Source organism: Pseudomonas sp. CFII64 (assembly GCF_000416235.1).
Classification (GTDB): domain Bacteria; phylum Pseudomonadota; class Gammaproteobacteria; order Pseudomonadales; family Pseudomonadaceae; genus Aquipseudomonas.
In genome coordinates, this window is sequence record NZ_ATLO01000028.1 from 171,124 (window position 1) to 228,794 (window position 57,671).

Genomic DNA, 57,671 nt, shown 5'->3' on the forward strand with positions numbered 1-57,671 from the left:
TCCAGAACAGGCTCAGTGCCTCGAAGAAATATCGATCCGGGTCGTCGTTGGCAAAGCTCATTTGTGCCACAGCAGCCGGAACGTCGAGCGCCAGGTTTTCGATAAAACTCGCCGCCGCCACGAAACTGTCCAGCAGCGGCGCAGCGCCAAGCTCGCCTTTGACCTTGTAATCAAAGCCCGGCCCGGCAACAGCGGCTCCGGAAAGCGACTGCAGAACCCGGCCTCCAGCCTCATAGCTTTCCAGCCAGATCAAGGGCTTACGGCAGAAAGCTTGAAACAGGGTGCGTTTGATAACCCATTCGGCCCAGACCGGCAATTTAGCCCCGGCACGTTTGAGCTGCTGATCTTCCGATGGATCGAAGCCCAGCACCACCCAAGCGTCCAGTTCGGCGATATACCCGTGCAGGTGAAAACCGAAACCGTTGATCTCAACCGTCTGGCGCATGGGCTCGATGCCTTTGATCGGCCATGCCTTGGCGCGAATCCACAGGTCTTCAATGGTGTCGCACAATTCTTCATCGCGCTTGGCCGAAAGCTCGGTGACGGTGACACGTTTCTGCACATCCGGATGGTCGCGTTCCAGCTCCTTGAGTTGCAACGCCTGGCGATACAGCGGCGCCATGACTTCGCGAAACCGCTCGTTGCTGGCGTACAGGTCGCGATAACACAGGTTGAGTTGCTGACGTTGCGCGTCATTGATGCGCAAATCGAAAGGGTTGCTGTCAGCGCCCTCTTCCAGGCCGACGCTCGACTGGCTACCGAGATTCTCGAACGCTGCCAGCTGTTCGAAACCCGGCAGGCTGCGCACCAGGGGCAAGATCCGCGAATGGAAGGTTCGCACCAGTTCGCGCGCCTGCTTCTGACTCAGGTCATGGCCCCAGAAGCCGAAAATCTCGATCAGTTTGTTGACGAAGTCCTTGCGCGACTCGCGGGTGAAGGTCACTACGGTCATCGAGTCCAGCTCGAACCCCAGGTAATGACTGAGGACCAGCACCCGCAGTACCAACGAAGTGGATTTACCCGCGCCTGCGCCGGCAATCACGTAGGTTGAGGGCGTGTCGCTGAAGATCATCTTCCACTGCGCCGCACTGGGCTGCGCATGCGGCGGCAGCTTGAGGGCGACATCGGTCTTGATCGTTTTCTTCAATTCAGCGCTCAGCGGCAGGCGCCAATCGTCGAACAGATGATCGTCCACTTTCGGCCCGCGATGTTCGCTGGGGCGCGTGTCGCGGATCACCAGCACCTGCCGACCTTGCTCAATGCCGTCGAGATGCCCTTCGGCGTAACCCTCGTCAACGCCTTGCAAATGGCCATTCAGATAGCCGTCTGCATGGCCCTGGGACCAGGAAGGGCTGTGTTGCGAGCCCAGTCGTGTCAGGGATTTGCCCAGCAGCCGGGCCATCAGGCGTTTGAAGAAAGGCAGATGATCCGCTGGCGTCAGTTCCAGCTCGGCATGGGGATGAAGATCGGTGTCCGGCACGCAGGCTCCAGCAGTAAACAGATGAGCGAAGGCGCCATGGTCGCGCTATTCGTGCTTGAGCTCCAGTGAAAAGCTTGGCGATCAAGCCATTAGCCGATCAATTGCAGGTGAATTGGAGAATTGGAACCGCTCGATACATCAATTAATCAGATAGTAACTAGCCAAAATAGTCGCTTTTTACCGATGTGTATTTGATAGATCATTGCTCCATCAACCACGAATCATCGTTCAGCAGCCCGGACGTTCGCACATTGCCCGGCACTGCTCAGGAGGCCACACCATGCTGCAATTACGACCTTTCAACACTTTGGGCGGCGCCAACCACGGCTGGCTGGACGCACACCACCACTTCTCGTTCGCTGACTACTACGACCCGAAACGCATGAACTGGGGTCAGCTGCGGGTCTGGAACGACGATGTGATCGAAGCCGGCACCGGTTTCCCGAAACACTCGCACCGCGACATGGAAATCATCACCTACGTTCGTGAAGGCGCGATTACCCATGAAGACAATCTGGGTAACAAGGGCCGTACCGAAGCAGGCGACGTACAGGTAATGAGTGCTGGCACCGGGATTGCCCACAGCGAGTACAACATGGAATCCACCGCGACCCGGATCTTCCAGATATGGATCATGCCCAACGAAACCGGTGCGGCACCTTCATGGGGCGCCAAACCCTTTCCAAAAGGTGAGCGGGAAGGCTTTGTGACCCTGGCCAGCGGCAAGAATGGCGATGACGTCAGCCTGCGCATCCGCGCCGATGCACGTCTGGTAGCGGCCAACCTGAAAGCCGGTGAAACCGCGGAATACCGTCTGGACGCAGGTCGTCGTGCGTATCTGGTCCCGGCGACCGGCAGCATCGAGGTCAACGGCCTGCACGCTGTGGCCCGCGACGGCATCGCCGTTGAAGATGAGCAAGTACTGCGCGTCACTGCCATCGAAGACAGTGAAATCGTGCTGGTAGACGTCGCGTAACAAGCTACTTCATGCAGATACACAAAAGCCCCGGCTCGCAAGAGTCGGGGCTTTTTTGCTTAGCAGAGAAGAGGATCAGTCAGGCGCGATCGCCGCATCCACCAGAACCTGCGCTTCAGCGACCAGTCGCTTGAGGTGATCTTCGCCCACGAAACTTTCGGCGTAGATCTTGTAGATGTCCTCGGTACCGGATGGGCGCGCCGCGAACCAGCCATTCTCGGTCATGACCTTGAGGCCGCCGATAGCCTGATTGTTCCCCGGCGCATGACTGAGCACGTTGAGGATCGGTTCGCCGGCCAATTCGGTGGACTTCACCTGATCGGGCGACAGCTTGCCGAGTAACGCTTTCTGTTCAGGATTGGCCTTGGCTTCAACGCGCGTCGAAAACGGTTCGCCCAATTCCTCGGTCAACGCCTGATAGATCTCACTCGGATCACGGCCTTTTCGCGCCGTGATCTCAGCCGCCAGCAAGGCCGGAATCAGCCCATCCTTGTCGGTGGTCCAGACCGTGCCATCCCTGCGCAGGAACGACGCGCCAGCACTTTCTTCGCCACCAAAACCCAGGGAACCGTCGAACAGCCCTTCGGCGAAGAACTTGAAGCCCACTGGCACTTCATACAAACGACGCCCCAGACGGGCGGCAACCCGATCAATCATGCCGCTGCTGACCACGGTCTTGCCTACGGCCGCATCGGCACGCCAGTCCGGACGGTTCTGGAACAGATAATCGATGGACACTGCCAGGTAATTGTTCGGCGCGAGCAGGCCACCGCTTGGCGTGACGATGCCGTGGCGGTCATGGTCCGGGTCGCAGGCAAAGGCGACCTGATATTTGTCCTTGAGACCGATCAGGCCCTGCATGGCGAAATTGGACGACGGGTCCATGCGGATCTGGCCGTCCCAGTCGACGCTCATGAAGCGGAACGTTGGATCGACGAACTTGTTCACCACATCCAGATTCAGGCCGTAGTGCTCGCCGATCGCCGACCAGTAGCGCACCCCTGCTCCGCCCAGCGGATCGACGCCCAGGCGCAGATTGGCGTTGCGGATGGCATCCATGTCGATGACGTTTTTCAGGTCCGCGACGTAAGTGTTGAGGTAGTCATGGCGATGGGTCGTGTCAGCGCGCAACGCTCGGTCGTGACTCATGCGCGTCACGCCCAGAATCTTCTCGGCCAGCAGTTCGTTGGCCTTGGCCTCAATCCACTTGGTGATGTGGCTGTCAGCCGGGCCGCCATTGGGCGGGTTGTATTTGAAGCCGCCGCTTTCCGGCGGGTTGTGCGAAGGCGTGATGACAATGCCATCGGCCAGGCCCGACGTGCGGCCCCGGTTGTAGCAGATGATCGCGTGGGAAATCGCTGGGGTCGGTGTGTATTCGTCGCCTTCGGAAATCATCACGTGCACGCCATTGGCGGCCAGGACTTCCAGGGCGGTGGCACTGGCGGGCGTCGACAAGGCGTGGGTGTCGGCGCCGAGAAACAGCGGGCCGTCGATGCCGTTCAGCTGACGGTACAGGCAGATGGCCTGGCTGATGGCCAGAACGTGCCATTCGTTGAAACTCAAATCAAAAGAACTGCCACGGTGCCCGGAGGTGCCGAACGCGACCCGTTGGGTCGCGACAGAAGCGTCCGGCTGGCCAGTGTAATAGGCGGTTACCAATCGGGGAACATCGACCAGCAATTCGGCGGGTGCCAGCTTGCCGGCGAAAGGACTCAGACTCATACAACCTCCATGGAGACAGGAAATGGAAATAACGCAGGCAGCTGTAGGGCTTGAATAAAAAATAGCAGCGGCGCGGCAGTTTACTGGCAGTTTGACCACTGCGCTCGGCTATCGATCCCTAAACCCTTGAGCATCAAAGCTGCCACCATTTTGGAAGCAACTGTTGCACCTTGCGCTCGGCGAAACGGTCATCGATCAGCATCACGACGCCACGGTCGTCCTGGCTGCGGATCACCCGGCCTGCGGCCTGCACGACTTTTTGCAGCCCTGGATAAAGGTAGGTGTAATCGTAGCCTGCGCCAAACAGCGCAGCCATGCGCTGTTTAAGTTGTTCATTGACCGGGTTCAGCTGAGCCAGGCCCAACGTCGCAATGAACGCACCGATCAGCCGCGCGCCGGGCAAATCGATCCCCTCACCGAATGCGCCGCCCAGTACCGCAAAGCCAATGCCCTGGCTTTCAAGGGTAAAGCGCGCAAGAAAGCCGTGGCGGTCAGCTTCGCTCATGCCGCGCGCCTGCTGCCAGATCGGCACCTGTGGATGGCAGGCCTGCATCAACTGTGCGACTTGTTGCAGATAATCGAAGCTGCTGAAGAAGGCCAGATAATTGCCCGGGCGCGATGCAAACTGCTCGGCCATCAACTCGACGATGGGCGCCAGGGAAGCCTGGCGATGAGTAAAACGGGTGGATATCTGGCTGACGATCCGCACGTCCAGTTGCTGGCGATTAAAGGGCGATTCGACATCGATCCATGCCGTATCGACAGGCAAACCGAGCAAGTCGGCGTAGTAGTGCCGAGGGCTGAGGGTGGCGGAAAACAGCACGCTGCTGCGCGCGGCGGTCAACCTCGGACGAATGAAATTGGCTGGCACCACGTTGCGCAGGCAGAGCCGGGACAAGCTGCTGCGCTTGCCCCTTGGTTCGCGCTTGCTGATGTCGAAGACGAAATGCTCGTCGAACAGTTCAGCGATGCGAACAAAGGCAATCGCTTCGAAATAAAAGTTTTGCAGCGGGCCATCGATGGCGTCGGGATGCTCATTGAAGTAATCGCCCATGGCCGTTACGCACAGGTTGAGACTTTGCAGCAGCTTGCCCGGTGTACCGGGATAGGCTTGATACGCCGCGATTTGCTCCTTGTGCAGCGCATTCCAGTCGCGATTCAGCCGTTGCAGTGATTTTTTCAAAGGCGCGGGGGCAACGTCGCGGATGGCGTTCATGCTCTGCTGGTCAAGGCTGGCGCTGTACATCTGCCGGGCGCGCTCGACCATGTTGTGCGCCTCATCAACCAGCACCGCGACGCGCCATTGATTGAACTGCGCCAGACCAAACAGCAAGGCGCTCAGGTCGAAATAGTAGTTGTAGTCGGCGATCACCACGTCCGACCAGCGCGCCATTTCCTGACTGAGGTAGTACGGACAGACTTGATGCTCCAGCGCCACCTGGCGCAAACCGGCCTGATCCAGCCACGGCGCGGTCAACGCGGCACTGCGCGCGGCCGGGAGTCGATCATAAAAACCCCGGGCCAGCGGGCATGAGTCGCCATTGCAGGCTTTGTCCGGATGCTCACAGGCCTTGTCACGAGCCACCAGTTCCAGCACGCGCAATTCAAGCTCCGGGGCGCTGTGCCGGATCACTCCCAGTGCGTCCAGGGCCAGCTTGCGCCCCGGTGTTTTGGCGGTCAGGAAGAATAACTTGTCGAGTTGCTGGCTCGGCGCGGCCTTGAGCATGGGGAACAAGGTGCCGATGGTTTTGCCGATGCCGGTGGGTGCCTGGGCCATCAGGCAGCGACCGGTGCTGACCGCTTTGTAGACGGATTCGGCCAGATGCCGCTGGCCAATACGAAAGCCTGCGTGGGGGAATTGCAAGCCCCGCAGCACGTCATTGCGCTGGTGACTGTGAGCCAATTCCTGGCGCGCCCACTGCAGGAATATCCCGCAATGCTTGTCGAAAAATGCCCGCAGTTCATCAGCAGTGTGCCGTTCACGAATCAGTGTCTCCTCTTCGCTGATGATGTTGAAATACACCAGCGCCAGATTCACTTCACTCAGCTGCAATTGCTGGCACAACAACCAACCGTAAATTTTTGCCTGGGCCCAATGCAGCTGCCGATGGTTGTCGGGAATGGCGGCAAAATCGCCACGGTAAGTCTTCACCTCTTCAAGCTGATTGCGCTGCGGATCATAACCGTCCGCCCTGCCCCGGACTTTCAACTGTTGGTACTCACCCGATAGCGGTACTTCAGACTGGTAATCCGGCCCGCGCCGCGCCGCAACGGTACGATGCCCGGCAATACCTTGTTGAGCCGTCGGCGCCGGAGTGAAACGCAGGTCGAGGTCGCCGGCCTTCGCCGTAAACTCGCACAGCGCGCGGACCGCCACGACATAGACCGAGGTCGACGCGCCATCGGGCACGAGCGCATCGCTGAGAGGGGTTGAATCAGGAACTGAAGTCACTGCCGGGACGAACCATCGATTGCCAATACTGGATGGGTGTACAGATATCAGTCTGTCGCCAGTCTGGCAAATCTAAATGGATCGACGGCCCGAATGTCCCGGGCCTCAAGCGCAACGGGCTTCGGACAAAGCGCGACGCAATGTCGCGAGTGTAGTCTCGATGGGCAAATGTTCGCCGATGGCATAACTGATGCGCAGGTTTTGGCGATGCAAACCCTGCAGGCTGAACAGTTCGCCGGGAGCGATGACAATGCGTTCCTGCAACAACTGATCGAATACCTGGCGCATGTCAACGCAATAGGCGCTTTGGGCCCAGATAACCGCTCCGCCCTGGGGCGTTTCATAGTGCAGCAAGCGTCCAAGGTGTTGATCGATCAGCGATGTCATTGCCAGCATCCGTTGTTCCAGAACCCGGCGTAGCTCGCCCAGATGCTGATCCAGTCGCCCGCTACTGTAGAGCCGCGCAATCGCCTTCTGCCGCAGTGGTGGCAGGTTGAACGCCTGCAGCAGGAAATATTGCTGCCATTGTGGATGGAAAGACCTGCTCAGCAGGTAGCCATAGGGTGCCTCCGCGCCCAGTATTTTCTCGAACGACCCGATGATCAGCAGGCGTTCAGGATCGATCAAGTCCCGCAACCTGCAAAGGGGCGCCTCGAAGCTGAGTTCGCCATGACTGTCATTCTCCAGAACCCAGACTCGGTAACGGTTCAACAGATCGGCGACCGCCTGACGATTATGAGCAGGCAGACCACTGCCTCTTACCGCGTTGAGGAACGAGGGCAGCAAGGCGAGTCCCACACCCTCATTTAGCAAGATCTGATCCAGTGCGGGGATATTGATACAACCGGCCTGATCCACGGGCAACTCGATAACCCGGATGTTGAATGACTGCAAGAGCCGCAAAAGCGTCCAGGTGCAGGGTGATTCAACCAGCACCGTACTGCCGCGAAGCGCCAGGGTTTCAAGGACGACTTTCATCATGGCCAACAGATCAGGCCCGACAAAGGCATCTTCTGGCAGCCAGCTGCGCTGCGTCGATACCGTGTAGTGGGCTGCCAACGCAGATCGAAGCTCTACGTCACCAAAGGGCTGGAAGTTCGGATCCAGTGGCCCGGGATACTGACGGACCAGCTCACGCTCAATGAGCAAAAGCGGGCTCTCCAACGACTCCGCCTGGGTGGGCTGATCGTTGCCCAGCACCAGCATGCCGGGTCGGCGAGCGCTGTTATACAAGGCTTCCAGCAGGCCTTTCGATTCTTCCGAGCTGTCTGGCGTGCAGTCGCTGCGTCCATTGGGCTGGGCGAAGTAGCCCGACTTGGGCACAGAGCAGACCCGCCCTTCCTTTTCCAGCAATGAATAGGCGTTCTGCACCGTCGAAATCGAAACCTTCAAACGCACCGCCAGTTGCCGCAGCGATGGCAGCCGGGTAGGAGGCCCGCCCGGCGCATCATTGATCAGTCCCACCAGGTAGCGGTACACCGTGTGATAGGCGAAATCAGGTTTATTTTTCATGAGCGACACCCGCCCATGCGCAAAACGCTGGGGCCAAAATTTCTCGTTGACTGATGATGTGCATGACATGGCGGACCAGGCCGCTGCCGATCCAGATGATGGATCAGCGGCCGGATATCATTTCCGTAACCGCTTCGCCAGTGACTGAGTCGACCGTCGAGATCTTTCGTTTATCAGGATCGGCGGCGCGCACCCGGGCAATGATCGAATGTTGCTGGCTGAAATCAACCCGCTGTTTCAGATAGAGATTCTGCAGGCCTTTGATACTCAAACCGCTGATATCGATCAACCACTGAATGACTTGCTCGGGGGCGCTAACGCCTGCCAGAGCCTTATGCAGGTCCGGCAGTGCGACCAACATCCCCGGATGACAGCGGCGAAGGAAGATCTCCAGGTCTCGCCCTTCATCGACGAAGGGTGAAAAGAGCAGACACACCAGTTGCGCTTCATTCAGGCCGAACCCCTCCAGAGCAAAGGCTGCAGCCAATTCCCGACGGGCCTGCAATCGCGCCTCGCCGACATATGCGCCCAACGCCTGATCGATCAAGCGCTGAGGCATTTGTTTCCTGCGCATCATTGTTTTGGCCAGTTCAAGGTATTCGGCAATGCCATCGGCATAGGCGCGGCCTTGCACGTATTGGGCTTTCAGGCCGCGCATATGTGCCATCAGCAACGGATTGGCGCAGTCTGACTCACTGAAGCTGAACGCCAGATCATCGAAACGAAAGCCAAGAAATTCGGTGAGCAAATTCCAGTGCTCTTCCACGTTGCTGTGCATCAGATCAGAAATGGTGATGTAGGACGGGACCACGGATTTATTTGGAAAGCCCAGCGGACGAACAACGCGTCCAGCCGTTTCGCTGCCATCGCCGTACAATTCCTGATAGTACGCCTGACCAATACTGTCGATGGTGCGCAATACCCCGTTGAAATTCTGATTGCCCCAATCACTGAAACGCTGTGCGTTGCGTGGCACCAGACGCATGATCCAGGCGATATATTGCTTTTGTTCCTTGCGTGAGTCGCCGCTGACCAGGGCATCCACACCAGTGCCCCAAGCGGCGGCACGCCCGAAAAACTCCGCGATCCCCAAATAGCAGCTGTTGCAGAAGGTGGTTCGTCCATCCCCTGCCGACAGGTGTCCACTGAGCAGCATGTCAGACCGATTTTGCTCGCGCCCCGCCTGGGAAAATGGCAGATCAGGCTCGAAGACCTGCACGTACTGGTTATCCACCACCAACAATTCGACTCGGGGGTCGTCGTGGAGGAACAGTCCCGAATAGGTGCGCTGAATGTTGCCCATGACCGCAGGCGTCATGCCCGCATGACGCATGGTGGCAATGCGCAGATTGAATGTCGCGGGTGATCTGCCAGCAATGCTCAGCTGCGCGGCGCGCAGGAACGCGACTGTATAGGCACTGTCCTTGCCACCGCTGAATGCCACCATGACCTTGAAGCTGGCAATCCGCTCGATGCCACCTGCGGCCACGATCAAACGCTGAATCAATAACTGCAAGGCGGTCCGCTCGGCGCGTGTGAAGTGACCCAGCAAGCGTTGCAGCACTTGCTGATACACATAACTCATCGCTTGCTCGTGTATAGAGCTCATCGTGTTTCACCTGCCTGCATATGAGCGTGCGAGGATGTGCAGATTGTATTTACATCGTGCAGCCATCTGGATGAATAATCGACCATGACTCATTCCCTGAGTAATAATTACCCAACTATTATCAAGATTAATCCAGCAATTACAAGGTACAGATAAGTCATGGAATGCGGCGCACCGAAGTGGCTTTAAACATAAACAACTAAACACGCCGGTTTAATTTTGTTGTTTAAGTGGATGGCGTTTCCGAGTGCATTTTTACCGGCCAGGCCCGCAGCACATGGCCCTGCTCGGCCTGCTGGGAGATTTTCGGCGCGAGCGCAAGAAAGGACTGTATTTCACAGCACGCAGTACGGACGCGCTGTTGGTTATAAATCCCTGAGAGCGGGGTGATAATAAACCTGCTCAGGCGATACTTCCGAGAAATATCAAGCTACGTTTATTCATATTTTTGTAAAACTGTATCGTTTCAACTTCAAACCTGTTAAATGCCGAGGATTGAACTTTGCGAGCGTTCACACTTATCGTTTGAGGCTATAATGCGCCGCAGGTTTATATCCGCAATGCTGAGCAGTCGAATGCCGATCAGCTAACGAAGTTTGAAACTGAAAAGTGGGAAGTTACGTCGACGCCTGGCTGGAGGCGTCGAGGAGACGGAAGTGCTATTGCAGCACTTCTCAGGAGGCGATCAGACAGGCTCCACTTCAAGGACTGCTCGCCCGCCAATCGGGCAGCCATCCATATAGCGGTGAGCCTGGACCACTTCGCTGAACGGGAATACTCGCATTTTCAGCGGCACCAGCACCCGATCTGCGGTCAACTGATTGATGTCGCGCAGCGCACGCTGCAGCGCAGCTTCATCCTGAGAGATGCCCAATTCCGGCTTGCCGGTAAAGTTGCCCAGGCAATGCACAAAGAACTGAATGTTCTTCTGGAAAGCGGCACATGCCGGGAACGGAGTCTGATTGCCACCTTGCAGACCATAAAGTATCAGGCTGCCGCGTGGCGCCAGGACGTCGCCCATGATTGACATCTGCGGACCGCCGAGACCGTCGAACACGGCATCGACACCACGGTTTTCAGTGTATTTATTGATCGCCATGAGCAAGTCCTGCTCTTCGGTGACCACGACTTTATCGGCTCCCAGCGACAACAGGTAATCCCGTGCATCGTCAGTCTTGGTGGCAGCGATGACTCGCACACCCAATGCTTTGCCCAACTGGACAAACGCCGGGCCGGCGCAGTGACTGGCATCAGTCACCAACGCGGTCTGCCCGGGTTTGATACGCGCCAGGTCCATATAGGCAAAATAGGCAACCAGCAGCGGCGTGTAATGCACGCTCGCTTCCAGTGGCGTCAACACGTCGGGGTAACGTGTCAACGCAGACTGTGGCAGCACCACAACTTCGCCGTATACCGGATGCTGATTCGGATCTGCCGACGGGAAGCTGGCAACCTTGTCGCCCACAGCAAAATCATCGACGCCTTCACCCAATGCGGTGACAACGCCAGCCATTTCATGGCCCATGCCCGCAGGGAGTCGCGCCTGGGAAGACGCCAGGTTTTGCCGCCAGAGGACGTCATACCAGCTGATGCCTATCGCCTGGACACGTACTTGTACCTCACCGGGTCCAGGCAACGCGGCAGGATGCTCTTCAATCTTGAGCACCTCTGCTGGGCCAAACTGATGAAAACGAATCGTGCGGGACATTTCGAACCTCGCCTAATGAACCTTGATGCCATGAACTCTATCCGGACGCTGCCGGGAACACTATCAGTGGCTATTAATAGTCGACATGTCTGTCATCGATTGTCATCACATTCCGTAGGCTTATCGCCTTGTGACAAATCACAGACTGCCTCTGTGGTCATGGGCGGCCATTGTTCGCATGTCGCACGTACATTGCAACCCATGGAATGTTTCATCTTCCGCCCTTCGGACAGGCAGACGCAAAATTGCGCTGCGCTGCTGGGTATTGGGCCACCGGGCATGGCCGCACGTTCAATGAATTTGCAGGCTTTTTCGCGCGTACGATTGCAGGTATCTGATCTCGCGATGAATTTATGCATGCGCAAACTGCGTATTTGCTCGTACTATTCACGCCAGCGTTGAACACACCGGCTTTCTGCTGGCTGCCCGCTGCTTCGACAAATGCCCCGAGATCACCTGCCATGAATCGCAACGACCTGCGTCGCGTCGACCTCAATTTGCTGATTGTTTTCGAAACCCTGATGCATGAACGCAGCGTGACACGCGCCGCAGAGAAGCTGTTCCTGGGGCAACCGGCAATCAGTGCCGCCCTGTCGCGGCTGCGCGGGCTGTTTGATGATCCGCTGTTCGTGCGCACGGGTCGCAGCATGGAGCCAACCGCCCGGGCGACGGAAATCTTCGGCCTGCTCTCACCTGCCCTGGATTCGATTTCCACCGCTGTCAGCCGTGCTTCCGAGTTCGACCCGGCAACCAGCACCGCCGTTTTTCGCATCGGGCTTTCCGATGATGCGGAATTCGCCCTGCTGCCCGCGCTGCTCAAGCGGCTGCGCTCCGAAGCGCCCGGCATCGTGCTGGTGGTGCGTCGCGTCAACTATATATTGATGCCGGCGCTGCTGGCCTCCGGTGAAATTTCAATCGGCGTCAGCTACACCAACGACCTGCCCGCCAACGCCAAGCGCAAAGTGCTGCGCCGCAGCAAGCCGATGTTGCTGCGTGCCGACTCAATGCCCGGCGCGTTGAGCCTGGAAGATTTCTGCTCACGCCCGCACGCACTGGTGTCCTTCGCGGGGGACTTGAGTGGCTTCATCGATGGCATCCTGGAAAAAGTCGACCGCAAACGGCATGTCGTGCTGGCGGTACCGCAGTTCAACGGCCTGGCAACATTGCTGGCGGGCACCGATATCATTGCCACCGTACCGGATTATGCCGCCGCAGTATTGACGGCGGCAGGCGGCGTACGCGCCGAGGAACTGCCGATCGAATCGCAGACCTTCGAGCTGCACATGGCCTGGCGCGGCTCACAAGACAATGATCCGGGGGAGCGCTGGCTCAGGTCTCGGATTCAGATGTTTTTTGGGGACCCCGATAGCCTGTAATGGAATTCCACTAAATTCCATAAAACCGTTTAATAACAACAAGTTATTTGCCAATTACGTCCATGGCCGTCTGTCTAAATCCAATGGATTCCACGACCCATGGGGGCATAATTGGGGGCAAATTCCGGCTCCTTAAAGAGGATGCCCCCACCGATGCCCCCAGATAATGCGGTTGTTTTCAAACGAAAACTCAGCGATGCCTTGATCCGCTCACTGACCGAACCTGGCAAACACGCCGATGGCGAAGTTCCTGGCCTCTACTTGGAGGTGAGGGCGTCGAGTAAGGTCGGCAAATCCCCTTCCAAGGTTTGGCGATTGAAGTATCGGCTGCATGGGAAGGAAAACCGCTTCTCCATCGGCGCTTACCCCGACATTAGCCTCAAGGAGGCGCGCGACATTGCCCGAGGCGCACGCCGCGACGTGGCTAACCACACCGCTCCGCTCCGCTCAAGGCCAAGACCGCCAAGGTCGAGGCACAGTTGCTCGTATCGGCCTGTTTTCGCCGGCCCTGCAGCCAGACCTTCGCGACCTGCCCCCTACTTTCATCTCAGTCGGCTCACAGGACCTGTTCCTCGAGGAAGACGTTGATTTTGCAATGAGGCTGTCTCGCGCAGGGGTTGCCATGGAACTTCATGTCTATCCTGGCGAACCGCATATGTTCGACCCAGTTACAGGGCGCATCGCGGATCAATCGGCGCTCGACATCGTTCGGGCGTTAAAAGAGTTCTTGAGAAAGAGATGAGCAGCAGATTCGGTAGAGAATCCTACGATCATCACTGAGTTGCGCCGCCAGCGCACCATGGCCATGGCCCGGCGCGTGCGCACCATCATACGTGCCGTTCTGGGCTTTGCCGAAGGTCGCGGCTGGGTGGAGCGCAACGTGGCGCTCAGCAACATTGAGGAGTTGAAGATTCGCCACATCGTGACCAGCAACCCGGCGATCGAAAGGCCATCCGACCTGGGCAGGTTTCTTCTACGTCTTGATGACTGCAACGACGGCAGCGTTGCCAGCGCAATGCGCCTGCTGGTCATGTTGCCGGTCCGCCCAGGCGAACTGGTTCAGATGCGCTGGGAAGATGTCGACCTGGTGGGCGCCGATTGGCGTTATGTGGTGAGCAAGACCAAGCATTTGGACAAGAGCAAACACATCGTGCCGTTGCCTGAGCAAGCCTTGGTTCTGTTACGCGAGCTACGGAAAACCCGCGTGGTTGATGACGAAGGCAAAGGCTGGGTGTTCGTCTCGCCGGTCTATCCGGGACGTCCCATAAACCCGACCTCTATGCTCAAGTCCTTTCAGCGCATCTGGCCGGAGTATGACATCACTGCTCACGGCTTTCGCGCCACCTACAGGACGATCGCACATGAGCATTTGGGTATTGATCCTATCGTGCTTGAACTGTCTTTATCCCACCGAATGCCTGGTGCGCTAGGGGCTGTGTATGCGCGCGCTCAACTGCTAGTGCAACGCCGGGAGGCTGCTCAGCACTGGGCGAACTACTTAGACCAGTTGCGGCAAAATGCGGCGCGAGTAACGACAGATTGATGTACGACGGCAGAAGAGGAAGGCCGCAGGCCATCGGACGGCAAGCACCTGTACTCTTATAACGAGGCGCTAAAGCATCAGCCCCCACAGTGCCAAAAGCGGGACACCCGGCGACTTCATTGCATGGACGCAGGATGGGGAGTTGAAAACCAAGCCCCCTGCCCCAGGACTCCACCACCCCACGTCCTCCCGATACCATCCGCCCGGCGACAGAGCTAGATAGAACTCGGCAGGCGGGTGTTGGTGATAGGGGTAACAGGTCTCGGGCATCATGAGCGCCAGCCCCACCGTCAATGTGGAGCATTCAAATAGCCCGCCCGGGCCCGACGATCATTCCGTGGCGATGCCGGTCCACGAACGCGCTGTCCTGGTCGGCCCGGGACTGTCGATTTACCCTGTAACCTCTACGGTGTGGGCAAAGCGTTTGGTGAAGCACTGGCATCGTTGTATGCGAACGAGGGTGAGATGACGACCATCGCCGTGCGCATTGCCAACGTAAACGAATTTCATCCGGGTTGAAGTTCACAGCCCCAAGGACGTCGCTGCTTTTATGAGTGTGAGGGATGTCGCCGCGTTACTTCGAAACTGTGTTCAAGCTGAGCTGATCGGATTCCACGTTGTTCATGGCTTCTCAGACAACAGATAGGGAAAGGTTTGCCGGGCATTGGTTACAACCTCGCGAACGACATAATCGGTGAGCGTGGTTCCGATTATGGATTCGGCCGACCAATGCCCTGGCGGTGTCGGCTTTTCGAATGTTCAGCCAAGAACGATCTGGTCTTTGAGCAACCACGCTTTTTGCAACGGCGAGGGATCGATCCAGGTGTCGACATCAAAATCAATATCAATAAATCCCTCCGCCAGCAGGAAGTTTTTTTGCCGACGCAAACCTTCGACGTAGATATCGGAAAGCTTAGGTTCAAACGACAAATGCAGTTTGTTACCGAATGCCAGCAAGACGCTGTCTTCGTCGGTCGCGGTTTCGGCGGCAATGATGCTCAGGACCTCTTCTGGATGGGCTTTTGCCCATTCAAAGGTTTTCAACAGCACTGCGAGGTAGCGCACTACGATTTCGGGTGAGTCGAGCAAGGTTTTCCGGTCGACCGTAATGGGTCGCGGCGAACCGGCACTGAGGCGCAGCAATGGGTCTTCCTGATCGTTGATGTTGATGATCGGACGCAGTCCCTGGGCCAAGGCGCGTGCGCTGCCTGCACCTTTGATAAAAATCGCGTCGACGGTGCCGTTGAGCAACGCCAGGGTTGGAATGGCGTGATGATCTTCACGGGTCCTGGAAACCTCCTTGAGATCCCACTCGGGTGCGGCGATATCGACGAACTCGACGGTCTCGCGTGGCACGCCGCCCAGGTGCAATGCGGTCAGCAATCCGCGCTGGCCTTCGGCACGGCCGACGTCCACCAGATCACTGGCGGCCTTACGGACTACGCCAAGCTTGCGTCCACGAAGGTCGGCGACGGTGTGGATATCGCTGTCGCCACGCACGAATACCAGTTGTTCTTCATCGACCCAGGTTATACCGACGACCACGGTGTCCTGCCCCTGCGCCTTGGCCCAGATCGGCGGCACATTGCCACCCTCCCGGAAGCTGCCGGCCAGACTGTGGCGAAAGTGTGACTCCCGCACCGCGCGATCCTGGGACGCCCGGATCGAATCCAGGGTAATGCCGTGACGAGCAAATTCGTTTTGCAACCACTGCTTGTGCTGGGCGATACCGGAAGTGGTCGGCACCGGGCAACGGGTGTACCAGATCGCCGAGGGCGTGGTATTGCTTGAGGTCTGTGGTGCTTGTTTCAACAGTGCTTCAGACATGATCAAAAACTCCTGAATGGATTCGCTTGGCGATTGGAAAGGCAAGCCCGACAAGCAGTCAGGTGGTTGTTGTGGTTAGACGCTGGTCGGGCAAGCCGATGGCTGGATCAGGTTGGATGTTCACAGTCAGGCTCGCTGGGGCTTGGTTTTGTCGGTTTTGACCCGAACCAGACTGAGCTCCACCACGGTGTCGTGCAGGGCCAATTTGGGCTTGGCGGGTTCAATACGAATTCCGTCATGCAGCGCGACGGTGCAGGCCAGTTTGACCTCGCCATCGATGCGCATCGCGCAGAGCTTGCAAAGCCCGCGGCGGCAGGACAGCGAATAACCGAGATTGGGCTCAAACACGCGTTGCGCATATTGCAACGCGGTGCTGACCGAAGCGCCCTCCCAATGGTCGATACCCAACCCCAGCCCGGTCGGGGGTGGCAGCCGGATATCCAGCTGACGGAATTCGCCATCCCGGAACAACGTCAGGTGGATCAGCATTTAAAGGTCGCCATCGGGCACTGGTTCATGGACGCGCCAAAAACGGAAAGGCCACCGGCGTGGTGTGTCGTACCAGCACCCCGGCGTTGAGGCTGACCAACGAATGGGTCAACTCGCCACTGATACCGGCCTTGTGATCATGACGCTGATGGGCACCAATGGAATGCTCGCGTCCGGCTGCACCGAGCAATGCTGACTCGATAACGCTGAATGCGGCCTGACATTCCAACGCATCGCTCCAGTCACGATTCCACATACGATCCTGAGTGCGGCAGGCCAGCTGCGGCAAAACGTTGTCTTTCAGGTCTGCCAACGAAGTGAGCCCTTCCTGCAAGGCGGCAGCGGTGCGCACTGGTCCGAGGGATTTCTCCGCCAGCTGCGACAGACTTTCCTTTAGTTCGAACGGTGCGATGCCGCTGCTACGGCGAAAAGGTGCCTCGGTCTGCGCGAGGGCAAATCCGTAGTTGTCGGCAATACGGTCACGGGCGCGTCGAATACCAGCGTCGGCCGCAGCAGCCTGACCGGCAATGCGCCCCTGGACCAGCACTTGCGCACCGGCGTTGCCGGACAAGCGATTGGCGCCATGCATGGCCCCGGTGACTTCACCGCAGGCGAACAGCCCGGCAACTCCGGTGCCAGCCTGTGCATCGACACGCACTCCGCCAAGGGAAAAATGCGCAGCGGGTGCTACTTCAATGGCATAGCCCTGTTTGATTCGCTCAACAAGCGGCGTCATGTCGAAGCCCTCCCACTGCCACCCGGCACTGATGGCGCGCGAGGTCGCCGGAAAGTTATCGATAATGTCGTTAGGCAGATGCTTCCACGACAGGTAAACCCCGCCGTTGGGGCTGCCGCGCCCTTCATAGACTTCGGTCGCACAGGCCGCCGAGACCATATCGCGAGTAGCCAGCTCCATACGGACCGGGTCCCAGCGCGCCATGAAGCGCTCGCCAAAACGGTTCATCAGCCAGGCGTGCACGCCGCTTTGCGGGCCGAGAATCCACGGGAATTGCAGGCCGCGCCAGATGGCAGGAGCAGCCAGGCAGCACGGCAGCACGGCAAAAAATGCATCATTTCCATATCGATCAAGGTGGCGCCTGCCTCCACTGCCATGCGCTGGCCTTCCCCCGACAACTCTTCGGGCGCCGTGCGCAGACTCCAATTGGAGGTGGCGCCGCCGGTGGCCAGCACGGTGCTGTGTGCATAAATGCTGTCGACTGTGCCGCCACGTCGGTCCAGACCGAGCACCCCGACCACTTCATTGCCTCTTTTCAGCAACTGGCTGGATTGAAAATCCTCGCGAAAGCTGACTCCCCGCCTGCACGGCGATCCGGGTTAACGCGCGCTGCATATCGACGCCGCTGATGTGTACGCCGCGTCCGCTGCTGTGACCTGGAGCGCGCTTGTTGACTGTGAATTTGATCCCCCAGTCCACCAGCCGGCTCAATTCCGTGCCGATGCCGCTGACCATACTTTGCACCAGGTGCTGATCGTTGAGCCAGGAGCCGGCACTGATGGTGTCACTGAGGAAGCGTTCCTCGGTGTCGCTGGCGTCAGCATCAAGGCCTATCGCCCGCAGACTTTCACCCGCCACTGACACGCCACCACCGGACGTGATGGTCGCGCCGCTACGGCCCACCAGACCTTTGTTGACTACCAGCACCGAAGCCCCGGCCTGTCGCGCATGAAACGCCGCCACCAGACCCGCCGCGCCACCGCCCAACACGATAACGTCCCAAACCCCGGTTTGCTCAGACATGCAGCCAGGCCTTCAGGGAGAAGTCGGCGTCGATGAAACCTTCAGCGAGCAGGAACGCCTTGAATGAATCAATGGCCTGCAGGCCCGGCGCGTTCAGTGCGGTGGTGAATTTCAGGTGCAGTTCGGGTCCGAACGCCGCTTCCACCGACTCTTCCGACACGCCAATCTCCTGAGCGACGAAACGTCTGGTCAGATCGGGATTCTGCGCAGCCCAGTGACCGGCCTCATGCACGGATTCCAGCAGGGTTTTCACCAGGTCCGGACGTTGGTCTGCGAGGGTGCCGTCGACTGTCAACAGGCGCGGCGTGCCGTTATTGATGCGAATTGCCGGATCGCTGTGGCTTCCGGTCTCACTGAGAATCACCGCGCCGAACTGGTGGGCGACGCTGAGCCCCTCTGCACCCTTGACGAAAAACGCGTCGATATCACCTTTGATCAATTGGGTGAACTCGGCAGCGTAGGGCAACCGGCGTTTAAGTTCGGCCGGGTAACCTGCAGTCGCGCCGCCCAGTTGCGGCGTCGGCGTCACCACATCCACGAAGAGCACTTGATCACGTGAAATGCCCGCGACTTCAAGCGTCGACAACAGGCCTTTGAGCGAGGTCGCGCGCTGGAAATCAATGGTTCCTGGCTGTTGCCTCGGCAATCCCAGGCGTTTGCCCACCAGTTGCGAAACATCCCGTACACCCGATGACGGCAAGGTAATCACCGCCTGAAATTCGTCAATCCAGGTGATGCCCACCAGCCGCGTGTCGCGACCGCTGGCCCTGGCATGAATCGGCGGGATATTACCGCCCTGGCGAAAGGACCAGGGTTGCGAATGATCGAAATGACTGGCACGAACTTTTTCGTCCGGGGAACTTTGCAACGCTTGAACCCGTACCGACGATTGCGCCAGCGCCGATTCCAGATAGCCCAGTTTCACCGCCAATCCAAGAGGTGTCGGTGTCGGGCAGCGGGTGTACCAAAGACTCAAGTCGGTCATGAGTTCGCCATTAATTAAAAACGAGTGCATAAAGATGACATCACGCCGTCAATGAAGGCGCTCTTAAACTTTAGAAACTTTATTAATGGCGGACGTGGTCGCACGACATTCAATAGGATAAAACAAATATATGGATTTAAAAGACCCTGTGCGAGGTTCGTCGAGTGTAATGCAAACAGCATCCAGCTTATAGATCATTAAGTTCTGAGTTTATGACTGAGCGCCGTTTGACAGTATCCAGCGTAATGATCAATCTGTGCCGCGCGTTTTGGTGCACTTATCCGTCAATCGATACCGCTGCCGACCTTGGGCGACTTCCAATAATTCACAATAGCCGGATCTCTTCTATTTATGTCTGCCCTGTCTGTGTGGCTGAATAATTTTTCCCCGCTACGCTCTTCCCATACACGCATTTACCTTTCGGGCCAGGCCGTGTCCATGATCGGCATCTGGTTGCAGCAAACGGCGATGGCCTTGCTCGTTTACCAATTGTCCGGAGGACAGGCATTTGCGTTGGGGGTCAGTGCCTTATGTTCCAGCGTTCCGATCCTGTTGTTGAGTATGTTCGCCGGTGGCCTGGCCGACCGCTATGATCGGCGTAAACTGCTGATCGGTTGCCACTTGGTGGAAATCGCCCTGACGTTTGTCATTGCTGCGCTGATCCACACAGAACAGGTGCAACTGGCGCACATCTACGTGTTTGCTTTCTTGATGGGCTGCGTCAACTCGGTGTATTTCCCTACACAGCAAGCCTTTCTGTTCGATCTTGCGGGCATGGATAACATCCGCAAGCTGATCAGCATCAACTCGATGATCCTCAACGTGTGCCGGACGCTGGGCCCCACATTGGCCGGTTATCTGGTGGCGCAGGTTGGCATGTCAGCAGCCTTTTGGGCTAACGGCATGTCGTATTGGGTGGTAATTTTCTCTCTGCTGTCGCTGCATGCCATCGAGCAAAAGCGCCCCAACGCCGGAGAACAGGTGTCGCTCGCCGAAGCTGTTGGCTATATCCGCAGCACGCCTAACTTACGCAACCTGTACATTTGTTGCGCAGCGCTGACCATGTTCGGCCTTGGCACTTTAGCGTTACTGCCAGCAGTGGCTCACGGAGATCCGCAACGCGCCGGACTGCTGCTGGGCGCCGCCGCTGCGGGATCGCTGGTTTATGCGTTTTTCCTGTCGCCGGTCGTCAGCCACATCAAGCGTATGGGCCTGACCCTGTCGTTGACCCTGATCTGGATGGGCGGCTGGCTGGTCGTGTCGGCGTTGACCCATTGGCTGGCACTGCAACTGGTCGCGCTGTTCTTGTTCGGACTGGCGACCTCACAAGCCATGGTGACCTGTACCAGCATGGTGCAGATTCTTTCGCCGCCGGCCATGCGCGGGCGTCTGATGGGACTGTTCAGCATTATCGGATTTGGCTTGCAGCCCCTGATTACCCTGCTCGGCGGCTACATTGCCGACCGCCTGGGTGTGTCCACCACCATTGCCTTGTGGGGTCTGGTGGCGGTCACGATCGCCAGCGTGCTTTTGGCACAACCGCAGTGGCGCGGCTGGAATCTGGCAAAGAACTGAAAACCTGAACTGAACACGGCAACGCGCTGACCGGCATGCGATCAGCGCGGCAGGTCAGACGCGAGACCTACGGCCGGCGAATGGATGGCTTGGGTCGTTGTAGCCCGGCGTCGAAGAGTGGCCGGAGATGACCAGATCATCAATGAAGGCTTCGTCTTCGGCAGTAAACGCATAGTTGAGCGCAGGCACGTAATCGTTCCACTGCTCCTCGGTACGCGGTCCGGCGATAGCCGAGGTGATCAGGCGATTGTTGAGCACCCAGGCCAGAGCAAACTGTCCTGGGGTGATACCACGCGCCTCGGCGTGCTCCTTGACGCGCTGGGCGAGGTTCAACGACTCAGGGCGCCATTCGGTCTGCTGTAGACGCTTGTCATTGCGACCTGCCCGGGTGCCTTCCGAAGGCGGCTGCGTAGGATCGTACTTGGCGGTGAGTACGCCACGAGCCAACGGACTGTAGGAAACAACACCAATCCCGTAATACTCGGCGGCTGGCAGGTGCTCGACTTCAATCTGACGGTTGGCGAGGTTATACAGCGGCTGAGTGGCAGCCGGGCGCTCGATGCCCAGCAGATCTGCCGTGCGGCTGAATTCGGCGAGTTTCCAGCCGCGATGGTTGGACAGCCCGTAAGAACGGATCTTGCCGGCGCGAATCAAATCCGACAGCGCGCGCAGGGTTTCTTCAACGGGTGTGGTGTGATCCTCGCGATGAAGATAGAACAGGTCGATGTAATCGGTATTCAAGCGCTTGAGGCTGGCCTCCACCGACTGGATCACATTGTGCCGCGATGCACCGCGATCATTGGGGCCTTGCGCGCCAGGGTTGGGGTTGACGAACTTGGTCGACAGCACCCACTGCGAACGCTGTTCGGCAATCAGACGACCGACAGTCTCCTCGGACTTGCCGCCGTTGTAGCCGTTAGCGGTGTCGATGAAGTTGATCCCCTGCTCGAAGGCTTTGTCGACGATGCGCCGGGCGACGCTGTCATCGGTCTGCCCGCCGAACATCATGGTGCCCAACGTAATGGGTGAAACCTTGATTCCATTGCGGCCCAGATTGCGGTATTCAATGCTGCTCATATTTCACTCCTCTTGGTATTTATACAGCGCCGCTAGATGGCAAAGCGCGATAACAACATGGCGACTGGCAACTCCTGCCAGGCCGAATCGGCATAGGGCACCGACTCGTCGTCGGCCGCCGCGTAGCGCGGGACCGGCACCGAGCCGATGAGCTTTCGGGTGTAGTCATGACGCGCGTTCTTCCAGATCGAGTCGTGGGCGCCCTCTTCAACTATTTTGCCGTCATGCATCACCAACACCCGGTCGGCCATGTACTTGACCACCGACAGGTCGTGGGAAATGAACAGGTAAGACAGGCCGAACTCTTCTTTCAAATCAGCCAGCAGATTGAGAATCTGCGCCCGCACGGACACGTCCAGCGAGGACACGGCTTCGTCGAGGATCACCAGCGAAGGTCGCAGGATCAACGCCCGCGCGACCCCGATGCGCTGACGCTGGCCGCCGGAAAATTCGTGGGGGTATTTCCACACCGCCGATTGCGGCAGGCCGACGCGATGAATGATGTCGAATATTCGCTTACTGCGCGCCTGGGCGTCTTTTTCCCCGTGGTTTTTCAGCACGCCTTCGAGAATCCGGTACACGCTGTGCTTGGGATTGAGTGAGCCGTATGGGTCCTGAAAGACCATCTGAACGAAAGGCCGGTGGACGCGCAGTTGTTTTTCATCCAGTGCGGCGATATCGGTGCCATTGAGCAGGATCTGCCCGGAGCTGGACTTGATCAGCCGCAAAATGGTTTTACTCAGTGTGGATTTGCCGCAGCCGGACTCACCCACCAGGCCCAAGGTTTCACCTGGCAGGATCTGAAATGACACGTCGTCAACGGCAGTCACCGGCCCCCGGCTGGTCTTGTACTCTGCGCGCAGATTACGCACCTCGAGAATCGGCTGATCGGGAGCGCCGACATTGGCCTCGCGGGCGGTCCGGTTACGTGCATGGCTCTGCAGATCAAACTCTATGATGCCGTTGGACGCCCGGCGCACATTGATTTCCGGCAGAGAGGCGTTCGCGTAATGCAAAGGTGTATCCATGCGCAGCGAAGCACCCAACAAGCCTTGGGTATAAGGATGCTGCGGCGCGGTGAAAATGGCTTCGGTGGTGCCCGACTCGACAATGAGCCCGTCGTACATCACCGCCACACGATCCGCCCACTGCCCAACCACCCCCAGGTCGTGGGTAATCAACAGCAAACCCATGGCGTATTCTTCGCTCAGATCTTTGAGCAACTGCAGAATGTGCGCCTGCACCGTCACATCCAACGCAGTGGTCGGTTCATCAGCGATCAGTAACCGTGGGTTACAGGCTACGGCGATGGCGATCATCACCCGCTGCCGCTGGCCGCCGGACAGGTTATGGGGAAAGTCGTCCAGACGTGCCGCCGCATTGGGAATGCGCACCTTCTTCAGCAGATTCAACGCTTCGAACCGGGCATCCTTGCGCGACAGGCCACGATGTCGGCGCAGCACCTCGCCGATCTGTTCGCCGACGCTGAGCACCGGGTTGAGTGAGGTCATAGGATCCTGAAACACCATGGAGATGTCATTGCCACGCAGCCCGCGCATCACCGGATCGCTGATTTTCGAGAGATCCAGCCCGTCGAAAGCTACTTGCCCGCCAATGTCGGCCTGGCCGCCGAGCAGGCGCATGATGGCCATGGCGGTGGTGGATTTACCACAACCGGACTCCCCCACCAACGCCAGGGTTTCCCCACAGGCGACGGTGAAATTCACGCCCTTGACCGCCTGATAATCGCCGTAGTTGACCCGCAGGTCTGAGACATTCAGCAATGGTTGACTGGAGTCATCGATATTGGCTACAGCGTTCATGCTGTTCTCCCGCGCAATCTTGGGTTCAGGGCACTGATCAAGGCGTCGCCTACCAGGTTCAGGCTAAAAACGGTAATCACCAGCGTCAGGCCAGGGATCGCGGTCAGGTAAAGCGCGCTGCGCAGCATGTCGCGGCCTGTGCCGATCATGCTGCCCCAACTGACTTTGTTTGGGTCGCCGACGCCAAGAAACGACAACGAGGATTCGGTAAGAATTGCCGAGGCTACTATTACCGACGCGGTGATGATGATGGGGGGCAAGGCGTTGGGCAGTACTTCACGAAAGATGATCCAGCGCGTGCTGTAGCCGACACTGCGTGCAGCCAGAACGAAATCGGCACTGAGCAATGCACGAAACTCCGCCCGGACCAGTCGCGCTACGGTATCCCAGGACGTCAGCCCGATGACCACGGCGATGATCGTCACCGTGGATTGGGTAATGGACACCACCACGACCACCAGCAGAAATGAAGGGGTGGTCTGGAAAATCTCGATCAGCCACGTCAGCGCGCGATCAATGCGGCCGCCAAAGTAACCGGCCAGCGCGCCGATCAGCGTACCGATCAACACACTGACGAGCGCAGCGGTGATGCCCACCAGCAATGACACCCGAGCGCCGTGGGCAAGCCCCGCAGCCAGATCCCGACCCAAAGCGTCGGTTCCTAACGGGAATTGCCAGTCTTCAGCCGGCGCCAGCAGCGGCTGGGCCACCATATCCAGAGGATCGCCCGGATAAAGATAACCGGCGCCGAGCGCCACCAGCACAATCAACAGCAATACGCTGATACCAGTAACGGCGCCGGGCGAACTCAACAGCGCCCGGGTAACCGGCCAGCGGCTGCGGGGGGCCAATGAGGTTTCCGGCAGCGCTGGATCGTCCGCGGCCAAGGGTTTGACCGCCGAGCTGAAACGTCCCAGCAGCGCGACGCACAATTGCTGGCGCCAGGAAGATTCAGGCAGCACCGGACGCACAGGATGAACAGTCGAAGTTGAATCGGAGGCTTGGACGCTCATGTTTCAGCGCCCCTTGGCACGAGCGGCGATCCGCGGATCGAGTCTGGCATGCAGCAAGTCCACCAGAATATTGGCCGCGATGACAATGAAAGACGACATCAACAGAATGCCCAGAAGCACTTTGTACTCCCGAGCCTGGACGGCTTCGAGGGTCAGACGGCCGATACCAGGCCAGCCAAACACTGTTTCCGCCACCGCTGCGCCGCCAAGCAGACCGCCAAGGTGCGCACCGGCGACGGTGGTCAGAGGCAAAAGTGCATTGCGCAGCACATGCCGCCAAGTAATCCGCCAGGGCGACAAACCTTTAGCCCGGGCGGTGCGGACATAATCCTGGGTCAGCACTTCAAGAACCGATGCGCGAGTGAGCCGGGCATAGATGGCGATGAAAAAACTGGCCAGCGTCAGGGCCGGCAAAATCGCGTACTGCAGTTTGTCGACGAATTTTTCAGCGCCGGTCAAACCTGCTCCGATGGTGCCATCGCCGCCGCTGGGCAGCCATTCGAGTTTGACCGCGAATAGCACAATGGCCATCAGACCGATCCAGAAACCGGGAGTTGAATACAGCACAAAGGCAATGGAGGACAGCACACGATCAGGCCATTTGCCTTTCCACAACGCCATTACCACACCTAGGCCAACCCCAACCGCCAGCGAGATCACCAGCGCCAGCCCCATCAACAACAGCGTGTTAGGCAGGCGTTGAGTGATGACATCCAGAACCGGGATGCCATAGCGCGGCGAGTCGCCGAGGCTCAAATGGGCGAGTTGCCCAATGTAATCGCCAAACTGTGCCAGAGAAGACTTATCCAACCCGTATTGCTGACGCAGCAGGGCCGTGGTTTCGGCCGTGGCCGAGCCTGCTTCTGCCACCAAGGCATCGACAGCATCGCCCGGCACCATTTGCAGCAAAACGAAGTTGAGGACGATCACCCCGACGGCGGTCGGGACGGCACGAATGAGGGGGCCACGAAATCCTGAATGCAGGAGCTGAGTAATACGCTGATAGAAAGTGCTGACCGGCATCGGGTTCTCTGCAAACAATCGGATTGAACGAGTGCTGTTTCAAGGGCGATTACTAATACAGCAATTGTTCTGGGTAAACACCGACGAAAACGTTCTAAACTTATTATCACGCCGGTAATTGCAACTGCGTTTAACGTTATAAGTGCGCACTTGAACATTTGAGAAAATTTCCGCTAGGCTCGTGGTTCTGTTCTGCCCCCCAACAGAACACCTTTGAACCCCTATTAAAAAAACGCCTCATGAGTTCTAACTCTGGAACCCATTGTCAGTGGGTCGTTATTTTCTGAACCTGTTATTTTTTTGTACAGCAAAGGTGCAGCATGCCGTTAAGCCGAAGGACGTTTATCAAAGATTCCATGATCCTGGCCGCAGGCGCCGGATTGGCGGGCAATGCATCCGGGATATTCGCCGCCGTCGATGGCAAGCAGACACTGGTCGTATCCCAATTCCCGGAACCGACGATTCTGACCAACGCGCTGACCACCGACGGGACCATCTACACCGTCACCAGCAAACTGTTCGACGGCCTGCTGTCTTACGACGCGCAACGCAAACCGGTGCCGCGCCTGGCGACGGATTGGCACGTCAGCGACAACGGCCTGGTCTACACCTTCAACCTGCGCCAGGGCGTTACCTGGCATGACGGCCATCCATTCGGCGCTGAAGATGTGGCGTTTTCACTGCAAAGCATCTGGCGCAAATTCAACTCGCGGGGTATTACCACCTTCGCCCCGGTGAGCAAGGTTGAAACCCCGACGCCGCTGCAAGTGGTGCTGACCCTGTCGACACCTGCGCCGTATCTGCTCAGCGCGCTGTCTTCCACCGACGCTCAGGTTCTGCCGCAGCACTTGTATGACAGCGGTAACCCGCTAACCAACCCGCACAACATCAAACCCATCGGTACCGGCCCCTTCAAGTTTGATCGATGGGACCGTGGCGTATCGATCAACCTGGTCAGGAACGAGCAGTACTGGGACGCTGGCAAGCCGCATCTGGACGCGCTGATCTTTCGCATCATTCCTGACCTCACCGCAGCGTCCGCAGCGCTGGAAACCCAGGCCGTCCAGTTGGCGTCCGTGGCCCTGAGCAACGTCAAGCGCCTGCGCGGCGTACCGCAGTTACAGGTGAGCGAAATAAGCGCGCCCTACTCCCCCGGCCTGGTGGGTTTTGAGTTCAACCTGGAAAAGCCGGTGTTTCAGGACGTGCGCGTGCGCCAGGCCTTTGCCCACGCCATTGACCGTGACTTCATCGTCAAAAATATCTACTTCGGCTTCGCCCAACCGGCTTTCAGTGCAATCCCCGCGAGCATGAGCGATTTCTACGACGACAGCGTTCCGCGTTACCCCTTCGATCTGGCCAAAGCAGAAGCATTGCTTGAGGAAGCCGGCCTGAAGAAGGGAGCCGACGGCCTGCGTCTGACCCTGTTCAACGACCCCAACCCGGCCAATGAGACCTTGCAGATCGCGCATTATCTGCGCAGCAATCTGGCGAAAATCGGGGTGAAGCTGGTGATTCGCTCGCAGGATTTCCCGGAGTACGTCAACCGGGTCTACACCCGCCGCGACTTCGACACCACACTGATCAGCGCCACCGCCGGCCCAGATCCGGTGATGGGCACCCAGCGTTTCTACTATTCTGCCAACTTCAAACCGGGCATTGCGTTCTCCAACGGTGCGCGCTACGCCAACCCCCGAGTCGACGAGCTGCTGGACCTTGGCCAGGGCGAAGTCGATCCGGTCAAGCGCAAGGCCTGGTATGCGCAATTCCAGCAGATTGTGCTGACTGATCTGCCGAAGATCCCCATCGTTTCGCCCACGGTGGTCGTGGTCACGCAAAAACAGCTGAAGAATTTCTTCAATTCCTCAGAAGCGCTCTACGGCAATTTCGCTGATGCGGTTTATCAGGCCTGAGATTGACCAGGCGAAATTAACCTCGCTCCCAAGGAAAAGGACTTATCCATGACCGATACCACACTAACCCCGCCGCATCGAACCGTAGCGGCGCCCACCAGCGCGGCCCATGTGATTGCCAGCGACCAGCAAGCCATTGACGTGGCCACGCGGCTGGCGGTGATATTCAAGGCCAGCGCCCAACGGCGGGACGTCGAACGGCAGTTGCCGTGGCAGGAACTGGAAGACTGCGCCCGCAGCGGGTTGCTGGCTGTCAGGGTGCCCCGCGCCTACGGCGGCGCCGAGATTTCCTACCTGACCTTGACCCGGGTGGTGGCGATCATCGGTGAAGCCGACGCCTCCATCGGACAGTTACTGCTGAGCATCATTCTGGCTTGCAGCGTTATCGAGGCGGTGGGTCGCGAGGAACAGAAGCAGCTGTTCTTCGGCATGATTCTGCAGGGCTACCGCTGGGGCAACGGCCACGCGGAAGGTGGCAGCCTGCCCGCAGGTACCACCCGCACGCAGATCACCCGAGAAGGCGATCACTACCGGGTCAACGGTTCCAAGGCCTACTCCACCGGGGCGCTGTTTTCGCAGCTGATTTCCATCGGCTGTGTGGACGAAGACGGCCTCTATAAAACCGCAGTACTGGACCGTCATGCGCCGGGTCTGACCATCATTGATGACTGGGACGGATTCGGCCAGCGCACCACGGCCAGCGGCACGCTGCTGCTGGACAATGTGTGGGTCGAAAACAGTCATGTGCTGAACTCTGAACTGGGTAAAACCACCGCCAACAGCTACGGCATTCCGGACTTGTTCCACAGCGCTCTGGACTTGGGCATCGCTCGTGCAGCATTCAACGACACGCTGGAGTACGTGCGCAATCATGCTCGGCCATACGCCCGCACCGGGGTCACCGACGTGACCGAAGACCCTTACACACTGGAGATCATCGGCGATTTGCACACGCGCATTCATGCCGGGGAAGCGGTGCTGGAACGCGCGGCTTCGCTGTTTGACCAAGTCACCGCTGAAAACGGACCGGGGCCCTCGGCGAAAGTCTCCTCGGCACTGGCCACGGCCAAGATCCTCACCACCGAAGCGGCGCTGCTGGCCAGCAACAAACTATTCCAGCTCGGCGGCGCGAGCTCCACGCGCCTGGAATACGGTTTCGACCGCCACTGGCGCAACGCCCGGACGCACACGGTGCACGACCCGGTGGCCTGGAAGTTCAACCTGATCGGCAAGTTTCATTTACTGGGAGGGGAATAAAGTCCGGTTTCATTGGGGATCACAACTTGCGGATCGGCGCTTCAATCCAGGGAGGTAAACAATCACCGGAAAACACACATGAACACGGGCAAAGCAGCTGTACCCCATCTGCCAGGCTAGAACCAGCCAGCGACCAATCACTCCTGCACACACTTCGAAGATTGCAGAGGCATTACCAGGCATTCACGCATGTCATCACTTCAGTCCCGACGCCATACCCTCGGTCTAATGTTTTCCATGGGTACCGTCAGCCTTGCGCCCGTGGAGGCGCTCAAAGCTGAAACCGACTACGAAAAAGACCGCCTTGAAACCGTGATCGTGACCGGGTCGCGGGTCGAGACCACAGCCCTCAAAGCCCTGGCTCCGGTCCAGTTGATCAAGGGCGAGGCCCTGCGCGCAACCGGCGCCAGCGATCTGCGCCGCGCGCTGTCACAAGTCGCTCCGTCCTACATCAATATCAACAGCAACGGCGGCGCCCTGTCGAAAAACGTGGGCGGTTCTTCACTGCGCGGCCTGTCAGGCAACCAGGTGTTGGTGCTGGTCAACGGTAAACGGCGCCACGGCACTTCGATGATCAACAACAGTGGCGGCGCCACGTTGGGATCGTCCGCGGCAGACCTGGGCCTGATTCCGATTTCGGCGGTCGAACGCGTCGAGGTGCTGACCGATGGCGCCGCAGCGCAATATGGCTCGGACGCTATTGCGGGTGTGATCAACGTGATCCTGAAATCGGCCTCCTCCGGCGGTTCGGCAGACGTGTCCTACGGTGAATACAATCATGACGTTTCCAAAGTCGGCAATCTGGGTGACGCTGGTGCCACTTATACCGGCGGCCTCAACTCAGGGTTCGCGCTGGGTGAGAACGGTGGTTTTGCCAACCTCAGCCTGTCGTACCTGAAAACCGGCGACAGCCACACAGTCGGACCCTGGAAGAATCCTTCGCGGTCGATCTGGCAAATCTATGCGGCCCCTAACGATCCGCGCGAAGCTTCGGCCGACCGCAACGTACCGGAAAACTATGAGGTGGTGCCGATCCAGGAAAGCACCAGCTTTGCCTACAACCTCGGCTTGCCGCTCAACGACAACCTGTCCCTGTATTCCTTCGCCACCTACAGCCCGCGCACTTCGGAGGCCAAAGGCTCGTTTCGCTCGGAAACCAACGCTACTTCCAACGTGATCACCACACCGGGCGGCTACAGTTCGCGACTGCAGACCAAGGAACAAGACCTGCAACTCAACCTGGGTATCAAGGCCGAAGACATTCTCGGCTGGAGTTGGGACGCTGGCCTGAGCTACGGCCAAAACCGCGCCGACATTAACATTCTCAACACCACTAACCCGTCGTTCGGCGCCCTGCTGCCATTGCAAAATCTGCATGCGGGGGATCTGAAGTTTGCCGAAAGCATCCTTTCGCTTTCCGGCCAGCATGCCTTCGACACAGGCCTGTTCGCCTCGCCGCTGAACGTGACGGTGGGCACCGAATATCGCTACAACAGCCTGGAACTGGGCTCTGGCGAATACTATTCGTACGCGGGCGGCGGCTATCGCTATCCAGCGGACTATCCGGCGCCCAACTTGCGCGGCACCCTGGCCGGGGCAGGTTCAGCGTTTCTGACCGGGTTCAGCCCGCAATTCGAGTTCGACGAGTCGCGGCACAATACTGCGTTCTACATCGATTTTGCCCAGAAGGTCACCGACAAATGGGACAGCGGCCTGGCCATTCGTTACGAAGACTATTCGGACTTCGGCTCGGCGGTCGCGGGTAAGTTCTCGAACCGCTACCAGTTCAATGATCTGGTGGCGCTGCGCGGTACGTTCAGCAACGGATTCCGCGCCCCGTCCCTGGCCGAACAGAATTACCAAAGCGCAACGGTGCAGCCGGTCAACGACCCGATTACCAACACTTCATACATTTCCTACTACTACGACACCTTGCGACCGGATTCACCCGCCGCACAGGCATTGGGGGCGAAGAAACTCAAGGCCGAGAAATCCACCAACGTCAGCTTCGGACTGGTGTTTACGCCAACTGATCGTCTGTCCGCATCGATCGATGTGTACCAGATCGACATTCGTGACCGGATCTTTCTCACCGGAGCCTTCAACGGCTTCAACAACGCAGCCGTTGCACGAGCGCTGACCAGTGCAGGACTGACCAGTCAGCAACAAGTGCGCTACTTCACCAATTTCGGTGACACCCAGACCCGAGGCGTCGAGTTCAAGCTCGACTATGACGCCAACTACAACCAGTTCGGCCGCGCCCATTGGGGCTTGTCATATGCGCGCAACAAGAACGAAGTCAAAAGTGTCGACAACCCGGCGGTGTTGAGCAATGCCGGGCTGAGCCTGCTCGATCGCGAACGCATTACGCTGCTGGAAGAGGCGTTGCCGCAAAACATTGTGCGCGGCGCGCTGGACTGGCAACTGGGCAAATTCGGTGTGCAACTGACTCAGCACTACTACTCCAAGACCCGTGCCGTGAACAACGTGCTCAATAGCGCGCAAGACTCGACCACCAGCGACTCGTTCATCACCGATGCCGCCCTCAGTTATCTGGTGACCGACAACCTCAAGGCGACGCTGGGGGCCAACAACCTGTTCAATAAACGCGCGCCGGATCAGCCCGACAGCCTGGCTTCCATCATCAACCATGAAGACCCTTACGCCAACCGCAACACGCCTTATGGCATCGGCGGCGGGTTCTATTACGCGCGGATGAGTTACGACTGGTAAGGCCGCGCGGTCGCCCCACTGTTGGACTGAGGCTTGCCCGCGAAGACCGATAGCACGGTAGGTCTGCCTTGTTGCATCTACCTAATCGCGGGCGTGTCTCACTGCAACGGATTTCAGCCAACTGTCTGCGCACTGACTTTGAAAAGGAACAAACCGACATGGTTACGCGGCGTACATTTATCGGCTACTCACTGGCGGCCACCGCCGCCTACGGCCTGACTGGCCAGCGCCCGGCCTTTGCCGGCAGCACCGGCGGGACGCTGATTATTGCGCAAAACCCCGAGCCCACGGTGTTGACCACCGGCCTGACCACGGCACCGGCCACGCAACTCATCTCGCCGAAAATCTTTGACGGCCTGCTCTACCTCAGCCCCACCAATGGTCCGCAACCACAGCTGGCCGAAAGCTGGGTTTTCAGCCCCGATGGCCTGCAGGTCACGTTCAAGCTGCGCCCCGGGGTGAAATGGCACGATGGCAAACCGTTCACCTCCGCGGACGTTGCGTTTTCGGTAATGGAGGTATGGAAAAAATACAGCTCCCGAGGTCGTTCGGCGTTTCCCAACGTGGAAAGCGTCGATACGCCGGATCCGCTGACGGCAGTATGGAACCTGTCCAGGCCCACACCCTATCTGCTCAGCGCTCTGAATGCCCGCGACTCCCAGGTACTGCCGCGCCACCTTTATGCGGGTACTGACATCCTCAATAACCCGGCCAATACCGCGCCGGTGGGAACCGGTCCCTTTCGCCTCAAGGAATGGGTGCGCGGCAACTACCTGACCCTGGAACGCAACCCCGATTACTGGCAGACCGGCAAGCCGCTGCTGGATCAAGTGGTGTACCGCTTCATCGCTGATCCGTCTTCGGTATCGGCGGCGCTGGAGACCGGCGCGGTACACGTTGCCTACGCCGATACGCTGTCCAACAGCGAAATCAAACGGCTGAAAAACAATCCAGCCTTGACCGTCCACGACCGCCTCAATACCTATGGCGGCACTGGCATCATGGCTCTGGAATTCAACCTGCAGCGTGCCGAGTTTCAGGACGTGCGGGTGCGCCAGGCGTTCGCCCACGCCATCGACAAGGAATTTATCCTCAAGAACATTCTCCTCGGCCAGGGCACAACGGCCGACTCACCGATCCCGAAGAACTTCCCGCAGTTCTACAGCGCCGATGTGCCGCAGTACCCCTTCGATCTGAAACGCGCCGAAGCGCTGCTGGAAGCGGCAGGCCTCAAGAAGGACAAGGACGGCATTCGGTTGCGGATCAAGAACGATCCAAGTCCGTCAGCGGTGTACCAGCAAACCGCCAATTTCTTGCGCAGCACATTCGCCAAGATCGGTGTGAAACTGGAAATCCGCAATCAGGACTACGCGCAGTTCATCGACCGCATCTACGGTCGCTATGACTTCGACACCAACCTGTCGCCCGCCTCCACCGCGCCGGACCCGGCAATCGGCCTGCAGCGTTTTTACTGGTCAAAGAACATCCATGCCGGCGTCGCCTATTCCAACGCCACCCATTACAGCAGTCCCGAAGTCGATGCCCTGCTGGAACAGGCCCAAGTGGACAACGACCCGCAACGCCGCTGGGATCTGTATCAGACGGTCCAGAGCAAAGTATTGGAGGACTTGCCGCGCATCCCGATAATTTCCAGCGAAGACGCGCTGCTGTCCCGCAGCAACGTCCTCAACCTCACCGATTCCACCGGTGGCGGTTTCATCGGCAATCTGTCAGAAGTTCGTTTGGGCTAACGCTGCACCAACTGGCGCAACACATGGGACTTGACCAGCAAATCCAGCAACTGCCGAAGATCGCTCCTGGCGATGTGCGGCAGATGCTCGCTGATAGCGTCCAGATCAAACGCGCGGCTGCACTGTTGCAACCAGCCGAGGGCAGGCAATAGAAGCCCAGGTATTTCAGTGTCCAGAGTAAGGCGCTCGCGCCAGTCCTGATCCAGCGCCGTGCCTTGCAGACGCAGACGCGGCGCCGATTGCCCGGACGTTGGCAGCTCCTGCCAGGTCAGGCCCGAGCCTGGAATCCGCAGCAGCTCGGTGGTGTCTACCGACGGTGCCGAGTTCCAACTCAGGGACGGCGTGTCGGCTTCGCGGCTGAGGCGTGTGGCCAATTCGCCTAACAAGACGTTCAGCCCGGTGTCCTGTGGATCGGCCTTGCCGTACAAGGGCAAACGCCAGCGTGCATCGCCCAACAGCCAGGGTTTCAGCCAGCGCAACACTGCGTCGGCCAGCACCGGCGGGCGGATCACAATGCTCAACGCCAGCGAGGGCTCCAGCGCTTCGGTGCGGTGCCAGGTTCCGCGGGGCAGGAACAGCACAGAGCCCGCAAGCATCTCATGGCGCTCGAAGGTAACCCCGCAGGCATCAGGAAAACCCTGCCGGGCCTGTTCGAAGAGGTTTTCTACCGCCACCATGTCTGGGCCGAACTGCGCACCGTAAGGCCGTTCAATCTCGGTCATGGGTGCGACGTAAAAGGTTTTTTTGCCCACCAGTTGAATGGAGATAACCTCCTCGGCATCGTAATGGCAGGACACGCCGTCATCTTCGGGCGAAGCAAAGGCGCTGAGCCTGGCGCTGCCCTCCACCACCCCCAACTCGCGCTCCAACTCGCGCAAAAAAGGTACTGCGCCGGGCAAGGTGCCGCTGACATCCTGAAAGAATACCGTCAGCCCCAACTGCAACAAGCCCGCAGCGTTGGCCTGACTGTCGAATGTCTGGGGCGAGCGTAACCCACGCCCGAAGGACAAAGGTCCGCGATAGCGATCGGCCAGTTGCCCAATATCCTGCAGCAGGGCTTGCTGAAACAGCTCCGGTAGCCGGCTCAGAAGACCATGTTCGACCCTGATCTGTGACGGGAAGCCAGTGCTGTCGACTTGCAAGCCACCTACGCCGAACAACCGCTGGATCAGTCGTGGATCAGGCATCACGGGCCACGGCGGCGCGCACCAGCGGAATCACATCGCGGCCGAAAATCAGCGTGTCCGGCACCGGATCGAAACCGCGAATGAGGAACTTATCGACACCCAGCTTGTGGTACTCAAATAACGCATCAGCCACCTGCTGCGGGGTGCCGACCAAAGCTGTGGAATTTCCATGGGCGCCAGTGACCGCAGCAAACTCGGTCCACAGACGCTGATCCAGAACCGCGCCCTGGGCTGCCGCCTCACGCAAACGCTGAGAGCCGACGTTTTCATTCAGGACTGGCGTCGCCGGGTACTTGGCCTTCGCCGCCGCGAGCAGGTCACGGCTGCGAGCCCACGCTGCTTCTTCGGTGTCTGCCACCAACGGCCGGAATGCCAGCAGGAATTTGATTTGCTCTTCCCGCCCATATCTAGCGGCGGCCCTGCGCACATTGGCGATGGTTTCGGCGGTCTGCGCCAGGGACTCGCCCCACAAGGCATAAACCTCGGCATGTTGTCCTGCGACCTCGAAGGCTGCGGCCGATGATCCACCAAAGAAAATCGGCACACCTGACGCCCGCCACGGCTTGACCGAGGACTGCGCGCCTTTTACCCGGTAATAGTCGCCCTGATGATCGAAGGGCTCATCGCTGTTCCAGACCTTTTTGACCACCGTCAAGTATTCGGCGGTGCGTGCATAGCGTTCGTCATGGGCGAGGAAATCACCATCACGTTGCTGGTCGGCATCGGTGCCGCCACTGATGATGTGCACGGCCAGACGCCCGTCGCTGAACTGATCCAGGGTTGCCAGCTGCCGGGCCGCCACTGTGGGCGCGACAAATCCGGGACGGTGGGCAAGCATGACGCCCAACCGCTCGGTGTTGTGCAGCACATAAGCGGCTACCTGATTGTTGTCCGGCCAGGTGGCGAAGCTACCAATCAACAGCCGGTCAAAACCGTTGGCTTCAGCGGTATGGGCCATGTGCCTGATGTAGGCTTTGTCGATGATCGGGCCACTGGCTTCGATCACTTCGGCGCCACTGCGGCTACTGGTGTGGCCAATGAATTCCAGACTCATGTCTGCTCCTGATGGGGTTATGGCGCGCGTCAGACGCGCAGGCCGGCTTCTTTTAACAGCGGCAAGATGCGTTCGCCGAAATGCGCGAGGTCCACGGCGAAATCGTGAAAGTTGAGTTGCACACCATCAATACCGGCGGCCTTGAGCGCCACCAGTTGCTCGACCACTTGTTCGGGGGTGCCGATGATTTCGATGTTGCCGCCCAGGCCCAGTCCGGTATTGCGCGAACCTTCTGCGCGGCCACGCCAGGCATGGGCGTCACTGGCATAGGCCTTGTGGTTGCCAAAAGTGCCGGGGACCTTGTTGCCGACGATGGCTTCCAGGTATTGCCGGGTCTCTTCTTCGGTATCGCGACTGACAATGATCGGATTGATGATGGTGCGCACATCACGACCAAATTGACTGGCGCGCGCTTTTATCTTGTGGACGTGGGCCGGGATGTCTTCCAGTGTTTCGCGAATGCCGGCGCCCGATGAATTAGTGATGAAGATCAGATCGGACTGACTGGCCGCAAAATCGATACCCGCTTCGGAACCGGTGGCAGTGACCAGCACCGGACGCCCGTACAAGGGTTTGGGCGTGATGTAGCCATCCTTGATCTTCCAGCCGTGCTGGCCTTCGTAGGTGAAATTCTCGCGGCTGCTCCAGAGGGTATTGAGCACGTCGAACAGCTCACCCGCCAGTTGATAGCGCTCATCGTGTTCGATCTGTGGCCGACCGAACATCTCGTGCTCGACGGGACGGTGACCGGTCACGATATTGATACCCCATCGACCCTTGGCGATGTGGTCCAGGGTGGCGCCGTACTTGGCAATGTGCAGCGGATGCAGAGGTCCGTACAGCACGTGGATGGTGGACACCAACATGATGCTTTTGGTAATCGCCGCCATGGCGCCCAACGCAATGAACGAATCCAGTGAAGCTTCGCCGTCGTAGCCGCCTTTGGGCAGCCACTGGGTTCGGCTGAACGCCAGCTCGAAACCCAAGGCTTCGGCTTGTTGCACAATCCTGGCGTTGTAATCAAAGGTCCAGGTATTGGACGTCGGGTAATTAGTCAGGCGAATGTCCTGCATGTTGAGAAACACCCCCAGCAACAAGGGTTGCTTGAGAGCCTTGCTCAATGGGCTGTCGGCGAAGTCCAGAGGCGTGGGAAATGCCGAGCGTTCGAACTCAGGGTTGAGATGTGGCTGAGCCATTTCGGTGTCCTTGTTATCAGGCGAATGAAAGGCTGGGCGCACAGCCATTTGAAATGGCTGCCCGCCACCGCGCTTACGAGAACCGCACTTACCAGAAATAATCCAGCCGGGCGTAGTAGTAGCCGCCGTCTACGCCGTAGGGCGAGTACCAACTCAACGCCGGGTTATCCACCGGCATGAAGTAATACAGCTTGGCCTGCTCGCTCAGTTGTTCCGGACGCTCGTTTAAAATGTTCAAGCCACCCACCGAAACCTTGAGCTGATCGGTGACGTTGTAGCCAACGTCCAGGTCGGTGATGAACGCAGCCTTGACCTTCTCGTCACGATTGGCGTTGTAGTAGCTCTTGCCGGTGACTGCCGAGTAGCGGGTTTCCTTGAGCGAGACTTCGAAATCGTCGATATACCAAGTGTGGGATAAAGCAGTCTTGTTCTTCGGAAACGCGCTGGTCAGGTTGCCCTGCTTGTCGCGACCCAGGACCTGTACTCCGGTGCCAGCCAGGGAATCGGGTTCCTTGATGCCTTTGATTTCCTGCAGGCTCTGGGTGCTGGTCAGGGTCCATTTGCCACGACCATAAGCCCCGTACGCGGTACGGTAGTCGGCCACCAGATCGATACCGCGTGTACGGGTATCGGCGAGGTTGCCGTAGTAGGCGACGCTCTGGTTAGTGTCCAGCCCGGCGTTGGCCAGCAGCCGCGCGATACTGGCGTCATTCACCCCGCTCAAGGCGCTGGTCTGCAGGATGCGGTCTTTGATATCGATCTGATAGAAGTCGACCGTAACGTCGAGATTCTTCGCCGGCGTGGCGACAAAGCCAACGCTGTAGTTACGCGACTTCTCCGGTTTCAGATCCTTGGAACCCAGCGCCGTAGCCGCTGCCGAACCTGGCGGTGCGTAGGTCGTGATGTTCTGGCTCAGCACGCCGGTAACCGGGTTTGCGCTCCACGCCGATGTGCTCGACGAAAAGTACTGTTGCTGTAGCGACGGCGCGCGGAAACCATTGTTGATGGCGCCGCGTAGCGCGAAGGTCGGTGTCAGTTGATAACGGGTGGACAGCTTGCCGCTGGTGGTGTCACCGACATCACTGTAGTGCTCGAAACGTCCGGCCAGGCTCAACTCCCATTTGTCAGTGAGTTTTTGCGTGAAGTCGACATAACCCGCGGTGTTGCTGCGATCCCAGCTGCCTGCTGCCTGAGGACTGAAACCGCCCCACCCGGCCGATCCCGAACTTGGCCGCTTGCCCGCATTGGGCGAACCCACCGGGTAGACGTAGCCGCCGTCGGCGTAGGAAGCGTACTCGCCTTTGCGGATCTGGTAGCCGTCGACCCGGTACTCGAGACCACTGGCCACATGCAGCGGGTTGTCAAACAGACCGGTATCAAATGCGCGGTTGATGTCGAGGTTGTTGGTCCACTGGGTGAAAATCGCCTGACCGTTGTCGATGTCTGTAGGGCTGGCCGGACCGAAAGAAGCGTTCAGCGAGTCGTCATTGTGGTACTGGACGTCGTTGCGGCCATAACTGGTGGACAGATCCCAATCCCAACCCAATACGTCCTTGCCTTTGATCCCGAATACACCTTGCAGGTCATCTTCCACTGAACGGAACTTGGGTAGAAAACCGTCCGGATAGACTTCCGGAATGTTCTGCGCCGAGTTGGCCGTACGGTAGGTGCCGAAGCCTGTCGAGTCGCGATGGCTGAACGTGGAAAAGGAGTAGAAGTCGAGCTCATCGTTGAGCGGCAACTCGGCGTTGTAAGCAAAGTTGTAAGTCTGGGCACGGGGCTGACCCATGATTTGCCGATTACGACTTTCACCGTATTCCCGAGGGTCGTTGCCGGAATAGATTTTGGTCCGATCAGGCACCGCGCCAGCGACGTTGCTGGTCTCCTGAACCTTGACGTCTCCGCTGAGGGTGAAGAAGCCATCATTTGGCAGCTCGAAGCCTTGGTTGATCAAGGTTTCACCCGTAGCGCCGAAGTTGCCCTTGCCTCCTTCACGCTGGCCGTATTGACCGTAGATTGCAGTCGCCTGGCCACCCGTTTTATTGCGTTTGAGGATGATATTGATCACCCCGGCAATGGCGTCGGACCCGTACTGCGCGGCGGCGCCGTCGCGCAGTACCTCGATGTGGTCAACGGCACTGACCGGGATCAGATCGAGGTCCACCGGGGACTGGCCATTGGAGGTCGAAGACGACTGGTGAAAAATTTGCGCCGTGTTATGCCGGCGTTTGCCATTGATCAGCACCAGCACCGCATTGCCGCCCAAGCCACGCAGGGTGGCCGACTTCACCGCAATGCCCGTAGCGCCGGTAAAGCCTGCATCGTTGGTGTAGGAAGGTACTTGCGCAGCCAGCGCATCACGCAAGTTCTGCTTGCCTGAGCGCGCCAGGTCGTCGGCGCTGATCACATCGATCGGTGCCAGGCTTTGCGCAACGGTGCGTTTTTCGGCACGTGATCCGGTCACCACCACTGTTTCCAGCGCATCGGTGCTCTGGTTGGCTTGCGCGGTGTTGGGCGCGGCCGTTGAATCTTCGGCATGCACTGCTGCACTTGCGCACAGCGTCATCACGCCAATAGACACCATTGAAGCGAGGGGCGAACGTGGGGAATTCAAACGAGCATTCATGCGACTACCTGCAAAAATCTAATTATTGCTGGCGTGGTGGTTGTTCCTGGCCATTGAACAAGGATTATGAAAAGCGCTACCGTGTAAGGCCTTGCGCGTAATAGTGTCGGTGTTACTCATCGTGCGACAGGGACTTAAAACACCAGTCCTTCTCGGAGGTGTGTAGTGGTTTCGTTGAGATAGAAGTCACCCACCACACGAGCTTTATGCAACAACGGATTGTGGTTCAATACAGTGCGGATATTTCGCCAGTGACGGTCAAAGTTATATTTTCGGGAAGTGGCAGAACCACCGCCAACTTCAAACAATATCTCTGCCGAGCGCAGAGCAAGTTTTGCAATGACCACTTGCATTTGCGCATTACTGATCGAGGCATCAATCAGTTGCTGATCCAGGTTTTCGGCAGTCGCTAACAACGCTTGCGAACTGTCGTCGAGAATACGTGAAGTCGTAGCGATCAACCCATCAACGGCATAGGCATTGGCGGCGATTTCTCCCACCACTTGCTGGACGAACGGATCATCCCGGGCAATTTGCGCGGAACTGTGCATCGCCGCCCTCGCTTGTTTGCGCACGTAATCAATAGCGTCCTCGCGAATATTACGCACCACACCGGCCGCACAGGCCGCCAGATGCAACTGGCGCAGGCTTGAGCAATGTCGCCCGACATCGGCGTGAGTGCTGCGGGTCTTGAGTTCACTGGCGAGCACTTCGACGTTGTCCAGCAAAATGCCGCCGCTGGCGGTCAGGCGTTGACCCATGCCGTCCCAATCATCGAGCACATTGATCCCCGGACGGTCGGCGGGCAACAGCACAGAGACCATCTTGCCGTCGTCATCGATGGCGGAAAAAGACAGAAAGTCAGAGTAAGCGGAGCCGGTGGCATACCACTTCTTCCCGCTCAAACGGTAATGATCACCGACGCGTGTCAGACGGGTAAGGATTGTACCCAGCGGCGCACCGACTTCGGTGTGGGCCCCGGCGAACAGCTTGCCATCGAGAATCTTGCTGATGTAATCGCGCTTTTCCGCACTGTCCGCGCTGTGGATGACCGCTTCGGTAAAATTGAAATGCGAACGCAGTGCATGGGCGACATTGGGATCGGCGCTGGCCAGTGTCGCGATCAGATCGATGTAATCGACAACACTGCCACCCGGCCCGCCCCATTGACGTGGAATGCGCAAGGCGCCAAGACCGGCCTCGCGGATCAGGGCGAATGCGGCAAATGGCAACTCACGCTCCAGATCGCGTCTGGAGGCGTCTCTGGCAATTTCCTTGACCAAAGCAGGAATACGCGCCAGCAGCACGCCTAAAACATCTGACCTGTCGATTGCAGAAGAACCGATATTAATACTTTGATTGAGCGCCACACTTGCCTCATCTAACTAATCAGATAAATCGCCTCGCCCTTTCGGGCAGTCGCTATAACCATCGGGTATAAACGCATCTAACTACACATTTGCCATCAACGTGGTAGCGACAGTAATCATCCGCCCCCAAGCCGTCAATCACGGAGACTTTCGCGGCGTATATCTTTTTTATCTATGCATATATACCCAGACGCGCATAACCTTATAACTTCTTCGCTTATTGACAAAGGTTATAAGCAATCGGTTAATAGCGTCGCACTTGATGGAAATACTCAATGAAGACTTTGCTGACATTCGGCGGCGCACTTTGGCGCACGCTGTTGCATACCTTGCCGACCATGCTCGGCATTCTCCTGATCAACTTTCTCCTGCTGCAACTGGCCCCGGGCGATGCCGCCGATGTAATGGCGGGTGAATCAGGCTCGGCAACCCAGGAAAGCCTGGCAGCCCTGCGTTCGCAGTTTGGCCTGGACCAAACGATACCGGTGCAGCTCTGGACCTACCTGAATAATCTGGCGCACTTCAATCTGGGTTACTCGCCGCGCTACGGCTCCAGCGTGGAAGCGCTTATTTCGCAACGGCTGGGCACCACTCTGACCCTGATGCTGCTCGCGCTGTTTTTCTCGCTGGTGGTGGGTATCGCTTTGGGCATGATGATGGCCAACTGGCACGGGCGCTGGCCGGATCGCGTGCTATCGGTGTGTTCCCAGTTTTTCTATTCGGTCCCGGGTTTCTGGATTGGACTGATGCTGATCGTGGTGTTTTCGGTCAAGCTTGGCTGGTTGCCAACGGGGGGCGCGGGCACCATTGGCTCGGACTTGCAGGGCTGGCCAGCGTTGCTCGACAGCCTACGCTACATGGCGCTTCCGGCAAGCTCCCTGGCGCTGATCTACATTGCGATCTATGCACGCCTGACACGCGCATCGATGCTCGAAGCAGGTGCGCAGGACTACGTGCGCACGGCAGCCGCCAAAGGCCTGTCGCCCTGGGTCATCACCTTCAAGCATGTGCTGCGCAATGCCTTGCTGCCCATCACCACCATGGCCGGCCTGCACTTTGGCGGCATGCTCGGGGGCGCGGTGGTCATCGAAACCGTGTTCAGTCTGCCAGGCCTGGGCCGGCTGGCGTATGACGCGGTGATGGCCCGGGACTACAACGTGTTGCTGGGAATTCTGCTGATTTCTTCGTTGCTGGTGATCATTACCAACATTCTGGTGGACCTGCTGCAAGCCGGGCTCGATCCGCGCATCCGGAGCCGTCGATGAGCGCGAGCCGCAGCCAGGCGCTGCGACGCTTCTTACGCAATCGGACTGCGCTGGGCGGGTTGATTTTCCTGATCGCCATCGTCTTGTTGGCCCTGACCGCTCCGCTGTTCTATCCCGACGATCCACTGGGCATGGAGGCCGATGCGCTGTTATGGCCGGGACAGGACTGGCATTACCCGCTGGGCACTGATGCCTTGGGCCGCGACGTCATGGCAGGCGTGGTGCATGGCGGCCGTGTTTCCTTGCAAGTCGGGATTCTCGCCAGCCTGTTCGGCGTCAGCCTTGGGCTGGCCATTGGTGCGGCAGCCGGTTACTTCGGTGGCAGGATCGATTATTCGCTGCAACGGTTGATCGAGATTTTCCAGACCATGCCCAGCTTTGTGCTGCTGGTGGCGTTGGTGGCTATTGCCCAACCATCGGTGCCGACCCTGATTTTCGCCATCGGCATCATTTCCTGGCCCACGGTCGCGCGACTGGTGCGGGCCGAAGTGCGCTCGATCCGCGAACGTGAATACATTCTCGCGGCTCGCAGCGTCGGCTATACCCATGTGCGCATCATCCTGCGCGAGGTGCTGCCCAACATCTTGCCAACCTTGATCGTCACTGCCTCGATCATGGTGGCTTCGGCGGTGTTGATGGAGTCGGCACTTTCATTCATGGGCCTGGGCGATCCGAATCAGGTGAGCTGGGGCAGCATGATCGGCAGCGGCCGCGAGCAGATACGCACCGCGTGGTACCTGACCGCCATTCCAGGCCTGGCGATCTTTCTCACCGTGTTGGCTTTCAATCTGATCGGCGACGGCCTGACCGACGCGTTCAATCCCACCCAGGCCCAAGGCCGCAAGTAATCCCGCTTTTCAAGGAGTGCACGACATGCAATATCGCTATCTGGGCCGCAGCGCCCTGAAGGTTTCCCCCCTTACGCTGGGCAGCATGATGTTCGGTGGCCCGACCGATGAAGCAACCTCACATCGCATCATCGCCAAGGCCTTCGATCAAGGGATCAACTTCATCGACACCGCTGACGTGTATCACGACGGCCAGTCAGAAAGCGTAGTGGGCCGGGCCATCCAGGCCAATCGTCACGACTGGGTGGTGGCCACCAAATTCGGTTACTCCCGCGCAGGACGGCCGAATGTCGGCGGCCAGTCACGCAAATGGATCATTCAGTCGGTTGAGGACAGTCTGCGTCGATTGGGTACTGATTACATCGACGTGCTGTACTTTCATCACGCCACCTTTGATGCCCCCTTAGGCGAAGGCGTACGTGCCATCGCCGATCTGATCCATCAAGGCAAACTGCGCCACTTCGGCGTATCAAACTTTCGCGGCTGGCGCATTGCCGAAGTCGCGCAACTGGCGGATGAACTGGGGATCGACCGCCCGGTGGCCAGCCAGCCGCTGTACAACATCGTCAACCGCACCGCCGAAGCCGAGCAGATTCCGGCGGCAAATCACTTCGGCCTTGGCGTGGTGACCTACAGCCCGCTGGCCCGTGGCGTGCTGACCGCCAAGTACCAGCCCGATGTGGCGCCGTCCGCAGACTCACGGGTCGGTCGCAGCGACAAGCGCGTACTGGAAACCGAATGGCGGCCTGAATCGTTGGTCGTGGCGCAACGAATTCAGGAACACCTGAACGGACGTGACATTACCCCGGCGGACTTCGCCCTGGCGTGGGTACTCAATAATCAGCAGGTGACCTCGGCCATTGCAGGACCGAGGACCGAAGCCCATTGGGACCAGTATCTACGTGCGCTTCAAGTAAAAATCGGCGCCGAAGACGAGGCTTTCGTCGACAGTCTGGTCAGCCCCGGCCACACCTCGACTCTGGGTTTCACCGACCCGGGCCACCCGGTGGAAGGCCGCACCCCGCGCTAACCCTCTTTCTCGCACCATGGGTCCGGCTCCCGGCCCCATAACTGAACCGGAACCTGTCATGAGCCTGACCCGACGCCAGCTGCTGGTCTACGCCAGCGCCACTACTACGCTTTTGCAGCTGACCCCAGGATTCTCCTTCGCCGACGAGCCGCCGGTGCGCGGCGGCACGCTGAAACTGCACATCGCCATCGAGCCGCCGATCCTGGTCAACCTGACCCATACCGCCGGAGCGGCGGTGTACATCACCGGCAAAGTCACCGAGGGCCTGCTGACTTACGATCTGGACCTCAAGCCCAAGCCACAACTCGCCACCGCCTGGACCGAGAGCGACGACGGCCTGGAATACACGTTCAGCCTGCGCCAGGGCGTGAAATGGCACGATGGCAAGGACTTCACTGCCGATGACGTTGTGTACTCGTTGCAGACACTCAAGGCCTCGAACCCCAGAGGTCGGGCGACCTTTGCCAACCTCGCCAGCGTGACTGCCATCAACCCCTATCTGGTGCAGCTGAAGCTAAGCAAACCGGCGCCCTACCTGCTCACCGCACTGGCGGCCTGCGAATCACCCATTGTCGCCAGACACATCTATGGCGATGCACGTCCGGAAACTCACCCCAATGCCACCGCGCCCATTGGTACGGGGCCTTTCGTGTTCAAGGAATGGGTGCGCGGCAGCCATGTGATACTCGAACGCAATCCTCATTACTGGGACGCACCAAAGCCCTACCTGGACCGCATCATCGTGCGCTTCATCGCCGACTCGGCAGCGACCGTGGCCGCCCTGGAAGCCGGAGAAATCGACATCTCCACCGGGGGCGTTCCGCTCGGCGACATCGAGCGGATCAAAACCAACCCGCGCCTGGCCATCGAAGATCGCGGCGAACCGTATACCAACGGCATTACCCGCGTGGAATTCAACCTCGACAATCAGTATCTGCAAAAGCAACCGGTACGCGCCGCCATCGCCCACGCGATCAACCTGGAGTTCATTCGCAAGACCATCTTCCTCGGCTATGGCCAACCCCTGTACGGGCCGATCAGCCCGGAGATGAAAAACTTCCACGTCGCCGACCTGCCGCGCTATGCGTTCGACGTTGCCAAGGCCAATCAACTTCTCGACGACGCAGGCCTGCCACGCGACAGCAACGGGACTCGCTTCAAACTGACACTCGACCCGCTGCCCGGTCCGGAAACTTACCGGCGTACCGCTGACTACATCAAGCAGGCACTGGCCAAAATCGGGATTCAAGTCACCCTGCGTTCGCAGGACTTCGCGACCTACGTCAAACGCGTCTACACCGACCGCGATTTCGACTTCACCCTCAATGGCATGAGCAATCTGTTCGATCCAACGGTGGGTGTGCAGCGTCTGTACTGGTCGAAGAATTTCCAGCCAGGCGTACCGTTCTCCAACGGCGCTCATTACAGCAATCCAAAGGTGGACCAGTTGCTGGAAGCCGCTGCGGTGGAGACCGATGTGCAGCAGCGCTTTGCACTGTTCGCCGAGTTTCAAAAAATCATTGTGGAGGATCTGCCGGATCTGGGCATCTCGACTGTGGTCAACCCGATAGTCCACGATAAGCGCGTGAACAATTTTTTTGTCGGCGCCGAAGGTTTGGGAAGCAACGCGGCCGAGATCTATTTCAAGTCTTGAAATCGCGCCTGATAAATCACGCTGCATCCCTGGAAGCAAGGTGCAGCGTGAGGCTGACTTTGACGTGTACATGGTGTTTGGCAAACTCAGCAGGAAGGTCTTCAGGCTTATACCCAGGGTATTCGGAGCCTATCGGCTTCGACTGCTTCATCGATGGCGTGCGGGCTGGACGGTTACTTTCAACCGCCTCCAATCACCCGCCAACTCCCAACCGCCGAATATCGCCAACCGCAACCGCCAACGGCGGTATTGTCCTCAACTGCGACATTAGGCAAGCGTCAGGAACAACGCCGAAGTCCATACTCTGGACTGATCCCGCTGACGCGCACAGATGAACAAGGGATGTTCGCGACCCGGTTGCAGATTCAACTCCGCCAGTTCGATCTTCCCTTGCAGATCACGGGGCAGTGGCGCAGCGGTGGTTCTTTCAAGAGAAACCTTCAACTCGGCCCCCGGCAACTCTTCGATCACTTGTGATTGCGCCAGCAGCTCTTCGCCGGACAGCTCCATCCGTACCGTCGGCGCGTGCACGTAGGGTTGCGGCTCGGAGGGGTCGCCGACCTTGATGTAGTTGTCGATGCGGCTGCAGATCTGCAACGTCGCGCCGGCCAGTTGTGACAGGTCGATTTCGATACTGTCGGTGTCGCCGTTGGTGTCGGTGCGAAAGGCCAGGCTCGTGGCGTCCTTGCGCCAGACAGTTTGCTCGGGATGATCCAGACCCAAAGCACGAAAGCCGTTGATGACCGCGCCCGTCACCCGAATCTCGCCGGTCCAGTAAGCGCCGCGATAACGGTCCTTGATTCGTGCGCCCCCCAGACGCAGCCTGATGCGTTGGGCGGAAAAACCCAGCTCCTGATGCAGATTGCGCGACCAGAGCAGTTTATCGCCATCGAACAGATCTACCTGCTCCCAGCCCGCCTCGCCGAGCAATCGATAGTCCAACGTGGCATCCGAATCGGCCGTGAAGACTTCACCCATAAAGTGCTGCCCCTGACTCAGGCTGGCAAATGAACGCTCGCCGGTGGTGGCGAAGGTGCGACGTGCGCGAAGTGCCTTACCGACACTTGATCGATCGAACGAATCGGCAACGACACCGGTCAGCCCGCCGCGAGAACCAAACACGGCAGTGGCGGGAACCCCGCCGCCGCAACGGCCTTGGTGCTCATCGCTATTAGCGGCGGCACCGACGCGATAGCCACGCTGCAGCGCTTCGGCGTAGACCCAATGGAACTGCCCCCAGGCCGAGCCGACTTCAATCAAGCGCTCCAGCTCCGGGTGATGCCAGTCGAGGTTGCAACGGCGCCCACCGACGTGAGGCATCATCAGATGGCCTTCGGGGTCCTTGGCATAGGCGGCGTACAACTCGTCCACCGGCCAGGCGCCCGGTTTGATGGTGCCGGCAGTAAACTCGTTCCACTCAAAAGACCGCACCAACCGCCCTTGATTGTCGAAAGGAAACTCGGGCTTTCGATCATGCAGGAACACTACATTGCGGTCGCCGCCGGCGCAGGAGTTGCCGCACCATTCGGTGCCGGGATAACAAACGAAGCGGCCGGGTTCGTTGAGTTCGTGAATCAGATTTACCGCCTGATCCCAGCGTTGCTCCGTGATATTGAAGTCGTTGGCGGTATAGCCAAGCACATCGAGGCCGGCGACATCGCGACCATAACTGAGGTTGTAGAGCGTGTCGTTGGTGCCCACGGTGTCATCGGAGTGCACATGCAGGTCGGCGTACAGCGGGCGCAATGCGGTGCCCGCCGGATCGACGGTGACAAAAGCCTGTGCACCACGCACTCCAGGCGTCTGCACCTCGGCGGACAATCGCCACTCACCTACGGCCGCCAGGTCAAAACCCTTGAGCCGCACCGTCGCCCAACCCTCATTTGCCAGGGTAAACGGTTGTTGTCGCTCGCCACCTTCAGGAGCCACCAGGGTCAGGACACCATTGAGCGGCAGGTTGCGGCAAGTGTTGCCCCAGGCATCGTCCACCCGCAGCAACACATCGAACGCCTCACCGGCGCTGACCAGGCGCGGCACAATCAGCTGCACACTCTGTGCCGGTCCCGGCACGATATTCAGCAACGGATCGCCTGGCACCTCGGCAAATTTCGAGCTGCCTAGCGGGTCGATGAATAGCCGGAATCGGAAGTCTTTCTCGACGAAACTCTGCACCCGCGTCCCCGCGCCGCCCTGACGACGATCACCCAAACGAATGGTGATTTTGTCTCCCGGATTCAGATAGCCGTCGATGATGTCGATGATGATTGCTTTCTGAAACGGCCGTTCATGGCCCTTCTGGTCGAAGCGTACTTTCAGGTGCTGCACGGTGGCCTGGCTCTGCCCGGGCACCAGTTCACCCGCCTGATACTCGGCGCTGACGTAGTTGGGACCGGCCGGATTCGAAGTCTGGAACAGTGCCCAATCGGAGTAGAACTTGAACGCCAGTTTCAACCAGGCGCCATCCGCCAGACCGCTGCCGCCGACCTCGTAGACCAGAGTAATTTCATCCCATTGCCCGGCAATCAGCGTGTGCCGGTCACAATCAATGCTACCCAGGAACGGGCGTTTCTTGTTGCGCTCATAGAGGCCTTGGGGGGCGATGTAATACCCGGCTTCCCGGGGATCGAAAACGTTACTCACATGACACCTCGCGCAGTGGTCCACTGAAGGTTTGAAGGGGATCGAAGGCAAAGGACGATGCTTACTGCACGCGCCATTTCTGGTAGTGGCGCTCGATGCGCCGGAACACAAAACTCTCCATCAGCCAGGCAATCAGGCCGATCAGCACGATGCCCAGCAGCACCTGGCTGCTGTTGCCGATCTGCCCGCCGGTGGAGACCATCCAGCCAATGCCCTGGGAGGCGCCGATCATTTCTGCGGCGACCAATGCCCGCCAGCCCTGGCTGAAACCGATGCGCAAGGCCGCCGTCACGAACGGCAGTGAGGCGGGTAGATAAACGTGAGCCAGCAGTTGCCAGGGATTTGCGCCCAAGGTGCGCGCCGCGCGGACTTCGCCGCCGCGAATACTCTGGACGCCCTCCTGAATGGTCACCGCCATGGGAAACACCGCTGCGATGAAAATCACCAGCACGATGGAGACATAACCCAGGCCGAAAATGATCATGATCAACGGCGCCCAGGCAATCGGAGGGATCGCCATGAACAGGCTGTTGAGCGGCGAGATGAAATCGCGAAACCGCGAAGACAAGCCTCCGGCCGTGCCCAACAGAATCGCGACGATCACCGCTGCGCAAAAACCGCCAACCTCTTCAAGAACACTCGCCCAGAGGTGCTGCCACAGCGAACTGTCGCCGAACCAGCGCATGGCTTCGCGCGCGACATCCCAGGGCTGCGGCAGGATGTAAGTGGGAAAACGGCTGGCCAGGGCCATCCAGATCAACAGCAGGACTGGCAGCGAGGCCCATCCCCAATTCGGTTTTGGCAAGGACATGACAGGCTCTGACTCAGCGCGAGGCTTTTTCCAGGTAGGAGGTATCCACGATCTGCTCGGTCTTGAGCGTGGTGTCGATAAAGCCCAGGTCGTGGGAGTAATTCATCAGACGCTGGATGAATTGGATGTCCGCAACCTGCAAGTCAGCCGACCAGCCCAATCGCGTCCGCGCCTGGGCGACGATGGTCTCCGGGGCAATGGTCTTGCCATCGGCACCTTGTACCGCTTCAAGCTTGAATGCTTGGGCGATGATGCGATTCGACTCGTCGGGATGTTCGTTGAGGAACGCGATGGCCTTGCGGTGGGCACGCAGCAGCTTGACCACGTCGTCCGGTCGTTCCTGCAAGGTTTTGGGCAGCGCGATCACCACGTACCACGGGTAATTCGGCAGCGCCTGATTGACGTCGAGCAGAATCCGGCTCGACCCACGCAGCAACGCCTGGCTGACGAAGGGTTCCCAGGTAAACGCCGCATCGACAATGCCACGCTCAAGTGCCGCGTTCATATTGCCGGGCGGCATGTCAATGATGTCCAGGTCCTTGTCAGGGTTGAGCCCGCCTTTTTCTTTCAGCACATAGCCGCGCAACAGCACGTCCATGCCACTGCCCTTCTTGACCCCAGCGAGTTTTTTGCCCTTGAGCTGCTCCAGGTTGTTGATCGGACTCTTGGCGTCGACAATCACCGCAGCTTGCCCGTAATTGACCTTGGCCAGAATCCGGCTTTGCAGGCCTCGGGAGAACCATTGGTACACCGGCGGCGTACCGACATAGGCAACATCCAATTCACCCGCAGCCAGTGCCTGCTGGATCACCGGGCCATCGCCCAAGGCCTTGAGGTCGACATTCAAGCCTTCCTCGCGGTAGTAGCCCTGCTTGTCGGCGATCAACGCAGGCGCATTGGCCATGGCGAAGACATAACCCACACGCAGGGTTTTCTCCTCAGTGGCCACGGCAAATGTGCTGCTTGCCAATGCGGCAACAGACAAGGAAAGAGCAAGCAGCGAACGTTTGATCATGCGGTTAACTCGGGTTGACGTGTGGGGTTAGCGATGGCTTCAGGCGCTCCCATGACGTGGGAAATGCGCTCCATCAGCTCATTGCGGTAATCGAGAAAGGCCGGCAGGCGACGGGTCTTCAGGTTGGAACGCGGGCGCGGCAAATGAATATCCAGTTCGCTATGGATACCGCCCGGGGCGATGTTGAGCACGATGACCCGATCGGCCAAAAAGACCGCTTCGTCGATGTCGTGGGTGATGAACAGCACCGTCTGGCCCAGCTCGGCCCAGATCCGCAGAGTCTCTTCATTCATGCTGTTGCGGCTGATGGCATCCAGCGCGGCGAAGGGTTCGTCCATCAGCAATACGCTGGGCTCCAATGCCAATGTCCTGGCGAGGGAGACGCGTTGCTGCATGCCGCCCGACAGCTGATGGGGCAAGCGCTGTGCCGCACCTTCCAGACCAACCAGGCGCAAATACTGCAACGCTTGCGCACGCTGTTGCTCCTCGCTGAGTCGGGCCGTCATGCGTAGGCCAAAACGAACGTTTTCCAGAGTGCTCAACCAGGGAAACAACTGCGGCGCCTGAAACACATACCCCAACTCCGAACGCTCCGGACACACCGCCGTCTGATTGATACTGATCTGACCGCTCTGTGGTTGCTGGAAGCCTGACAACAAATTAAGCAACGTGGTTTTTCCGCAGCCGGAGGGCCCCAGGATCGCAACGAACTCGCCGGGCTTGGCGTTCAGACTGAAAGAGGTAAACACCCGATGCCCGTTGGGGTAGCTGAAGCTGATGTCATCGACTGTCAGCGCATCGGCTTGCTGCGGTGCGTAAGAAGTGGTTTCGGGCATGGCAAGTGTCGTCAGGTCGATTACAATAGGAATGCCTGATATAATACGTATTAATACATGTTATCCCAATAACCTATTCTTATAACCTTAGAAGTGAAGGCGCGCCGCCCAACTCCAAGGCCATGGAAAACTGACAGTGTCCACGTCCATTCTTCGCGACAGCACGACCTCGCTTTACGAACAGATCGCCCATCAGCTGTTGGCAGAGATTCAACGCGGCGACTACGAGCCCAACGGCAAGTTGCCTTCAGAAGCCGAACTGGGCGAACGCTTTGGCGTCAGCCGCGTCACGGTGCGCCTTGCGGTGGGTAAGCTCAGCGACGACGGCGTGGTGGAGCGCAAGCAAGGCAAAGGCACCTTCGTTGCTGCCAAACAGGTTCGGCACGGCCTGGATGCGTTGCGCAGTTTTCATGAGGCGCTGTTACTGCAAGGACTCGAACCGAGCATGCAGGTAATCAGCCATAAGCTGCAGCCCATCCCGGAGGCATTGCGCGGTTTGTTTGACGCAGCGGACGATTGCCTGCTGCTGGAGCGACTGCATTTCGTTGATGACGAGCCCATCGCCCTGGGACGCAGCCATCTACCCGTCGAGTTGGCCAGCGTGGTGTGGACTGAAGTCGAACATCAACCGATCTACTCGATTCTGGAATCGACCACCGGCCTGGCGGTCACCCGCGCTGACCTGGCGATTCGTGCGCAAGAAGCCGACAGAAGTCTGGCCAGCGCGTTGAACGTCAAACGCGGCGCCGCGCTGCTGGTCATGGAGCGCACCTCTTACTTTGCCGACGGCCGCTGCTGTGACCGTACGACCTTTTACATCCGCCCAGAACGTTATGCCTTTGTCCTCAGTGGCGTCTTCAAGTCCAGACCCGCACAGGCTGATTGATCATGCACGTCGAGAGATACTTACGGCCGCCAAGCCACTATCCGGGTGTGTCGGCAATGTTCTGCGCCCACAGTCAACCCATCAATGGTGACTCTAAGGCCGCGACAGATTGCAACGCTGGAACCCGACTCACGGCGTCGATATCCGCACCCACTGAACAGGAAAAGAAGGTCAAAGCCGCAGTATCGGCCAGCTTAGAGCATGGGTTGGTTCATGGTGCGAAACGTGCCACCGGGTCCACAAGTCAGGTCGGCGCGATCATTGTTGCACGCTGTGATGCTCGTGGGCACGGCATCGTGCGGCTGCCCGAATCGGCCTATGTGCTGGGTAAGGCCGTCAATCCGCTGCCGGTTGACGGCTGGAAGCACGTCAGTCGTTGGCACGCCGACTGAACGCTCCACTACAGCGTGTTGATTCGCGCCGCCCCACATACTGGACCCATGGGAAATCCGGCCTCAGCCCGGGAACACGATGGCGGTGAAGTTGTAGGGCTGCTGCCACGCTTCTATCATGCGCCTCACGACAACGCAGCGGGCTTGCCAGTCTGCGCCGGTATGCCCTGAGCGAACCGACCAGCCACTTCATTGCGCGTGCTGGAGAGCATGCGCGGAAGACATAGAACGCCACCACGCTATCGCTGTAGGGCGTCGCGAAGACAGCGAGCCCTCGCGGCTTTGGGATCATGCGGGTTCGCCGCAACATCCTGCTTAATCGCCAGTAGCCCATCGTCCAGGCTGTCACTAGCGTGGAAAGCGATGTCCAACTGCGTAAGAGTGACTGTCGTCCACCGGTGGCGGCACTGTGCCTTCAGGTTCATATAACGCAGCGTGTCGGGTAACAGCGGCGTTGGCTTCGGCAGGCTTACTCCGGCATCAAGGCGTGTGTAATAGCGGTCAATCGGCTCGGACAGGCCGGAGATGGCAATCAGTGCGTCAGTCCGCGCGACTTCCCCCATGCTAAGGACGGCTTGCAGATAGAGTCCGAGGTTATCCTGTTCTTCGCCTTAGCAGCCCCGTCGAGCCTGAGACAGGTCCGCGATTCGCCAAATAGTGAAGGGTGTATGCCGACTCCTCCGGGATTCTAAGATGGAGCCGTGGTCGGCGAGGTTCACCGTCGGAACAAACGCTAGATCCGTCGGTACCCAACCTGGCCTGAGGGGGAGAGCCAAGTCGCTCATTACTTCGGTTTCGGTTCTACTGAACGTATCCACCTTGACTGTGCCAGGCGCAGCGAGATTAGCCGTTGACAGGAAATCCAAAGCCTAAAGAGAAAAGGAAGTTATCGAAATTTTTTCCCAACAGAAGAAACTCAATAATACGAGGCTTCCGAGGGGGATATGAGTGATCTGGAATTTATCTTTTGGCCGGATGTTCAAAATCTACTGACGGTGCCAAATTTGCTCCAGATCTTGACGCTAGACATCACTGTCAGAGTGAACAGAGCCTAGCAGCCCATGTGTGTCTTTTCTTTGTTGTATAAGATCGTATACCACGGTTCTAACATGCATGTTTCTTGGTCACTCGTAAGATAGAGATTTTCGCAGCAGCTGCATTTTCACCAAGGGGCGTATATCGAAGCCCAACCAACCTTGGCGATAACGACCCGCCTCAGCGAGGAAATCGACCAGACGAATATCGTTGACCAGCAACAGGCCCCGAGTCCAGGCGAAAGGGCCAAGCGGCCCTTTGCCCAACACCGTCATCTGCGTTGCTTAAGTGCCGACCCTTTGCATACCTGCCGACGGCGTTGCCCGAATGGGTGGAAATCAACACCTAGCCGCTCTCGACATGGATTTCACTGTAGCCACCGCGCTCACGCGGCACTGCCCTCGCCTGCGTCGCCTGACACCCAGCGAAACGACAGCGCACAAGCCAGTCGGCGCCGTTCACCAGCACCTTGCCCGATCGCGGCAGCCACTCGCGCCCCGGGACGTCCACGGCACTGCCGGCGTGTAGAACCAGCTCAGCACCATCCAAAGCGACCCGACGACGCTCGCCAGTGGTTGTGACAAAGTCGCTGCGTCAAGCCAGCGCCACTGTCGTAATCAACAGCGTTGTACCACCCGCAGCCAAACCGAGGTCGAGCAATTTCAGTATGTGTCGACGGGTCAAATCAGCTTTGGCCCATCGTAAGAGCGGAATAGTGCACGCGGCATCAGGCAACTGGCTGCCCTGAAACAAGTCACCAATCTGCTGCAAGCATTGTCATGCCAGCTCATACCGGGCGTCGCGACGTCGCCATTCGTGCAACTGCTTATGCAACTCGGCGCTGCTGGCGTTGGCCCGCAACCGCATCTGCCGCTCGATGGCCGTGCGGATGATTCCCTCCTCCGGCAGGCGCTTGGCAGCCGCACTCATTGCGGCGCCTCAAAGCACACTCGATAGCAATGCATCAGGGCGCTCGCCACATGCCGCTCAACGGTACGACTGGAAACGCCCAGCGTCTGAGCCACTTGGGCATGGCTCAGGTCACCCAGCTTATACAGGAGAAATACTTCGCGCACCGCCGGCTTGAGACCGTCAAGCAACGCGCAATGCGCTCCACGCACTGCAACGCCTCATGGGGACCTCAGGTAATGGATGGCTGGCCTCGGGCAACTGCGTCAGTGCCTCAAGATAGGCTCGTTCCAATGCGTCGCGATGCCAGGGTCGATCATCAGATCCCGGGCGATACGCACCAACAGCGCACGCGGTGCATGGGCGCTGATCGGCTGACCGTGCTCCAACAGACGGGCCAGATCCGCCGCCTGCTGGGAGCACTCAATCGAGCGTCGCAACCAGCCCTGCGGCCAACCGCGATGAGGGCCATACAAAAGATCGAGAGAAACGATCGAATCGGTTTCATGGAGCAACATGAAACGCCTCAGACTGTCAAAAAGCAAAAACCCATGAACGGGTGCGGCGGACGCGCGCACCTCAAACGCAAATCGTTACCATTACAGTCGTTTCTGCGGGGCCGTTTGACTATTCACTCAGGCTTTGTGCTGCGCACACCAGCGTCACGCTGGCGATTGATTGGCTGAGGAACTGTTAAAAGCCCATTTGGCTGATTAACGCGACAGTGAACTCCGCGTCATTCTGGCTCCTGCCTCAAAGCCTGCAAATATGCCCAAGGATAGATGCCCCGCTCGTGTTGGTCGCTGAACACCAGTTGCACGCCATATCCCTGGGGGTTGACCTCAAGTACACGAATATCAGGCGAAACCAGAGGATTCATGCCTCTGAGGCGGAACGCCCGGCATTGCGAGCACGGACAGTGACGTCGAAGCAGGGCATGGCCGAGCAACTGAACCTGACCCTCACGCCAGTTCAGCCGCAGTTGGCCAGTACGCTGTGAATTGCCAATTGCTTCAGGGGCGGCGGTCATTGCAGTTGGGCCAGCGCGATGCGTACCGCTTTGCGCACTTCCGGATCACCGTCTTCCTGCGCCGCGTGCAGTGCGGCCAGCGCGCCTTTGTCGCCGAGTTCTCCCAACGACAATGCAGCTTCCTTGCGCAGATTGCTGATGCTGTGGCTCAAGGTTTCGATCAGCGCCGCCAACGCCGGGAGATAACGCAAGCGCCCCAGGCTGCGCGTCGCCCGCAAACGCACCTGCCAATAGTCGTCGGTCAGGGCCGCAACCAGTGCGGGGCCCGCTTCCTGTCGGCCGACCTTGCCCAGCGTCGTTGCCGCTTCCTCGCGCACCTGCCAAGCCTGGTCCAGCAAGGCCTGGCGCAATGCGGGCAAAACCCGCTCGTCACTGGCCAACCCCAATGCGCCGGTTGCGGCGCGGCGTACGTCGGTGTCGGCATCGGTGCTGGCCAGTTGTGCGAGCACTTGCAACGCGTCGATATTTTTCAACCAGCCCAGAACGCCAACCGCTTCACGACGCACGCTGGCATCGGCATCCTGCAAGCCTTGTATCGCAGCGGGCGCTGCTTCACCCAGGCGTAACTCCCGCAAGGCACGAAACGCTGCGACGCGCACATCGGCTTCGGCATGCGTCGCCCACGGCAGAATCACCCGCCCGGCATCTTCACTCTTGAGCACACTCAGACTTTGCGCGGCAGCAGCGCGGACACTTGGCTCTGGATCGGTCAGCGCTTCGCAGAGCGCCTGAACCACCTCGATGTCCTCCCACGCCTCAAGCAAACGCGCGGCTTCGCCCCGGACTTCGGCAGCCGTATCGACACGAAGCCGATTGACCAGCCAGGCCAGGCCGTCCGGATCCTCAAAATCTGCCAGATCGATCAATGCGATGCGCCGCACCCCGGGATCAAGGTCCTCCAGACGCGAACGCAGATCCTGAATATCCGGGTTATCGACATCATCAAGGATGTGGTGTGTATCAGTCAGTTCAGTCATATGGCGAATCGCGGCCGGTTGTTTTCAAGGGGAAGTCCGAGGGGGGTCAGGCGTGGTAACGCCCGGCCCTCTTCGTGACGCAGCAACTCGAGGCAATGGCGCTTCAAGCGGGAAAATTCAGGCGTGGTAACTATTTCGGTGAGGCGCGGGCGCGGAAAATCCAGTTGCAGATCTTCAATGATCCGCCCCGGCCGAGGGCTCATCACCAACAGGCGATCAGCCAGGAACAACGCTTCATCAATATCGTGGGTGACAAATACCACAGTGGTGCGGATGCTCGACCAGATGTCCAACAGCAATTCCTGCATCTTCAGGCGAGTCAGCGCATCGAGGGCCCCGAATGGCTCGTCCATCAACAACAGGCGTGGACGATTGATCAGCACCCTGGCAATTTCGACTCGCTGTTGCATCCCGCCCGACAACTGATCGGGCCAGCGATCGCCACATCCATCGAGCCCGACCAGCGCGAGCATTTCATCGGCCGAGGCTCTGCGCTCGGCCTTGCTGACACCGCTCATTTTCAGCCCGAAAGCGATGTTGTCGCGCACGCTGCGCCAGGGGAACAGCGTGTGGTGCTGGAACACCATGCCCCTTTGCGGCGAAGGCCCGAGCACCGTTTGACCGTCCACTTGCAAGGTGCCCTGCTGCGGTTTCAGGTGCCCGGCCAAAGCCCCCAGCAAGGTCGATTTACCACAACCGGACGGCCCGAGAATGCAGACAAACTCGCCCGGTGCGACTTGGCAGTCCAGCCCGTTCAATGCTTCAAAAGCGTGCTTTTGCTCGCCCAGCACAATGGACAAATCTCGGATATCGATCCGCCCGGCAGGATTGTTCAGTGAGTTCATCAGGCTTTTCCTTGCGGACGCTGCCAAGGGGTAAAAAAGCCGCCCAAGTGTTTGACCAGCAGGCTGCTGCCCATGCCGAGCACGCCGATCAGCAACATTCCGACCACGATATCGGCGTAGTTCTGGAGGGTGTAGGACTCCCAGGTGTAGTAACCGATGCCGAACTGACCCGAGATCATTTCCGCAGTGACCAGACAGAACCAGGACGTGCCCATGCCAATCGCCAAGCCGGTGATGATGCTGGGCGCAGCACCCGGCAAAATCACTTCAAGCAACATGGCCCAGCGCCCTGCCCCAAGGCTTTTGGCCGAAGCAACCAAACGCGGGTCCACCCCTTCAACGCCATGGATGGTATTGAGCAGGATGGGGAACAAAGCGCCAGTGAAAGTAATAAACACCATCGACAACTCCGACGAGGGAAACATCAGGATCGCCAGCGGGATCCAGGCCACCGCCGGGATCGGC

Annotated in this window: 48 protein-coding genes and 1 pseudogene (2 of these 49 only partly in view); 16 read left to right on the forward strand and 33 right to left on the reverse strand. The window is 58.8% G+C overall.

Features of this window, described 5'->3' with window-relative positions; genetic code table 11:
• Nucleotides 1-1,402: the 5' portion of a UvrD-helicase domain-containing protein gene (locus CFII64_RS13740; RefSeq protein WP_371106444.1), read on the reverse strand. Its footprint begins 995 nt before the window's first position; the window shows 1,402 of its 2,397 coding nt (coding positions 1-1,402); its start codon is at nucleotides 1,400-1,402; the stop codon falls past the left edge of the window.
• 358 nt (nucleotides 1,403-1,760) lie between these two features.
• On the opposite strand from CFII64_RS13740, the gene CFII64_RS13745 reads away from it, so the two are divergent.
• Entirely contained in the window at nucleotides 1,761-2,456 is a 696-nt protein-coding gene (locus CFII64_RS13745) for a pirin family protein (protein ID WP_020291389.1), read from the forward strand.
• Nucleotides 2,457-2,531: 75 nt separating this feature from the next.
• Here CFII64_RS13745 and pgm read toward each other — a convergent pair whose 3' ends face one another.
• From pgm to CFII64_RS13770, 5 genes are all read right to left on the reverse strand, one after another.
• Nucleotides 2,532-4,178, reverse strand: a complete 1,647-nt coding sequence (gene pgm / locus CFII64_RS13750; protein ID WP_020291390.1) for a phosphoglucomutase (alpha-D-glucose-1,6-bisphosphate-dependent) — start codon at nucleotides 4,176-4,178, stop codon at nucleotides 2,532-2,534.
• 133 nt (nucleotides 4,179-4,311) lie between these two features.
• The gene (locus CFII64_RS13755) at nucleotides 4,312-6,588 is read right to left on the reverse strand and encodes an ATP-dependent DNA helicase (RefSeq protein ID WP_020291391.1); all 2,277 of its coding nucleotides are present in this window, start codon (nucleotides 6,586-6,588) and stop codon (nucleotides 4,312-4,314) included.
• Nucleotides 6,589-6,735: 147 nt separating this feature from the next.
• Complete coding sequence (locus tag CFII64_RS13760) at nucleotides 6,736-8,142, reverse strand: PLP-dependent aminotransferase family protein (RefSeq protein ID WP_020291392.1); 1,407 nt, start codon at nucleotides 8,140-8,142, stop codon at nucleotides 6,736-6,738.
• A gap of 103 nt (nucleotides 8,143-8,245) precedes the next feature.
• Nucleotides 8,246-9,751 carry a hypothetical protein gene (locus CFII64_RS13765; protein WP_044901353.1) on the reverse strand — a complete coding sequence of 502 codons (1,506 nt, stop codon included), beginning with the start codon at nucleotides 9,749-9,751 and terminating at the stop codon, nucleotides 8,246-8,248.
• A gap of 685 nt (nucleotides 9,752-10,436) precedes the next feature.
• The gene (locus CFII64_RS13770) at nucleotides 10,437-11,459 is read right to left on the reverse strand and encodes a zinc-dependent alcohol dehydrogenase family protein (RefSeq protein ID WP_020291394.1); all 1,023 of its coding nucleotides are present in this window, start codon (nucleotides 11,457-11,459) and stop codon (nucleotides 10,437-10,439) included.
• A gap of 461 nt (nucleotides 11,460-11,920) precedes the next feature.
• On the opposite strand from CFII64_RS13770, the gene CFII64_RS13775 reads away from it, so the two are divergent.
• The 4 genes and pseudogenes from CFII64_RS13775 to CFII64_RS13785 all read left to right on the forward strand — a co-directional run.
• Complete coding sequence (locus tag CFII64_RS13775; RefSeq protein WP_020291395.1) at nucleotides 11,921-12,835, forward strand: LysR family transcriptional regulator; 915 nt, start codon at nucleotides 11,921-11,923, stop codon at nucleotides 12,833-12,835.
• A gap of 153 nt (nucleotides 12,836-12,988) precedes the next feature.
• Nucleotides 12,989-13,423, forward strand: a complete 435-nt coding sequence (locus CFII64_RS29325; protein WP_371106439.1) for an Arm DNA-binding domain-containing protein — start codon at nucleotides 12,989-12,991, stop codon at nucleotides 13,421-13,423.
• Entirely contained in the window at nucleotides 13,380-13,577 is a 198-nt protein-coding gene (locus tag CFII64_RS29760) for an alpha/beta hydrolase (protein ID WP_371106445.1), read from the forward strand. Before CFII64_RS29325 ends, CFII64_RS29760 begins: the two co-directional genes overlap by 44 nt.
• Nucleotides 13,578-13,598: 21 nt before the next feature.
• Nucleotides 13,599-14,378: pseudogene (locus tag CFII64_RS13785) on the forward strand (tyrosine-type recombinase/integrase); the annotation flags it as partial.
• A gap of 69 nt (nucleotides 14,379-14,447) precedes the next feature.
• On the opposite strand, the gene CFII64_RS30240 reads toward CFII64_RS13785, so the two are convergent.
• The 7 genes from CFII64_RS30240 to CFII64_RS13815 form a co-directional block, all read right to left on the reverse strand.
• Nucleotides 14,448-14,651: a dimethylsulfonioproprionate lyase family protein gene (locus CFII64_RS30240; protein WP_371106440.1), complete on the reverse strand. Its 204-nt coding sequence runs from the start codon at nucleotides 14,649-14,651 to the stop codon at nucleotides 14,448-14,450.
• Between the two features lie 486 nt (nucleotides 14,652-15,137).
• A complete protein-coding gene (locus CFII64_RS13790; RefSeq protein ID WP_020291399.1) occupies nucleotides 15,138-16,205 on the reverse strand; it encodes an ABC transporter substrate-binding protein in 1,068 nt (355 codons plus the stop codon).
• Nucleotides 16,206-16,331: 126 nt separating this feature from the next.
• Nucleotides 16,332-16,694, reverse strand: a complete 363-nt coding sequence (locus CFII64_RS13795; RefSeq protein WP_020291400.1) for a 2Fe-2S iron-sulfur cluster-binding protein — start codon at nucleotides 16,692-16,694, stop codon at nucleotides 16,332-16,334.
• A gap of 25 nt (nucleotides 16,695-16,719) precedes the next feature.
• A complete protein-coding gene (locus tag CFII64_RS13800) occupies nucleotides 16,720-17,673 on the reverse strand; it encodes an FAD-binding protein (RefSeq protein WP_156883178.1) in 954 nt (317 codons plus the stop codon).
• Nucleotides 17,658-17,951 (reverse strand): FAD-binding protein, encoded by a 294-nt coding sequence (locus CFII64_RS13805; protein ID WP_020291402.1) that lies wholly within the window; start codon nucleotides 17,949-17,951, stop codon nucleotides 17,658-17,660. Before CFII64_RS13805 ends, CFII64_RS13800 begins: the two co-directional genes overlap by 16 nt.
• A gap of 1 nt (nucleotide 17,952) precedes the next feature.
• On the reverse strand, nucleotides 17,953-18,453 hold the full coding sequence (locus tag CFII64_RS13810) for an FAD-binding protein (RefSeq protein WP_020291403.1): 501 nt from the start codon (nucleotides 18,451-18,453) through the stop codon (nucleotides 17,953-17,955).
• A complete protein-coding gene (locus tag CFII64_RS13815) occupies nucleotides 18,446-19,438 on the reverse strand; it encodes an ABC transporter substrate-binding protein (protein ID WP_044901354.1) in 993 nt (330 codons plus the stop codon). Before CFII64_RS13815 ends, CFII64_RS13810 begins: the two co-directional genes overlap by 8 nt.
• Before the next feature lie 351 nt (nucleotides 19,439-19,789).
• On the opposite strand from CFII64_RS13815, the gene CFII64_RS13820 reads away from it, so the two are divergent.
• A complete protein-coding gene (locus tag CFII64_RS13820; protein WP_084488260.1) occupies nucleotides 19,790-21,013 on the forward strand; it encodes an MFS transporter in 1,224 nt (407 codons plus the stop codon).
• 54 nt (nucleotides 21,014-21,067) lie between these two features.
• Here the strand turns inward: CFII64_RS13820 and CFII64_RS13825 are convergent, their stop codons facing one another.
• From CFII64_RS13825 to CFII64_RS13840, 4 genes are read right to left on the reverse strand one after another with little or no spacing between them, the layout of a single operon-like run.
• Nucleotides 21,068-22,090, reverse strand: a complete 1,023-nt coding sequence (locus CFII64_RS13825) for an aldo/keto reductase (protein WP_020291406.1) — start codon at nucleotides 22,088-22,090, stop codon at nucleotides 21,068-21,070.
• 32 nt (nucleotides 22,091-22,122) lie between these two features.
• A complete protein-coding gene (locus tag CFII64_RS13830) occupies nucleotides 22,123-23,913 on the reverse strand; it encodes an ABC transporter ATP-binding protein (protein ID WP_020291407.1) in 1,791 nt (596 codons plus the stop codon).
• Nucleotides 23,910-24,926 carry an ABC transporter permease gene (locus CFII64_RS13835; protein ID WP_020291408.1) on the reverse strand — a complete coding sequence of 339 codons (1,017 nt, stop codon included), beginning with the start codon at nucleotides 24,924-24,926 and terminating at the stop codon, nucleotides 23,910-23,912. The genes CFII64_RS13830 and CFII64_RS13835 overlap by 4 nt, the downstream gene beginning before the upstream one ends.
• 3 nt (nucleotides 24,927-24,929) lie before the next feature.
• Nucleotides 24,930-25,949: an ABC transporter permease gene (locus tag CFII64_RS13840; protein WP_020291409.1), complete on the reverse strand. Its 1,020-nt coding sequence runs from the start codon at nucleotides 25,947-25,949 to the stop codon at nucleotides 24,930-24,932.
• A gap of 320 nt (nucleotides 25,950-26,269) precedes the next feature.
• Between CFII64_RS13840 and CFII64_RS13845 the strand changes: the two genes are divergently transcribed.
• The 4 genes from CFII64_RS13845 to CFII64_RS13860 all read left to right on the forward strand — a co-directional run bounded on the left by CFII64_RS13845 (nucleotide 26,270) and on the right by CFII64_RS13860 (nucleotide 33,600).
• Nucleotides 26,270-27,859 carry an ABC transporter substrate-binding protein gene (locus CFII64_RS13845; RefSeq protein ID WP_044901355.1) on the forward strand — a complete coding sequence of 530 codons (1,590 nt, stop codon included), beginning with the start codon at nucleotides 26,270-26,272 and terminating at the stop codon, nucleotides 27,857-27,859.
• Between the two features lie 48 nt (nucleotides 27,860-27,907).
• Nucleotides 27,908-29,116, forward strand: a complete 1,209-nt coding sequence (locus tag CFII64_RS13850) for an SfnB family sulfur acquisition oxidoreductase (protein WP_020291411.1) — start codon at nucleotides 27,908-27,910, stop codon at nucleotides 29,114-29,116.
• Between the two features lie 189 nt (nucleotides 29,117-29,305).
• Nucleotides 29,306-31,849, forward strand: a complete 2,544-nt coding sequence (locus tag CFII64_RS13855) for a TonB-dependent siderophore receptor (RefSeq protein ID WP_044901356.1) — start codon at nucleotides 29,306-29,308, stop codon at nucleotides 31,847-31,849.
• 158 nt (nucleotides 31,850-32,007) lie between these two features.
• Nucleotides 32,008-33,600: an ABC transporter substrate-binding protein gene (locus CFII64_RS13860; RefSeq protein WP_020291413.1), complete on the forward strand. Its 1,593-nt coding sequence runs from the start codon at nucleotides 32,008-32,010 to the stop codon at nucleotides 33,598-33,600.
• On the opposite strand, the gene CFII64_RS13865 is transcribed toward CFII64_RS13860, so the two are convergent.
• From CFII64_RS13865 to CFII64_RS13885, 5 genes are all read right to left on the reverse strand, one after another.
• Nucleotides 33,597-34,787: a JmjC domain-containing protein gene (locus CFII64_RS13865; protein WP_020291414.1), complete on the reverse strand. Its 1,191-nt coding sequence runs from the start codon at nucleotides 34,785-34,787 to the stop codon at nucleotides 33,597-33,599. The two genes, CFII64_RS13860 and CFII64_RS13865, sit on opposite strands and share 4 nt — an antisense overlap.
• Entirely contained in the window at nucleotides 34,780-35,841 is a 1,062-nt protein-coding gene (locus CFII64_RS13870; RefSeq protein ID WP_020291415.1) for an LLM class flavin-dependent oxidoreductase, read from the reverse strand. Before CFII64_RS13870 ends, CFII64_RS13865 begins: the two co-directional genes overlap by 8 nt.
• Before the next feature lie 29 nt (nucleotides 35,842-35,870).
• Nucleotides 35,871-37,037: an LLM class flavin-dependent oxidoreductase gene (locus CFII64_RS13875; protein WP_052026628.1), complete on the reverse strand. Its 1,167-nt coding sequence runs from the start codon at nucleotides 37,035-37,037 to the stop codon at nucleotides 35,871-35,873.
• 88 nt (nucleotides 37,038-37,125) lie between these two features.
• Complete coding sequence (locus CFII64_RS13880; protein WP_156883181.1) at nucleotides 37,126-39,663, reverse strand: TonB-dependent siderophore receptor; 2,538 nt, start codon at nucleotides 39,661-39,663, stop codon at nucleotides 37,126-37,128.
• Between the two features lie 134 nt (nucleotides 39,664-39,797).
• Complete coding sequence (locus CFII64_RS13885) at nucleotides 39,798-41,033, reverse strand: acyl-CoA dehydrogenase family protein (RefSeq protein ID WP_218187603.1); 1,236 nt, start codon at nucleotides 41,031-41,033, stop codon at nucleotides 39,798-39,800.
• A 275-nt stretch (nucleotides 41,034-41,308) separates the two neighbouring features.
• Between CFII64_RS13885 and CFII64_RS13890 the strand changes: the two genes are divergently transcribed.
• Genes CFII64_RS13890 through CFII64_RS13905 form a run of 4 tightly spaced genes read left to right on the forward strand, consistent with a single transcriptional unit; the run spans nucleotide 41,309 to nucleotide 45,830 of the window.
• The gene (locus CFII64_RS13890) at nucleotides 41,309-42,298 is read left to right on the forward strand and encodes an ABC transporter permease (protein ID WP_020291419.1); all 990 of its coding nucleotides are present in this window, start codon (nucleotides 41,309-41,311) and stop codon (nucleotides 42,296-42,298) included.
• Nucleotides 42,295-43,146 carry an ABC transporter permease gene (locus CFII64_RS13895; RefSeq protein ID WP_020291420.1) on the forward strand — a complete coding sequence of 284 codons (852 nt, stop codon included), beginning with the start codon at nucleotides 42,295-42,297 and terminating at the stop codon, nucleotides 43,144-43,146. Before CFII64_RS13890 ends, CFII64_RS13895 begins: the two co-directional genes overlap by 4 nt.
• Before the next feature lie 25 nt (nucleotides 43,147-43,171).
• Nucleotides 43,172-44,176: an aldo/keto reductase gene (locus tag CFII64_RS13900; RefSeq protein ID WP_020291421.1), complete on the forward strand. Its 1,005-nt coding sequence runs from the start codon at nucleotides 43,172-43,174 to the stop codon at nucleotides 44,174-44,176.
• 58 nt (nucleotides 44,177-44,234) lie between these two features.
• Nucleotides 44,235-45,830 carry an ABC transporter substrate-binding protein gene (locus CFII64_RS13905; RefSeq protein WP_020291422.1) on the forward strand — a complete coding sequence of 532 codons (1,596 nt, stop codon included), beginning with the start codon at nucleotides 44,235-44,237 and terminating at the stop codon, nucleotides 45,828-45,830.
• Between the two features lie 267 nt (nucleotides 45,831-46,097).
• Here the strand turns inward: CFII64_RS13905 and CFII64_RS13910 are convergent, their stop codons facing one another.
• From CFII64_RS13910 to CFII64_RS13925, 4 genes are all read right to left on the reverse strand, one after another.
• A complete protein-coding gene (locus tag CFII64_RS13910; RefSeq protein ID WP_020291423.1) occupies nucleotides 46,098-48,470 on the reverse strand; it encodes a hypothetical protein in 2,373 nt (790 codons plus the stop codon).
• A gap of 61 nt (nucleotides 48,471-48,531) precedes the next feature.
• Nucleotides 48,532-49,281, reverse strand: coding sequence for an ABC transporter permease (locus CFII64_RS13915; RefSeq protein ID WP_020291424.1), 750 nt, complete (start codon nucleotides 49,279-49,281; stop codon nucleotides 48,532-48,534).
• Nucleotides 49,282-49,294: 13 nt separating this feature from the next.
• A complete protein-coding gene (locus tag CFII64_RS13920) occupies nucleotides 49,295-50,296 on the reverse strand; it encodes an ABC transporter substrate-binding protein (RefSeq protein WP_020291425.1) in 1,002 nt (333 codons plus the stop codon).
• The gene (locus CFII64_RS13925) at nucleotides 50,293-51,132 is read right to left on the reverse strand and encodes an ABC transporter ATP-binding protein (RefSeq protein ID WP_020291426.1); all 840 of its coding nucleotides are present in this window, start codon (nucleotides 51,130-51,132) and stop codon (nucleotides 50,293-50,295) included. Before CFII64_RS13925 ends, CFII64_RS13920 begins: the two co-directional genes overlap by 4 nt.
• 136 nt (nucleotides 51,133-51,268) lie before the next feature.
• On the opposite strand from CFII64_RS13925, the gene CFII64_RS13930 reads away from it, so the two are divergent.
• The gene (locus tag CFII64_RS13930) at nucleotides 51,269-52,018 is read left to right on the forward strand and encodes a GntR family transcriptional regulator (RefSeq protein WP_020291427.1); all 750 of its coding nucleotides are present in this window, start codon (nucleotides 51,269-51,271) and stop codon (nucleotides 52,016-52,018) included.
• A gap of 56 nt (nucleotides 52,019-52,074) precedes the next feature.
• Nucleotides 52,075-52,410 carry a hypothetical protein gene (locus CFII64_RS29765; protein WP_156883182.1) on the forward strand — a complete coding sequence of 112 codons (336 nt, stop codon included), beginning with the start codon at nucleotides 52,075-52,077 and terminating at the stop codon, nucleotides 52,408-52,410.
• A gap of 1,812 nt (nucleotides 52,411-54,222) precedes the next feature.
• Here CFII64_RS29765 and CFII64_RS29770 read toward each other — a convergent pair.
• From CFII64_RS29770 to CFII64_RS13970, 7 genes are all read right to left on the reverse strand, one after another.
• Complete coding sequence (locus CFII64_RS29770) at nucleotides 54,223-54,375, reverse strand: hypothetical protein (protein WP_020291431.1); 153 nt, start codon at nucleotides 54,373-54,375, stop codon at nucleotides 54,223-54,225.
• Nucleotides 54,372-54,566: a sigma factor-like helix-turn-helix DNA-binding protein gene (locus tag CFII64_RS30245; RefSeq protein WP_256208084.1), complete on the reverse strand. Its 195-nt coding sequence runs from the start codon at nucleotides 54,564-54,566 to the stop codon at nucleotides 54,372-54,374. Before CFII64_RS30245 ends, CFII64_RS29770 begins: the two co-directional genes overlap by 4 nt.
• Before the next feature lie 54 nt (nucleotides 54,567-54,620).
• Nucleotides 54,621-54,872 carry a hypothetical protein gene (locus CFII64_RS30250; protein WP_020291433.1) on the reverse strand — a complete coding sequence of 84 codons (252 nt, stop codon included), beginning with the start codon at nucleotides 54,870-54,872 and terminating at the stop codon, nucleotides 54,621-54,623.
• Between the two features lie 218 nt (nucleotides 54,873-55,090).
• The gene (locus CFII64_RS29335) at nucleotides 55,091-55,384 is read right to left on the reverse strand and encodes a gamma-butyrobetaine hydroxylase-like domain-containing protein (protein ID WP_020291434.1); all 294 of its coding nucleotides are present in this window, start codon (nucleotides 55,382-55,384) and stop codon (nucleotides 55,091-55,093) included.
• Nucleotides 55,381-56,361 (reverse strand): HEAT repeat domain-containing protein, encoded by a 981-nt coding sequence (locus CFII64_RS13960; protein WP_020291435.1) that lies wholly within the window; start codon nucleotides 56,359-56,361, stop codon nucleotides 55,381-55,383. Before CFII64_RS13960 ends, CFII64_RS29335 begins: the two co-directional genes overlap by 4 nt.
• A complete protein-coding gene (locus CFII64_RS13965) occupies nucleotides 56,358-57,206 on the reverse strand; it encodes an ABC transporter ATP-binding protein (RefSeq protein ID WP_020291436.1) in 849 nt (282 codons plus the stop codon). The genes CFII64_RS13960 and CFII64_RS13965 overlap by 4 nt, the downstream gene beginning before the upstream one ends.
• Nucleotides 57,206-57,671: the 3' portion of an ABC transporter permease gene (locus CFII64_RS13970; RefSeq protein ID WP_020291437.1), read on the reverse strand. Its footprint extends 317 nt past the window's final position; the window shows 466 of its 783 coding nt (coding positions 318-783); its start codon lies beyond the right edge, outside the window; it ends in the stop codon at nucleotides 57,206-57,208. Before CFII64_RS13970 ends, CFII64_RS13965 begins: the two co-directional genes overlap by 1 nt.

Excerpts from the sequence above, each read along its gene's own strand:
- CFII64_RS13745 (WP_020291389.1), top strand. The coding sequence starts at position 1,761 with ATGCTGCAATTACGACCTTTCAACACTTTGGGCGGCGCCAACCACGGC.
- pgm (WP_020291390.1), bottom strand. The coding sequence starts at position 4,178 with ATGAGTCTGAGTCCTTTCGCCGGCAAGCTGGCACCCGCCGAATTGCTG.
- CFII64_RS13760 (WP_020291392.1), bottom strand. The coding sequence starts at position 8,142 with ATGAAAAATAAACCTGATTTCGCCTATCACACGGTGTACCGCTACCTG.
- CFII64_RS13765 (WP_044901353.1), bottom strand. The coding sequence starts at position 9,751 with ATGAGCTCTATACACGAGCAAGCGATGAGTTATGTGTATCAGCAAGTG.
- CFII64_RS13770 (WP_020291394.1), bottom strand. The coding sequence starts at position 11,459 with ATGTCCCGCACGATTCGTTTTCATCAGTTTGGCCCAGCAGAGGTGCTC.
- CFII64_RS13775 (WP_020291395.1), top strand. The coding sequence starts at position 11,921 with ATGAATCGCAACGACCTGCGTCGCGTCGACCTCAATTTGCTGATTGTT.
- CFII64_RS29325 (WP_371106439.1), top strand. The coding sequence starts at position 12,989 with ATGCCCCCAGATAATGCGGTTGTTTTCAAACGAAAACTCAGCGATGCC.
- CFII64_RS30240 (WP_371106440.1), bottom strand. The coding sequence starts at position 14,651 with ATGATGCCCGAGACCTGTTACCCCTATCACCAACACCCGCCTGCCGAG.
- CFII64_RS13790 (WP_020291399.1), bottom strand. The coding sequence starts at position 16,205 with ATGTCTGAAGCACTGTTGAAACAAGCACCACAGACCTCAAGCAATACC.
- CFII64_RS13795 (WP_020291400.1), bottom strand. The coding sequence starts at position 16,694 with ATGCTGATCCACCTGACGTTGTTCCGGGATGGCGAATTCCGTCAGCTG.
- CFII64_RS13810 (WP_020291403.1), bottom strand. The coding sequence starts at position 18,453 with ATGTCTGAGCAAACCGGGGTTTGGGACGTTATCGTGTTGGGCGGTGGC.
- CFII64_RS13815 (WP_044901354.1), bottom strand. The coding sequence starts at position 19,438 with ATGACCGACTTGAGTCTTTGGTACACCCGCTGCCCGACACCGACACCT.
- CFII64_RS13820 (WP_084488260.1), top strand. The coding sequence starts at position 19,790 with ATGTCTGCCCTGTCTGTGTGGCTGAATAATTTTTCCCCGCTACGCTCT.
- CFII64_RS13825 (WP_020291406.1), bottom strand. The coding sequence starts at position 22,090 with ATGAGCAGCATTGAATACCGCAATCTGGGCCGCAATGGAATCAAGGTT.
- CFII64_RS13830 (WP_020291407.1), bottom strand. The coding sequence starts at position 23,913 with ATGAACGCTGTAGCCAATATCGATGACTCCAGTCAACCATTGCTGAAT.
- CFII64_RS13835 (WP_020291408.1), bottom strand. The coding sequence starts at position 24,926 with ATGAGCGTCCAAGCCTCCGATTCAACTTCGACTGTTCATCCTGTGCGT.
- CFII64_RS13840 (WP_020291409.1), bottom strand. The coding sequence starts at position 25,949 with ATGCCGGTCAGCACTTTCTATCAGCGTATTACTCAGCTCCTGCATTCA.
- CFII64_RS13845 (WP_044901355.1), top strand. The coding sequence starts at position 26,270 with ATGCCGTTAAGCCGAAGGACGTTTATCAAAGATTCCATGATCCTGGCC.
- CFII64_RS13850 (WP_020291411.1), top strand. The coding sequence starts at position 27,908 with ATGACCGATACCACACTAACCCCGCCGCATCGAACCGTAGCGGCGCCC.
- CFII64_RS13855 (WP_044901356.1), top strand. The coding sequence starts at position 29,306 with ATGTCATCACTTCAGTCCCGACGCCATACCCTCGGTCTAATGTTTTCC.
- CFII64_RS13860 (WP_020291413.1), top strand. The coding sequence starts at position 32,008 with ATGGTTACGCGGCGTACATTTATCGGCTACTCACTGGCGGCCACCGCC.
- CFII64_RS13865 (WP_020291414.1), bottom strand. The coding sequence starts at position 34,787 with ATGCCTGATCCACGACTGATCCAGCGGTTGTTCGGCGTAGGTGGCTTG.
- CFII64_RS13870 (WP_020291415.1), bottom strand. The coding sequence starts at position 35,841 with ATGAGTCTGGAATTCATTGGCCACACCAGTAGCCGCAGTGGCGCCGAA.
- CFII64_RS13875 (WP_052026628.1), bottom strand. The coding sequence starts at position 37,037 with ATGGCTCAGCCACATCTCAACCCTGAGTTCGAACGCTCGGCATTTCCC.
- CFII64_RS13880 (WP_156883181.1), bottom strand. The coding sequence starts at position 39,663 with ATGAATGCTCGTTTGAATTCCCCACGTTCGCCCCTCGCTTCAATGGTG.
- CFII64_RS13890 (WP_020291419.1), top strand. The coding sequence starts at position 41,309 with ATGAAGACTTTGCTGACATTCGGCGGCGCACTTTGGCGCACGCTGTTG.
- CFII64_RS13895 (WP_020291420.1), top strand. The coding sequence starts at position 42,295 with ATGAGCGCGAGCCGCAGCCAGGCGCTGCGACGCTTCTTACGCAATCGG.
- CFII64_RS13900 (WP_020291421.1), top strand. The coding sequence starts at position 43,172 with ATGCAATATCGCTATCTGGGCCGCAGCGCCCTGAAGGTTTCCCCCCTT.
- CFII64_RS13905 (WP_020291422.1), top strand. The coding sequence starts at position 44,235 with ATGAGCCTGACCCGACGCCAGCTGCTGGTCTACGCCAGCGCCACTACT.
- CFII64_RS13915 (WP_020291424.1), bottom strand. The coding sequence starts at position 49,281 with ATGTCCTTGCCAAAACCGAATTGGGGATGGGCCTCGCTGCCAGTCCTG.
- CFII64_RS13920 (WP_020291425.1), bottom strand. The coding sequence starts at position 50,296 with ATGATCAAACGTTCGCTGCTTGCTCTTTCCTTGTCTGTTGCCGCATTG.
- CFII64_RS13925 (WP_020291426.1), bottom strand. The coding sequence starts at position 51,132 with ATGCCCGAAACCACTTCTTACGCACCGCAGCAAGCCGATGCGCTGACA.
- CFII64_RS29765 (WP_156883182.1), top strand. The coding sequence starts at position 52,075 with ATGTTCTGCGCCCACAGTCAACCCATCAATGGTGACTCTAAGGCCGCG.
- CFII64_RS29770 (WP_020291431.1), bottom strand. The coding sequence starts at position 54,375 with ATGAGTGCGGCTGCCAAGCGCCTGCCGGAGGAGGGAATCATCCGCACG.
- CFII64_RS30250 (WP_020291433.1), bottom strand. The coding sequence starts at position 54,872 with ATGTTGCTCCATGAAACCGATTCGATCGTTTCTCTCGATCTTTTGTAT.
- CFII64_RS29335 (WP_020291434.1), bottom strand. The coding sequence starts at position 55,384 with ATGACCGCCGCCCCTGAAGCAATTGGCAATTCACAGCGTACTGGCCAA.
- CFII64_RS13960 (WP_020291435.1), bottom strand. The coding sequence starts at position 56,361 with ATGACTGAACTGACTGATACACACCACATCCTTGATGATGTCGATAAC.
- CFII64_RS13965 (WP_020291436.1), bottom strand. The coding sequence starts at position 57,206 with ATGAACTCACTGAACAATCCTGCCGGGCGGATCGATATCCGAGATTTG.